The 57671-nt window shown below is 67.5% G+C and carries 52 protein-coding genes, 1 tRNA gene, 1 pseudogene and 2 riboswitches (1 of these 56 only partly in view); of the genes and pseudogenes, 36 read left to right on the plus strand and 18 right to left on the minus strand.

Going from position 1 to position 57671, the window contains the following annotated elements; translation table 11 throughout:
* From gcvP to ABIB51_RS09125, 5 genes are all read left to right on the plus strand, one after another.
* Nucleotides 1–77, plus strand: the final stretch of a protein-coding gene (gene gcvP / locus ABIB51_RS09105) for an aminomethyl-transferring glycine dehydrogenase (protein WP_354187624.1). Its footprint begins 2785 nt before the window's first position; only the last 77 of its 2862 coding nucleotides appear in the window; its start codon lies off the left edge, out of view; its stop codon occupies nt 75–77.
* A 9-nt stretch (nt 78–86) separates the two neighbouring features.
* Nucleotides 87–1235, plus strand: a complete 1149-nt coding sequence (gene gcvT, locus ABIB51_RS09110) for a glycine cleavage system aminomethyltransferase GcvT (protein ID WP_354187625.1) — start codon at nt 87–89, stop codon at nt 1233–1235.
* 409 nt (nt 1236–1644) lie between these two features.
* Nucleotides 1645–2028: a glycine cleavage system protein GcvH gene (gene gcvH, locus ABIB51_RS09115; protein ID WP_354187626.1), complete on the plus strand. Its 384-nt coding sequence runs from the start codon at nt 1645–1647 to the stop codon at nt 2026–2028.
* Nucleotides 2025–3353, plus strand: coding sequence for a serine hydroxymethyltransferase (gene glyA, locus ABIB51_RS09120; RefSeq protein ID WP_354187627.1), 1329 nt, complete (start codon nt 2025–2027; stop codon nt 3351–3353). The genes gcvH and glyA overlap by 4 nt, the downstream gene beginning before the upstream one ends.
* A gap of 173 nt (nt 3354–3526) precedes the next feature.
* Complete coding sequence (locus tag ABIB51_RS09125) at nt 3527–4939, plus strand: L-serine ammonia-lyase (RefSeq protein ID WP_354187628.1); 1413 nt, start codon at nt 3527–3529, stop codon at nt 4937–4939.
* Nucleotides 4940–4943: 4 nt separating this feature from the next.
* Here ABIB51_RS09125 and ABIB51_RS09130 read toward each other — a convergent pair whose 3' ends face one another.
* Nucleotides 4944–5498, minus strand: a complete 555-nt coding sequence (locus ABIB51_RS09130; protein ID WP_502916098.1) for a TspO/MBR family protein — start codon at nt 5496–5498, stop codon at nt 4944–4946.
* A 115-nt stretch (nt 5499–5613) separates the two neighbouring features.
* On the opposite strand from ABIB51_RS09130, the gene ABIB51_RS09135 reads away from it, so the two are divergent.
* Entirely contained in the window at nt 5614–6687 is a 1074-nt protein-coding gene (locus ABIB51_RS09135) for a lipid II:glycine glycyltransferase FemX (RefSeq protein ID WP_354187629.1), read from the plus strand.
* A 33-nt stretch (nt 6688–6720) separates the two neighbouring features.
* Nucleotides 6721–8217 carry a threonine/serine exporter family protein gene (locus tag ABIB51_RS09140; protein ID WP_354187630.1) on the plus strand — a complete coding sequence of 499 codons (1497 nt, stop codon included), beginning with the start codon at nt 6721–6723 and terminating at the stop codon, nt 8215–8217.
* 66 nt (nt 8218–8283) lie between these two features.
* On the opposite strand, the gene ABIB51_RS09145 is transcribed toward ABIB51_RS09140, so the two are convergent.
* Nucleotides 8284–9123, minus strand: a complete 840-nt coding sequence (locus ABIB51_RS09145; RefSeq protein ID WP_354187631.1) for a siderophore-interacting protein — start codon at nt 9121–9123, stop codon at nt 8284–8286.
* A 51-nt stretch (nt 9124–9174) separates the two neighbouring features.
* The gene (locus ABIB51_RS09150; protein ID WP_354187632.1) at nt 9175–9975 is read right to left on the minus strand and encodes a uracil-DNA glycosylase; all 801 of its coding nucleotides are present in this window, start codon (nt 9973–9975) and stop codon (nt 9175–9177) included.
* Nucleotides 9976–10068: 93 nt separating this feature from the next.
* Here ABIB51_RS09150 and ABIB51_RS09155 point away from each other — a divergent pair, with 93 nt between their 5' ends.
* From ABIB51_RS09155 to ABIB51_RS09180, 6 genes are all read left to right on the plus strand, one after another.
* The gene (locus ABIB51_RS09155; RefSeq protein WP_502916099.1) at nt 10069–10386 is read left to right on the plus strand and encodes a DUF3263 domain-containing protein; all 318 of its coding nucleotides are present in this window, start codon (nt 10069–10071) and stop codon (nt 10384–10386) included.
* Between the two features lie 81 nt (nt 10387–10467).
* Nucleotides 10468–11085, plus strand: coding sequence for a LytR C-terminal domain-containing protein (locus tag ABIB51_RS09160; RefSeq protein ID WP_354187633.1), 618 nt, complete (start codon nt 10468–10470; stop codon nt 11083–11085).
* 160 nt (nt 11086–11245) lie between these two features.
* Nucleotides 11246–11449 (plus strand): cold-shock protein, encoded by a 204-nt coding sequence (locus ABIB51_RS09165; RefSeq protein ID WP_264356172.1) that lies wholly within the window; start codon nt 11246–11248, stop codon nt 11447–11449.
* Between the two features lie 74 nt (nt 11450–11523).
* Nucleotides 11524–12786: an ABC transporter substrate-binding protein gene (locus tag ABIB51_RS09170; RefSeq protein WP_502916101.1), complete on the plus strand. Its 1263-nt coding sequence runs from the start codon at nt 11524–11526 to the stop codon at nt 12784–12786.
* A 315-nt stretch (nt 12787–13101) separates the two neighbouring features.
* Complete coding sequence (gene groL / locus ABIB51_RS09175; RefSeq protein WP_354187634.1) at nt 13102–14736, plus strand: chaperonin GroEL; 1635 nt, start codon at nt 13102–13104, stop codon at nt 14734–14736.
* Between the two features lie 185 nt (nt 14737–14921).
* Complete coding sequence (locus tag ABIB51_RS09180; protein WP_354187635.1) at nt 14922–15905, plus strand: RNase H family protein; 984 nt, start codon at nt 14922–14924, stop codon at nt 15903–15905.
* A 29-nt stretch (nt 15906–15934) separates the two neighbouring features.
* Here the strand turns inward: ABIB51_RS09180 and ABIB51_RS09185 are convergent, their stop codons facing one another.
* The 6 genes from ABIB51_RS09185 to ABIB51_RS09210 all read right to left on the minus strand — a co-directional run bounded on the left by ABIB51_RS09185 (nt 15935) and on the right by ABIB51_RS09210 (nt 23071).
* Nucleotides 15935–16222, minus strand: a complete 288-nt coding sequence (locus ABIB51_RS09185; RefSeq protein WP_354187636.1) for a WXG100 family type VII secretion target — start codon at nt 16220–16222, stop codon at nt 15935–15937.
* 180 nt (nt 16223–16402) lie between these two features.
* Entirely contained in the window at nt 16403–17911 is a 1509-nt protein-coding gene (locus ABIB51_RS09190) for a sensor histidine kinase (RefSeq protein ID WP_354187637.1), read from the minus strand.
* A 2-nt stretch (nt 17912–17913) separates the two neighbouring features.
* Nucleotides 17914–18624, minus strand: coding sequence for a response regulator transcription factor (locus tag ABIB51_RS09195; RefSeq protein WP_354187638.1), 711 nt, complete (start codon nt 18622–18624; stop codon nt 17914–17916).
* A gap of 67 nt (nt 18625–18691) precedes the next feature.
* On the minus strand, nt 18692–20338 hold the full coding sequence (locus ABIB51_RS09200; RefSeq protein WP_354187639.1) for a DNA repair helicase XPB: 1647 nt from the start codon (nt 20336–20338) through the stop codon (nt 18692–18694).
* The gene (locus tag ABIB51_RS09205; RefSeq protein ID WP_354187640.1) at nt 20335–22827 is read right to left on the minus strand and encodes a helicase-associated domain-containing protein; all 2493 of its coding nucleotides are present in this window, start codon (nt 22825–22827) and stop codon (nt 20335–20337) included. The genes ABIB51_RS09200 and ABIB51_RS09205 overlap by 4 nt, the downstream gene beginning before the upstream one ends.
* Before the next feature lie 10 nt (nt 22828–22837).
* Complete coding sequence (locus tag ABIB51_RS09210; RefSeq protein ID WP_354187641.1) at nt 22838–23071, minus strand: hypothetical protein; 234 nt, start codon at nt 23069–23071, stop codon at nt 22838–22840.
* A 178-nt stretch (nt 23072–23249) separates the two neighbouring features.
* On the opposite strand from ABIB51_RS09210, the gene ABIB51_RS09215 reads away from it, so the two are divergent.
* From ABIB51_RS09215 to ABIB51_RS09225, 3 genes are read left to right on the plus strand one after another with little or no spacing between them, the layout of a single operon-like run.
* Entirely contained in the window at nt 23250–23633 is a 384-nt protein-coding gene (locus tag ABIB51_RS09215; RefSeq protein WP_354187642.1) for a cold-shock protein, read from the plus strand.
* An 8-nt stretch (nt 23634–23641) separates the two neighbouring features.
* A complete protein-coding gene (locus tag ABIB51_RS09220; RefSeq protein WP_354187643.1) occupies nt 23642–24274 on the plus strand; it encodes a DUF3027 domain-containing protein in 633 nt (210 codons plus the stop codon).
* A gap of 44 nt (nt 24275–24318) precedes the next feature.
* Nucleotides 24319–25707: an MFS transporter gene (locus ABIB51_RS09225; RefSeq protein ID WP_354187737.1), complete on the plus strand. Its 1389-nt coding sequence runs from the start codon at nt 24319–24321 to the stop codon at nt 25705–25707.
* Nucleotides 25708–25737: 30 nt separating this feature from the next.
* On the opposite strand, the gene serC is transcribed toward ABIB51_RS09225, so the two are convergent.
* A complete protein-coding gene (serC, locus tag ABIB51_RS09230; protein ID WP_354187644.1) occupies nt 25738–26865 on the minus strand; it encodes a phosphoserine transaminase in 1128 nt (375 codons plus the stop codon).
* A 320-nt stretch (nt 26866–27185) separates the two neighbouring features.
* On the opposite strand from serC, the gene ABIB51_RS09235 reads away from it, so the two are divergent.
* From ABIB51_RS09235 to ABIB51_RS09275, 9 genes are all read left to right on the plus strand, one after another.
* On the plus strand, nt 27186–27881 hold the full coding sequence (locus tag ABIB51_RS09235) for an iron-dependent transcriptional repressor DtxR (protein WP_354187645.1): 696 nt from the start codon (nt 27186–27188) through the stop codon (nt 27879–27881).
* A gap of 150 nt (nt 27882–28031) precedes the next feature.
* Nucleotides 28032–28244, plus strand: a riboswitch (cyclic di-AMP (ydaO/yuaA leader).
* 4 nt (nt 28245–28248) lie between these two features.
* Nucleotides 28249–29070, plus strand: coding sequence for a M23 family metallopeptidase (locus ABIB51_RS09240; RefSeq protein ID WP_354187646.1), 822 nt, complete (start codon nt 28249–28251; stop codon nt 29068–29070).
* A 136-nt stretch (nt 29071–29206) separates the two neighbouring features.
* Nucleotides 29207–29377, plus strand: a riboswitch (cyclic di-AMP (ydaO/yuaA leader).
* A 308-nt stretch (nt 29378–29685) separates the two neighbouring features.
* A complete protein-coding gene (locus ABIB51_RS09245; protein WP_354187647.1) occupies nt 29686–30426 on the plus strand; it encodes an NlpC/P60 family protein in 741 nt (246 codons plus the stop codon).
* Between the two features lie 231 nt (nt 30427–30657).
* The gene (locus ABIB51_RS09250; protein WP_354187648.1) at nt 30658–31158 is read left to right on the plus strand and encodes an HNH endonuclease; all 501 of its coding nucleotides are present in this window, start codon (nt 30658–30660) and stop codon (nt 31156–31158) included.
* A 46-nt stretch (nt 31159–31204) separates the two neighbouring features.
* Nucleotides 31205–31900: a molybdenum cofactor guanylyltransferase gene (gene mobA, locus ABIB51_RS09255; RefSeq protein WP_354187649.1), complete on the plus strand. Its 696-nt coding sequence runs from the start codon at nt 31205–31207 to the stop codon at nt 31898–31900.
* A complete protein-coding gene (locus ABIB51_RS09260) occupies nt 31884–32171 on the plus strand; it encodes a DUF6457 domain-containing protein (RefSeq protein ID WP_354187650.1) in 288 nt (95 codons plus the stop codon). Before mobA ends, ABIB51_RS09260 begins: the two co-directional genes overlap by 17 nt.
* Nucleotides 32168–33676: a molybdopterin-binding protein gene (locus ABIB51_RS09265; RefSeq protein ID WP_354187651.1), complete on the plus strand. Its 1509-nt coding sequence runs from the start codon at nt 32168–32170 to the stop codon at nt 33674–33676. Before ABIB51_RS09260 ends, ABIB51_RS09265 begins: the two co-directional genes overlap by 4 nt.
* Before the next feature lie 63 nt (nt 33677–33739).
* Nucleotides 33740–34627, plus strand: coding sequence for a formate dehydrogenase accessory sulfurtransferase FdhD (gene fdhD, locus ABIB51_RS09270; RefSeq protein WP_354187652.1), 888 nt, complete (start codon nt 33740–33742; stop codon nt 34625–34627).
* Nucleotides 34628–34776: 149 nt separating this feature from the next.
* On the plus strand, nt 34777–37812 hold the full coding sequence (locus ABIB51_RS09275; protein WP_354187653.1) for an alpha-mannosidase: 3036 nt from the start codon (nt 34777–34779) through the stop codon (nt 37810–37812).
* Nucleotides 37813–38015: 203 nt separating this feature from the next.
* Here the strand turns inward: ABIB51_RS09275 and ABIB51_RS09280 are convergent, their stop codons facing one another.
* From ABIB51_RS09280 to ABIB51_RS09290, 3 genes are read right to left on the minus strand one after another with little or no spacing between them, the layout of a single operon-like run.
* Nucleotides 38016–38759, minus strand: coding sequence for a hypothetical protein (locus tag ABIB51_RS09280; RefSeq protein ID WP_354187654.1), 744 nt, complete (start codon nt 38757–38759; stop codon nt 38016–38018).
* A gap of 44 nt (nt 38760–38803) precedes the next feature.
* Entirely contained in the window at nt 38804–39535 is a 732-nt protein-coding gene (locus ABIB51_RS09285; protein WP_354187655.1) for a hypothetical protein, read from the minus strand.
* Nucleotides 39532–40275, minus strand: a complete 744-nt coding sequence (locus tag ABIB51_RS09290) for a hypothetical protein (protein WP_354187656.1) — start codon at nt 40273–40275, stop codon at nt 39532–39534. Before ABIB51_RS09290 ends, ABIB51_RS09285 begins: the two co-directional genes overlap by 4 nt.
* A gap of 247 nt (nt 40276–40522) precedes the next feature.
* On the opposite strand from ABIB51_RS09290, the gene ABIB51_RS09295 reads away from it, so the two are divergent.
* Both ABIB51_RS09295 and ABIB51_RS09300 read left to right on the plus strand, forming a co-directional pair.
* Nucleotides 40523–42223, plus strand: coding sequence for an ABC-F family ATP-binding cassette domain-containing protein (locus ABIB51_RS09295; protein ID WP_354187657.1), 1701 nt, complete (start codon nt 40523–40525; stop codon nt 42221–42223).
* Nucleotides 42220–44130, plus strand: a complete 1911-nt coding sequence (locus ABIB51_RS09300) for an ABC transporter ATP-binding protein (protein ID WP_354187658.1) — start codon at nt 42220–42222, stop codon at nt 44128–44130. Before ABIB51_RS09295 ends, ABIB51_RS09300 begins: the two co-directional genes overlap by 4 nt.
* Before the next feature lie 22 nt (nt 44131–44152).
* On the opposite strand, the gene ABIB51_RS09305 is transcribed toward ABIB51_RS09300, so the two are convergent.
* From ABIB51_RS09305 to ABIB51_RS09315, 3 genes are all read right to left on the minus strand, one after another.
* Nucleotides 44153–44557 (minus strand): NUDIX hydrolase, encoded by a 405-nt coding sequence (locus tag ABIB51_RS09305; RefSeq protein WP_354187659.1) that lies wholly within the window; start codon nt 44555–44557, stop codon nt 44153–44155.
* Nucleotides 44554–45039, minus strand: coding sequence for a DUF6314 family protein (locus tag ABIB51_RS09310; protein ID WP_354187660.1), 486 nt, complete (start codon nt 45037–45039; stop codon nt 44554–44556). Before ABIB51_RS09310 ends, ABIB51_RS09305 begins: the two co-directional genes overlap by 4 nt.
* Nucleotide 45040: 1 nt before the next feature.
* A tRNA-Arg gene (locus tag ABIB51_RS09315) sits at nt 45041–45113 on the minus strand.
* An 87-nt stretch (nt 45114–45200) separates the two neighbouring features.
* On the opposite strand from ABIB51_RS09315, the gene ABIB51_RS09320 reads away from it, so the two are divergent.
* From ABIB51_RS09320 to ABIB51_RS09330, 3 genes are all read left to right on the plus strand, one after another.
* Nucleotides 45201–45986 carry a DUF998 domain-containing protein gene (locus tag ABIB51_RS09320; protein WP_354187661.1) on the plus strand — a complete coding sequence of 262 codons (786 nt, stop codon included), beginning with the start codon at nt 45201–45203 and terminating at the stop codon, nt 45984–45986.
* Between the two features lie 224 nt (nt 45987–46210).
* Nucleotides 46211–46708, plus strand: a complete 498-nt coding sequence (locus ABIB51_RS09325) for a DUF7793 family protein (protein ID WP_354187662.1) — start codon at nt 46211–46213, stop codon at nt 46706–46708.
* Entirely contained in the window at nt 46698–48221 is a 1524-nt protein-coding gene (locus ABIB51_RS09330) for a putative bifunctional diguanylate cyclase/phosphodiesterase (RefSeq protein ID WP_354187663.1), read from the plus strand. The genes ABIB51_RS09325 and ABIB51_RS09330 overlap by 11 nt, the downstream gene beginning before the upstream one ends.
* A gap of 110 nt (nt 48222–48331) precedes the next feature.
* Here the strand turns inward: ABIB51_RS09330 and ABIB51_RS09335 are convergent, their stop codons facing one another.
* The gene (locus ABIB51_RS09335) at nt 48332–48484 is read right to left on the minus strand and encodes a hypothetical protein (RefSeq protein ID WP_354187664.1); all 153 of its coding nucleotides are present in this window, start codon (nt 48482–48484) and stop codon (nt 48332–48334) included.
* A gap of 209 nt (nt 48485–48693) precedes the next feature.
* On the opposite strand from ABIB51_RS09335, the gene ABIB51_RS09340 reads away from it, so the two are divergent.
* Nucleotides 48694–49716: a hypothetical protein gene (locus tag ABIB51_RS09340; protein ID WP_354187665.1), complete on the plus strand. Its 1023-nt coding sequence runs from the start codon at nt 48694–48696 to the stop codon at nt 49714–49716.
* A gap of 108 nt (nt 49717–49824) precedes the next feature.
* Here ABIB51_RS09340 and ABIB51_RS09345 read toward each other — a convergent pair whose 3' ends face one another.
* Complete coding sequence (locus tag ABIB51_RS09345; protein ID WP_354187666.1) at nt 49825–50478, minus strand: hypothetical protein; 654 nt, start codon at nt 50476–50478, stop codon at nt 49825–49827.
* A gap of 77 nt (nt 50479–50555) precedes the next feature.
* Here ABIB51_RS09345 and ABIB51_RS09350 point away from each other — a divergent pair, with 77 nt between their 5' ends.
* From ABIB51_RS09350 to sucD, 5 genes and pseudogenes are all read left to right on the plus strand, one after another.
* Nucleotides 50556–51413 carry an inositol monophosphatase family protein gene (locus tag ABIB51_RS09350; protein WP_354187667.1) on the plus strand — a complete coding sequence of 286 codons (858 nt, stop codon included), beginning with the start codon at nt 50556–50558 and terminating at the stop codon, nt 51411–51413.
* A gap of 490 nt (nt 51414–51903) precedes the next feature.
* Nucleotides 51904–54423, plus strand: a complete 2520-nt coding sequence (pcrA, locus tag ABIB51_RS09355; RefSeq protein ID WP_354187668.1) for a DNA helicase PcrA — start codon at nt 51904–51906, stop codon at nt 54421–54423.
* A 101-nt stretch (nt 54424–54524) separates the two neighbouring features.
* Nucleotides 54525–55232 (plus strand): annotated as a pseudogene (locus ABIB51_RS09360) (hypothetical protein).
* Between the two features lie 224 nt (nt 55233–55456).
* Nucleotides 55457–56626 carry an ADP-forming succinate--CoA ligase subunit beta gene (gene sucC / locus ABIB51_RS09365; protein WP_354187669.1) on the plus strand — a complete coding sequence of 390 codons (1170 nt, stop codon included), beginning with the start codon at nt 55457–55459 and terminating at the stop codon, nt 56624–56626.
* A gap of 12 nt (nt 56627–56638) precedes the next feature.
* Nucleotides 56639–57541, plus strand: a complete 903-nt coding sequence (sucD, locus tag ABIB51_RS09370) for a succinate--CoA ligase subunit alpha (RefSeq protein ID WP_354187670.1) — start codon at nt 56639–56641, stop codon at nt 57539–57541.
* Nucleotides 57542–57671: the final 130 nt, after the last annotated feature.

Here is a 57671-nt window from a genome sequence, read left to right on the forward strand (position 1 = left end):
TCGGCCGGGTCGACGGCGCCGCCGGCGACCGGAACCTGATCTGCTCGTGCCCTCCCCTCTCCGAGTTTGAGAACTAAGGATTTCTGATGACTGAGAACTACACGGCCCTTTACGAAGAGCACAAGAAGCTCGGTGCCTCCTTCACGGACTTCGGCGGCTGGCAGATGCCCCTGAAGTACAGCTCCGAACTGGCCGAACACCACGCCGTCCGCAAGTCCGCCGGGCTGTTCGACCTCTCCCACATGGGCGAAGTCTGGGTCACCGGCCCGGACGCCGCAGCGTTCCTGGACTACGCCCTCGTCGGCAAGATCTCCGCCATGTCGATCGGCAAGGCCAAGTACTCGCTGATCTGCAACGAGGACGGCGGCATCATCGACGACCTCATCACGTACCGTCGTGGCGAGGCGAAGTTCCTGGTGGTCCCCAACGCGGGCAACGCCAAGGTCGTGGCCGCAGCACTGGCTGAAAGGGCCGGGTCCGGCAAGGAGGGAGGGTTCGACGTCACCGTCGGGGACGCCTCCGCCGGGACCTCGCTGATCGCCGTGCAGGGGCCCATGGCCCAGGAGATCCTGCTGCGCCTGGTCCCCGCCGCACAGCACGAGCTCGTCACCGGCCTGTTGTACTACGCCGCCGTGGATGTCCCGTTCATGTTCGGCGGCGCCGGCCAGGAGCTGCTGCTGGCCCGCACCGGCTACACCGGTGAGGACGGTTTTGAGATCTTCGTCGCGAACGACGCCGCCGCGGCCTTGTGGCAGGCACTCGTCGCCATCGCCGAAGAGGGCGAACTGACCGCCGCCGGGCTCGCGTCCCGCGATTCGCTCCGCCTCGAGGCCGGCATGCCGCTCTACGGCAACGAGCTCTCCCTCGAAGGCGATCCGTTCGCCGCCGGGCTGGGCCCCATCGTCGCGCTCTCCAAGGAGGGCGACTTCATCGGCAAGGCCGCACTGGCCGCCAAGAAGGAAGCCGGAGCCGGCGCCAGCACGGGCCGCAAGCTCGTCGGGCTCAAGGGCCTGGGCCGCCGGGCCGGCCGCGGCCACTACCCGGTGCTCAAGGACGGCAACGTCGTCGGCGAAGTCACCTCCGGCCAGCCCAGCCCGAGCCTCGGCTACCCGGTCGCGATGGCCTACGTCGACGTCGAGTTCACCGAACCCGGCACCACGCTGGACATTGATCTGCGCGGGAAGACGGAGCCGTTCGAAGTAGTGGCACTGCCCTTCTACAAGCGCCAAAAGTAGCCCAACCAGTACCTCAGCGGGACCGGCTGCCTCAGCGGTACCCGGCGCCGGGGCAGGCTGGCCCCAGTTTTCACGCGTGCTGCTCCTTCGTCGCTTTGACGCACGCTTTCGAAAACCGCGGCCAGCCCGCCCCTCGAGGGCGGCTCACCTTGAACCATCAAACCGCAGCAGGACCACGGGAACCGGGCGCCGTTGAAAGCCGAAGGCCCCGGAATCTGAACTGCATGATGGTGGGTTAGGGGATTCAGGAAGCGTGCGTCTGAGGGAGCGTCGCGTCCGCCCAGCGGGCGCCTTCGCGACCGAGCACGCGGAGGAATCGCCTCACCCGACACCGAACCCGACCACCGTTGCTGCGTAACCCGGCGACAATTGATTCAGCCCACGACTTTTCAAACGTAAGGAAAAACCCATGGCAAGAGTTGCCCCTGAACTGCAGTACTCCGACGAGCACGAGTGGGTTGCGCGGGAGGCCGGGAACGTTGTGTCCATCGGCATCTCTGCTGTCGCCGCCGATGCCTTGGGCGACATTGTCTATGTGGACCTGCCCGAGGTCGGCTCCGCGGTGACCGCGGGGGAGACGTGCGGTGAGGTCGAGTCCACCAAGTCCGTTTCGGACCTGTACGCCCCGGTCACCGGCGAGGTCACCGAGATCAACCCGGCGGTCGGAGACGACCCCGCGCTGATCAATAGCGACCCGTACGGTGCCGGCTGGCTCTTCAAGGTCGCCGCCGAGTCCGACGGCCCGCTGCTCTCGGCGCAGGAGTACGCGTCCAAGAACGGCGGCGAACTGTGAGCGCCGCCGCCGGCACAGGGACACTCGTTTTTGAGCAGGTAGTCTCGCCGTCCCTGGACGCCGAGCTGTCCGAGGTGGACCCGGAGATCGCCGCGAAGATCGACGACGAGCTGACCCGCCAGCGGGACGGTCTGGAGATGATCGCCTCGGAGAATCACACGGCCAGGGCCGTGATGCAGGCGCAGGGTTCGGTGCTGACGAACAAGTACGCCGAGGGTTACCCGGGCAAGCGCTACTACGGCGGCTGCGAGCACGTGGACGTGGTCGAACAGCTCGCGATCGACCGGGTCAAGGCCCTGTTCGGTGCCGGGTTCGCCAACGTCCAGCCGCACTCCGGGGCCCAGGCCAACGCCTCGGTCATGCACGCCCTGATCCGTCCGGGGGACACCATCATGGGCCTGAACCTGGCGCACGGCGGGCACCTGACGCACGGGATGAAGATCAACTTCTCCGGCCGGCTGTACAACGTGATCCCGTACCAGGTCCGCGAGGAGGACCACCGGATCGACATGGCCGAGGTGGAGCGCCTGGCCCTGGAGCACAAGCCGCAGCTCATCGTCGCCGGCTGGTCCGCGTATGCGCGGCAGTTGGACTTCGCCGAGTTCCGCCGGATCGCCGATTCCGTGGGCGCCTACCTGATGGTGGACATGGCGCACTTCGCCGGGCTGGTCGCGGCCGGGCTGCACCCCTCACCGGTGCCGCACGCCCACGTCACCACCTCCACGACGCACAAGACCCTCGCCGGTCCGCGCGGCGGCATCATCCTGACCAACGACGCCGGCATCGCCAAGAAGATCAACTCGGCTGTGTTCCCCGGCCAGCAGGGCGGCCCGCTGGAGCACGTGATCGCCGGCAAGGCCGTGGCGTTCAAGATTGCCGCCTCCCCGGAGTTCAGGGAACGCCAGGAACGTGTCCTGGCCGGCGCCAGGATCCTGGCCGAGCGCCTGGTCCAGCCGGACGTGACCGCGAAGGGGATCAATGTGATCTCCGGCGGCACCGACGTGCACCTGGTCCTGGTGGACCTGCGCGACTGCGAGCTCAACGGCCAGCAGGCCGAGGACCGCCTCGCGGACATCGACATCACCGTCAACCGCAACGCCGTGCCGTTCGATCCGCGCCCGCCGATGGTCACCTCCGGGCTCCGGATCGGCACCCCGGCGCTGGCCACCCGCGGTTTCGGCGAAGCCGCCTTCACCGAGGTCGCGGAGATCATCGCCGAGGCCCTGACCGCGGACGCCGGCGCGGACCTGTCCGGTCTCCGCGCCCGGGTGGAAGCCCTCGCCGCCGCCCACCCGCTCTACCCCTCGGTTGCGAACCTCGGCTAGAGCCCGTATTACAGATAGTAAGTAAGAAGCAGTATCGATCACGACGCCGGGCCGCCGCCATAAGCTGCCGCCCGGCGTCGTGCACCCGGCAGGACCGCCGCCCACCGGCGGCCGCACCGCCTTCCGGCAGGACCATCTGCCGGGCCACAGTTAGACCTAGTTAGGAACCGACAATGGCAGTTGGAGTCTTTGACCTTTTTTCGATCGGGATAGGACCGTCCAGTTCACACACCGTGGGCCCCATGCGGGCCGCCGCCGTGTTCGCCGAGGAACTCAAATCCCTTGGCAAGCTGGCGGACGCGGCGTCCCTGCGCGTGGACCTTTACGGGTCCCTCGCTGCCACGGGCCACGGCCACGGCACCATGACCGCCATCCTGCTCGGGCTCGAGGGCTTCCACCCCGAACTGATCCTCCCCGAGGAAGTGGAGGACCGGCTCGCCACGATCGCCGAAACCGGCACCCTCCAGCTGGCCGGATCCGTCGCCCTGCCCTACGGCGTCCAGGACATGGTCCTGCGCCCGCTGACCATCCTGCCCCGGCACACCAACGGCATGACGTTCACCGTCTCGGCTGCCGACGGCGACGTCCTGCACAGCGCCACCTTCTTCTCCGTCGGCGGCGGCTTCATCGTGCGTGAGGGTGAGGAGGACGCGGCCCAGCAGGAGCTTGAGGAGTCCAAAAAGGAGCTTCCATTCCCGTTCCGCACCGCCGCCGAACTGCTGGACCATTGCCGGAAAACCTCGCTGAGCATCAGCGAGGTAATGCGGATCAATGAGGAAGACAGCCGCACGGAAGAGGAAATCCGCGAAGGGCTCCTGCACATCTACTCGGTCATGGAGGGCTGCGTCGCGGTCAGCCTCAAGCGCGAGGGGCTGCTCCCCGGCGGGTTGAAGGTCCGCCGCCGGGCACCCGACTGGCACGAACGGCTCATGAAGGAAACCCGCGGTCAGGACCCCGACTTCCGGGACCCGAAGTACTGGCAGGAATGGGTCAACCTGATCGCGCTCGCCGTGAACGAGGAAAACGCCTCCGGCGGCCGCGTCGTCACCGCGCCCACCAATGGGGCCGCCGGGATCATTCCCGCCGTGCTCTACTACGCGCTGCACTTCGCCCCGGGCATGGACAAGGCCACCCAGGCCGACCGCGACGAGACGATCGTCAAGTTCCTGCTGACCGCCGCCGCCATCGGGGTGCTCTACAAGGAGCAGGCCTCAATCTCCGGCGCCGAGGTGGGCTGCCAGGGCGAGGTGGGCTCGGCGTCGTCGATGGCCGCCGCCGGCCTGGCCGAGGTCATGGGCGGCACGCCCGGACAGGTGGAAAATGCCGCGGAAATCGCGATGGAACACAACCTGGGCCTGACGTGCGATCCCATCGGCGGACTTGTGCAGATCCCCTGCATCGAACGCAATGCCATTGCCGCGGCCAAGGCCATCAACGCGGCCAAGATGGCGCTCTGGGGCGACGGTACGCACCGGGTGTCCCTCGATGAGGTCATCGTCACCATGCGGGAGACCGGCAGGGACATGAGCTCCAAATACAAGGAAACGGCCATGGGCGGCCTCGCCGTCAACGTCGTGGAGTGCTGAAGCCTCAGTTGTGCAGCGCCGCCCACAGGTTCAGTGACGCGGCGAAGACGATCCACGACAGGTAGGGCAGCATCAGGAGCCCGGCCGCCCGGCTGATCGGGCCGAAGCGGAGCACGGTAACGGATACGGCCACCGCCAGGGCCACGATGATGCCGAAGCCGATCCACAGCGCCGGGGTGCCCAGTGCGGGGTGCAGGCCGAAGAACACCGGCGTCCACAGCAGGTTCAGGGCGAGCTGCACCCCGTAGGCCGTCAGGGCTGCCCGTGAGCCCTCGGCGCGGCGGCGCCAGACGAGCCAGGCCGCGACCGCCATCGCAAGGTAGAGCGCCGTCCAGACCGGTCCGAAGACCCAGTTCGGCGGCGTCCACGGCGCCTTGTCCGCGGTGGCGTACCAGCCTGTGACGTTGCTCGCGGTGGCGAGACCGCCGAGGCCGGCCACGAGGGCGGAGGCGCCAAGAAACACCAGCAGTCCGAGCAGCTGGGCCCTCATCGCGCGCCGTGCGTCCGGCTGTCCCCGGCGGACGGATCCCTCGGCTAATGATTGCTGATCAGGCGGCATGCTTCCAGCGTAACGGCTGCCTTCCGGACGGGAGCATGGGGCCGGGCGGATAGACTTGAGCCTGCATGTCTGCATGCCGCCGAAGCTCGAACCGCAATGATTGGATACCGCACCCTTGCGTGAATTCACAGCCCGCTTTGCCTCTGCCGAAGAGATCGCCAACTGGGATGCCCACGTCACTGCGAACCCCAATGGCGGCAACCTCCTGCAGTCGGAAGCGTTTGCAGAGGTCAAGCAGCACTTCGGCTGGAAGCCCCTCCACCTCGTGTACGAGACGGCCGACTACACGAGCTACAACCTCGTCCTGGAGAAGGCGTTCCCTTTCCTGGGCAAGCTCTGGTACCTGATCAAGGGTCCGGATGTGGCCGCCGTCGAGGACATCCGCGGGATCGCCGCAGCCAACGCGGACCTCGTAAAGCGGGCCCGGCTGGGTGTCTTCGCTATCAAGATCGAACCGGACATTGTGCTGAGCGATGACGCCCGGCGCGTCCTGGAAGGGGCCGGGCTGGTCAAGACCCACAACCTGCAGCCCAATGACTCGACGGCACTGCTGGACATCTCCCCGGAGGACAACCAGCTGCTGCGCAACCTCCACTCCCGCGGCCGCAATGCCGTCCGCCGAGCCATCCGCGAAGGCGTCGAAGTCAGCAACGCGGAACCCACCGAAGAGAACTTCCGCGCCATGTATGCGCTGATGACCACCACCGTGGAGGCCAAATCCCAGGTCCGGGTCCGCGAGTACGAGTACTACCGCCAGTTCTGGACCAACTTCCTCGACCGGGGGCAGGGCCGGCTGCTGTTCGTCCACGAAAACGGCGTGCCGTCCGTGGGGGCCTTCGTCATCAACTACGGCCGCAAGGGCACGTACAAGGATGGCGGCTCCTTGCAGAAACGCAGCCAGTACGGCGATTCCCACCTCGTCCAGTGGACCGCCATCAACCAGCTCAAGGAACTGGGCTGCACCGAGTACGATTTCTGCGGCACGCCCCCGAGCGACCAGCTGAAGGACACCGCCAACCCGTTCCATGGCCTGGGCCTGTTCAAGACCAGCTTCAGCAAGACCGTCACGGACTTCGTCGGCTGCTACGACCAGGTGCTGAGCCCGCTGAAGTACAAGACCTGGATGGCCGCGGGGGAGCGGCTGGCCCGCCAGGTCTACACCCGCCGCACAGGCCAACAGTTCTACTGAACCGGCTGAACACAGGATATTGAGGAGGCCGGAATGACCAAGGAACCCGACCGCAGCCGGAGGCCGCACACGGACGGCCTGCCCCGGACGGAGCCGATGTCGCCCATGGAAGTGCGCCAGAACGCGGCCGCGAAGCGGATGCTGCGCAGGCTGGTACAGGGCGAGAACCCGCCCACAGCCCCCATGAGCATCGTGGACCGGCTGGCCGGCAGCCCCTATGCGAACCCGATGATCCAGGTGGGCGGCGTAGACACCTCGGCCCGCAAGACGATCGACTTCGCGCTGCATCTGGCGGAGTCGATGTTCCGGTACGGCGCCGGAGCCCTCGAAGTCGAGACCAGCATCATCGCCATCACGGCGGCCCTGGGACTCAAGAACATCGAAGTGGACATCACCAACCAGTCGGTGGCCATCAACTATGCGCCCAAGGACCAGACGCCCATCACCCTCCTGCGTGTCGTGCGGTCCTGGACCAACAACTACGCGGGCCTGGCCAAGGTCCACCAGCTGGTCACGGACATCGTCGCCGGCGGGGTGGGACGCGAGGAGGCTGTGCGCCGGCTCGACGAAATCACCCACAGTTCCAAGCCCTTCCCGCGCTGGATGGTCACGGTGGCGTTCGGCGTGTTCTCCGCCGTCTTCGTCGGTGTGCTCGGCGGCGACCCCGCAGCCTCAGCCGTCGCCTTCCTCTCCAACCTGCTGGTCAGCCTGCTGGCCCGGAAGCTGGCGCGCTGGCGCACCCCGGACTTCTTCGTCACCGCCTCGTGTTCCTTCCTGGTCACCTTCATCGCCCTGCTCTTATGGCGTTTCGGCGGCCTGGTAGGAGTCCAGATCCCGCCGGCCATCGTGGTGGTCGGCGGCATCCTGCTGCTGCTGCCGACCGGACGGCTCGTCTCATCGGTGCAGGATGCGATCAACGGCTTCCCGGTCACGGCGGCCGGACGTTTCCTCTCCACCATGCTGACCTTCGGCGCGCTCGTCACCGGAATCGCCGTCGGCTTCGTGGTCGGGGACATGACCGGCATGGAATCGATCGACGTCACCGAAACATTCCCTGCGGCGTATCCGTGGTGGGCCGTGGGCATCATGATTGCCATCGCCGTCGTCGCGATCGGGATCACCGAACAGACCAGCTGGGCGCTCCTGCTCCCCACCGCTGCCGTGGGCGTCATCGGCTATCTGGTCCTCATCGGCGGTGACGCCCTGGGCATCGGGCCGCGGTTCGCACCGGCCCTGGCCGCCGTCGTGATCGGTCTGCTGGCCCGTGTCGTCGCCCTGCGGATGGGCGCACCGCAGCTGGTGGTCGCTGTTCCGGCGGCCCTGATCCTGCTGCCCGGACTCACTATATTCCGGTCGATGTATGTATTGACGATCGAGGAATCCGAGATCCTCATGGGTGCGGGCGGGATGCTCAACGCCGGCGCCATTGTGTTGGGCGTCGCGGCAGGCATCGTGCTCGGGGACACCCTCGCCCGGCCGCTGACGAGGAGCCTGGCCAGCAACGAACGACGGCGGGCGCGGCGCCGGTAGCGCCGGCCCCGCCGCCGGGGCATGGGTTGGATCTAGCGGATAGACCGTGCTGGTGGATCTTCCGGTTCAGATCTTGCCTATCGGCAATTTCTTCTCCGCCTGGAAGTCGTCCTCCACCCGGCCCCTGGCCCAGTAGCCGGAGAGCGAAACCTGCCCGCGGTCAAGGCCGCGGTGGGCGTAAAAGATCTCCCGCAGGCTCTTCATGTAGCCGCGCTCACCGTGGGCGAAGACCTGGACCCGGCCCTCGGGCCATTCGGCGTCCCGCACGGCGTTGACCAGCATGTCGCTGTCACCGGCGGGGACACCGCCGCGCAGGAGCCACCGCAGCTCCACGCCGGCCGGCGCGGCGACCGGCTGGATGTCGGCGTCGCTGTCCACCTCCAGGAACGCGAGGCCGCGGGCGTGCTGCGGCAGGGATTCAATCGCGGCGCTGATCGCCGGGAGGGCGGACTCGTCGCCGGCGAAGAGGTGCCAGTCCGCCGCCGGGTCGGGGTTGTAGCCGCCGCCCGGGCCGGTGAACACGATGCTGTCGCCGGGCCGTGCCGACGCCGCCCAGGGTCCGGCGAGTCCTTCGTCGCCGTGGATCACGAAGTCGATGGCAAGCTCCCCGGCCGGCACATCCACCCAGCGGACCGTGTAGGTCCGGGTGTGCGGCCACTGTTCCCGCGGCATGGTTTCCCGGACGGTCCACAGGTCCAGGGGTTCCGGGTAGTCGACCCCGGGCTGCGGGAACGCGATCTTGACGTAGCGGTCCACGAAGTCGTTGTTGACGTAGCTGTCAAAGCCTGGGCCGCCAGCGACGATGCGTACCATGTGCGGGGAGAGTTGCTCGCGGCGCAGTACGGTGAGGGCGGTCTGTGGTCGTGATTTGCGGCTGGCCGAGGTGGTGGCGGGGATCGAGGTCATGAGGCTAAGCCTAGCCAAGAAGCCTGATCTGCAGCCGGGCACGAAGCCCGGTTACGGGAGTGGGGGCAGCTCCCAGTCCACCGTGCCGTTGCCCTGCGCCTGGAGCAAGGCGTTGGCCTGGCTGAAAGGGCGCGAGCCGAAGAAACCCCGCGAGGCCGACAGCGGGCTGGGGTGCGCACTGGCGATCACCGGCGCCGTCCCCAGCAGCGCACGGACGGACCAGGCGTCCCGGCCCCAAAGGATGGCGACGAAGGGTGTCGGGCCGCCGTCCGCGGTGCGGCGGTCCGCGACGGCGCTGATGGCAGCGGCCGTGATCGCTTCCCAGCCTCTGTTGCGGTGCGATCTGGCCGCCCCGGACCGGACGCTCATGACCCGGTTCAGTAGCAGGACACCCTGCTCCGCCCAACGGCCCAGATCCCCATGGATCCGCGGCGCAAGGCCCAGATCGGCATCGAGCTCCTTGTAGATGTTGGCCAGGCTGCGCGGGATGGGCCGGGTGCGGCCGTCCACAGCGAAAGACAGGCCCACAGCGTGGCCCGGCGTCGGGTACGGGTCCTGCCCCACGATCAGGACCCGGACGCCCGCCAGCGGCTGCCGGAAGGCCCGCAGCAGGTACGACGGCGGCGGCAGGACCTCGTGTCCGTCCGCGGCTTCCGCCGCGAGAAAGGCCAGCACCTCCCGCAACGCATCCTCGACCGGGGCCAGCGCCTCGGCCCAGTCGGGGGCCACCAGTTCCGTCAGGGGCAGCCGGGCCAGCTGGGCGAAGCCGACGGTCTCCGCGGCTCGCGGTTCCAGCTCGAAGAGCGCGTCGGATTCGGGGGAGCCGGGCTGGAGCGGATCGGATTCAGGCACAGGCCCCATTCTTGCAGGGCGTCAAATGACAACCCTGTTATTCGCCCGTAGCATGGGGACTGACCTTTGTCGGATCCAGCCAGGGAGTGTGTCGTGGCCGAAGCAGCGCAAGAGCACCTTTCGACGGCGGAGTCCGTTGCCGCGGACATCCGCGACGAGTCGCCGCTGGGCAGCCGCGACCAGCAGATGCTGGCCCTGGAACGGCAGTGGTGGAAGTATGCCGGGGCCAAGGAACAAGCCATCCGCGAGCTCTTCGATCTCTCCGCGACGCACTACTACCAGATTCTCAATGCGCTCATCGATACCGAGGATGCGCTGGCCCACGATCCCATGCTGGTGAAGAGATTGCGTAGACTACGTACGTCACGCCAACGTGCCCGCACTGCCCGCCGCTTGGGCTCAGACGCGTAAAGCACGGCCGGATGCGCAGATATCCTGCGTGGAAAAGGCCCTGGCAACTCGTAAGAAATCAGCAAGGACGTCGTTTTTACCATGACCAAGTACGCACGGGATGAATTTGACCGGGTCCCGGAGACCTCCACCCGGCAGGGTGTCCACCGTGCCGCCGCTGAATCCCGGCGCCGCCGCCTGGGCCCGGTCCTGGCCGTCGGCACCGTGGCGCTGGTCATCGGCCTCGTGGCCTACCTGATCCTGCCGAAGCTGGGCTTCAATTCCGCCGGAAACACCGCAGCGGTAACCGCGGAACAGCCGGCCAACAGTGCCACCGCCTCACCCGCCCCCACTGACTCCAGCCCGGCTCCGAGCGAGACACCCTCCGGCGCCGGCACACCGTCCGGTACGCCCTCACCCACAGCCGCGCCGGAGAGCGCCGGCCTGGACAAGACGCAGCCGGTGGCGGTCTACAACGCCACGGGCACCCCCGGACTGGCGAGCCGCGTCGGTGCAACGGTCGCGTCCGACGGCTGGACCCTGGGCCCGCTGGGGAACTGGGGCGGCGTACGGCAGCAGAGCTCCGTCGTCTTCTACGACGGCGCGGCGCAGAAGGCCAACGCCGAGGCCCTGGCCGCGCTCCTGGGCATCCAGACCGTTGTCGACTCGGCCGAGTTCAAGATGCCGCTCGTCGTCGTCCTGGCGCCGGGCTTCCAGTAGCCGGTTTCGGTTACGCCTGAATAACTATTAGCCGGCCACGCGGCCCCCGGCCTGCACTCGCGCGCGCTGCCGCAGGTACAGTAATTTGCGGACTTCGTTTCGCATTCCGCGGCACACATCGTGGTGCGCCGCCCGCAAGCTAGCTGAAAGTGTGGACTCCATGGCACTGGGAACCGTCAAATGGTTCAACGCCGAAAAAGGCTACGGCTTCATCACCGTGGACGATTCCGGGGACGACGTCTTCGTGCACTGGTCGGCCATCGTCGGGGAGGGCTACCGCGCCCTCGACGAGGGCCAGCGCGTGGAACTGGAAGTAGGCGAGGGCGAAAAAGGCCCGCAGGCCGAAAGTGTCCGGCCGGCCTAGTGGCATTCTCCGCTGCAGCGCACGCCAGTCAGGAGGCTGCCGGTCACACCCCCGCCCGACGCCGGAAGGCTGGCCTGCGGCCCGGCCGCTCCGTGGCCGTGGGCGCGGCTGCGGTCCTGGCCTTGTCCGGCTGCCTGGGTCCCGCTGGCGCCGCCCGGGTGCAGAGCGCGGACGCCAGCGGCGACGGGACGCTGAAAATCGGCCTCATCCTGGACAACACCGGCAAGCAGGACTTCCTCAACGCGTCCCAGCTGGCGGCGGCGAAACTTGCCGTCAAGGAAATCAACGCCGCGGGCGGGCACAAAGGCAAACCGGTCGAGCTGCTGCCGGAGACCATCAGCGAAGACACTGCCGGCCAGGCCAGGGAGCTTGCGGCCGCCAAAGCCGACGCCGTGATCGGGCCCACCGACTCAAGCCGCGCACCCGGTGCCATCGACGTGCTGGCGAACGCCAAAATTGCCCTGATCTCCCCGGCAAACTCCGCCAGCGGCCTGAGCTCCTACAAGAGCGGCGGCTACTACTTCCGCACGTCCGCCGCGGACGTCGCGCAGGCCTCGGTCCTCGTCAAGCTCGCCAGGGACGGCGGCGCCAAAACGCTGGCCGTCGTGTACGAGGAAGGCCGCTACGGCAAAGACCTCTCCACCGCCGTCGGCGCCGCGGCCAAGCAGGCAGGCCTGGGGCCCGTGGCCGTCGCGGCGTTCAAGCCGGGCCAGGCGCAGCAGGCGGCCGCGGCCGCCAACGCGGCGGCTCCCGACGCCGTCGTCCTCGTCGCCCGGAACGGGGCGCAGGGCGCCATCGCCGAGCTGAACAACGCGGGCGTTGCAGGACCCAAGCTCATCCTCAGCGACGGCGCCGTCAGCCAGTACGGCTCCGGCCTCGGCTCCCGCGCCCTCGACGGGGCGCGCGGCCTCCTTCCCGGAACCTTTCCGTCAGCCCACTTCCAGGCCGAGCTGGTATCCGTCGATCCGGCCCTGAAGGACATGACCTTTGCCGCGGAAACCTATGACGCGGTCAACCTCGCGGCCATCGCGGCAGCTGCTGCCGAGGACGACGCCGGCACTTCCATCGCGGCCCGGCTGATTTCCGTTTCGGGCGGCAACCCGCAGACCGCCGACGGGTCCCAGCCCTCCGGCGGGTCCACGGCGTGTACGTCCTACCAGAAGTGCGTCGACGTCCTGCGTGCAGGCAACCGCCCCGACTACGACGGCGAATCCGGTCCGATCAACTTCGATGCCAATGGCGACGTCACGGCGGCCAACTACACGGTGTTCGGCTACGGCGCGGATAACAAAGCCACAATGAGCGGAAGCGAAACGGCCCGCAGCGGCGGCAGCTGATCGCTCGTAGCGTATTGTGCCGCGGCACAAGCCGGGCAGAGAACCGATCCGGGCCCGGACGGGAGACTCACTGGTTGCACTCTCCACGGGGGAGTGCTAATTATTGACTTAGCACTCCCGCGTATTGACTGCTAAAACGACGCCCGGTTCGCCCGGTCGCGAAGTCAGGCAGTTGGACCGGGAGCGAGAGAAATACCTGGCTGGGTGAGATCCCGGACCCAGCGGCGTACAGAGGCCGCCGGGGAAGGATCGTCCGTCGCGGGCACCGGAGCCAGGTTCATTCTTAACGACTGTCCCGAAAGGACTACTGCCGTTATGGCCAAGATCATTGCATTTGATGAAGAGGCACGCCGCGGTCTTGAGCGGGGCCTGAACATCCTCGCCGACGCCGTCAAGGTCACCCTCGGCCCGCGTGGACGCAACGTCGTCCTCGAAAAGAAGTGGGGCGCCCCCACGATCACCAACGATGGTGTTTCCATCGCCAAGGAGATCGAACTGGACGACCCGTACGAGAAGATCGGCGCCGAGCTGGTCAAGGAAGTTGCCAAGAAGACGGACGACGTCGCTGGCGACGGAACCACCACCGCAACCGTGCTGGCACAGGCCCTGGTCAAGGAAGGCCTGCGCAACGTCGCGGCCGGCGCTGATCCCCTGTCGCTCAAGCGCGGCATCGAGAAGGCTGTCGAAGCCGTCACCCGCGAACTCCTGGCTTCCGCCAAGGAAATCGAAACCAAGGAAGAGATCGCCGCTACCGCGTCCATCTCCGCCGGTGACAACGAAATTGGCGCCCTGATTGCCGAAGCCCTGGATAAGGTCGGCAAGGAAGGCGTCATCACCGTCGAGGAGTCGAACACCTTCGGCCTCGAGCTCGAGCTCACCGAAGGCATGCGCTTTGACAAGGGCTACATCTCGGCCTACTTCGTCACCGACGCCGAGCGCCAGGAAACGGTCCTTGAGGATCCGTACATCCTGATCGTCAACTCCAAGATCTCCAACGTCAAGGAACTGGTTGCTGTCCTCGAAAAGGTCATGCAGTCCTCCAAGCCGCTGCTGATCATTGCCGAAGACATCGAGGGCGAGGCCCTGGCCACCCTGATCGTCAACAAGATCCGTGGCACCTTCAAGTCTGTCGCCGTTAAAGCGCCGGGCTTCGGCGACCGCCGCAAGGCGCAGCTCGCGGACATCGCCATCCTCACCGGTGGCCAGGTCATCTCCGAGGAAGTCGGCCTCAAGCTTGAGACCGCCGGCCTCGAACTCCTTGGCCACGCCCGCAAGGTCGTTGTCACCAAGGACGAGACCACCATCGTCGAGGGTGCTGGCGACGCTGACCAGATCGCCGGCCGCGTTTCGCAGATCCGCGCCGAGATCGAGAACTCCGATTCCGACTACGACCGCGAGAAGCTGCAGGAGCGCCTGGCCAAGCTGGCCGGCGGCGTTGCAGTCATCAAGGCCGGTGCCGCAACCGAGGTTGAGCTCAAGGAACGCAAGCACCGCATTGAGGACGCAGTCCGCAACGCAAAGGCTGCTGTCGAAGAGGGGATCGTCGCCGGCGGTGGCGTTGCCCTGATCCAGGCCGGTGCCAAGGCATTCGCCAACCTGCAGCTCGAAGGCGACGAAGCAACCGGTGCGAACATCGTCCGCGTTGCCATCGATGCCCCGCTGAAGCAGATCGCCTTCAACGCCGGCCTCGAGCCGGGCGTTGTTGTGGACAAGGTCCGCGGCCTGCCCGCAGGCCACGGCCTGAACGCTGCAACCGGCGAGTACGTCGACCTGCTGGCCGCCGGCATCAACGACCCGGTCAAGGTCACCCGCTCTGCCCTGCAGAACGCGGCTTCCATTGCCGGCCTGTTCCTCACCACCGAGGCCGTTGTGGCCGACAAGCCGGAGAAGAACGCCCCGGCCATGGGCGGCGACGACATGGGCGGCATGGGCGGCATGGGCGGTTTCTAACCACTCGTCCGGCCCGCTGAGCCAATCAGCGCTGAACGAATAGTTCAACGACGGCGGTTCCACCTCAGGGTGGGGCCGCCGTCGGCGTTAACCTGCAGGCCCGGGTGCCCGCCCCGGCGGCGGTGGATCCCGCCGGACGATGCCGGGGGCGTGGATGCCGGCGGCTGGTCTGGCAGGATGGTGCAGTGACGATTACAGCAGCAGCCGATGGTTCGGCTTTAGGAAATCCCGGTCCGGCCGGATGGGCCTGGTACGTGAACGACGACTGCTGGCGGGCCGGCGGATGGCCGCACGGCACCAACAACATGGGCGAGCTCATGGCGGTCCTGGACCTGTTCCGCTCCACGGCCCACCTCGCCGGCGAGGATCTGCACATCCTTTGCGACAGCCAGTACGTCATCAACTCCGTGACGAAGTGGATGCCCGGCTGGAAGCGGAAGGGCTGGCGCAAGTCCGACGGCAAGCCGGTAATGAACGTGGAGCTCCTCAAGGACATCGACCAGGCCCTCGTGGGCCGCAAGTACACCTTCGAATGGGTGCGCGGACACGCCGGGCACGAGCTGAACGAGGCCGCGGACGACAGGGCCCGGGCCGCAGCCACGGCCTACCAGCAGGGCGTGGCCGTCCGGCAGGGCCCCGGATTCGGCCAGGACGCGGAGGCGGCCGCTCCCGCTGCCCGGCGGGACGCCGAGGCCGTCCGGCAGGCTCCTGCCGCCGCACCGCTGCTGGCAGGCCAGCAGGAACTGTTCGGCGCACCGTCGTCGTTTGATGAACCCGACCTTTTCAGCGAGCTCGATGAGGACGCCGCACCCGCCCCAGGCACGGACGCCAGCCCGGAAACAATTGTCGAAGCGCTCGAGCGCGAACTCCTCCTGCCGGAAACCCGGGCCGACATGGGGCGAACCGGCGTGCTGCTGCACCCGGATTTCACCGAAATCGGAAGTTCCGGCCGGATCTGGACCCGGGACGCCATCATGATGACCCTCGAAGACCAGCCGGGAGCCACCACCGAGCTGGAACTGCTGGGCGCGGACCGGCTGGGCGAGGACACGGTGCTGCTGACCTACCGCAGCTACGCCCGCGCAGGAACCACCCTGCGCAGCTCCCTGTGGGTCCACGACGGCGCGCAGTGGCGGCTCCGCTTCCACCAGGGCACCCCGGAGGCCTGAGGCCGCCACCGGGGCCGGTGCGGTACCGCTCAGCTGAAACGCTGGGCGTTGTTCAGCTCGGCCTGGTCATAACTGGCCGCCGCCGAATTGAGCGCCAAGTTGATGGACGCCAGGGACGCCTCGACCCTGCCTTGGGTCAGCGTCCATTCGGCAACAAGTGCCTGGAAATTGCTCGCCGCGGATCCGCGCCAGCTGGCCTGCAGTTCATCCAGTCCGTGTTTCATGGCCTGGACGTCCGCGCTGATCCGCTCGACCGTGGCCTGAACGTTCGCTGATTTGAGCTGGAGGAGTTCCGTGTCGACGGAGATGATGCTCATGGGATGGCCTCTCGACAGTGCGGGGAAGCAGCCCCGGTCCGCCGGCATGAACACGACGGACCGGACGGGCTGCCTCGTCCGGAGCTTCCGGACGCCTCCAGCCTAGGCAGGGGGCGCCGTCCCGGACCGCGGCGATCCCGGCTATGTGGACAACGCGGCCGGGCAACAGGCCCGGCGGGTCTAGGCGTCGGCGGGGTCCTGCGCGCCCGTCCTGGCCTCGTCGGCCTCAATGTCATGTGCCACAGGCTCGTCTGCCACGGCCTCGTCGAGGAACGGAAGGCTCACCACCAGGGTGGCACCCCCGCCGTCGGTCTTCTCGACCCGGACCGTGCCGGAGTGCGATCCGACGATGGCCGCCACGATCGCGAGCCCCAGGCCGCTGCCGCCGGTCTCCCGGGTGCGGGAGGTGTCCGCGCGGTAGAACCGCTCGAAAACGCGGGCCGCTTCCTCCTCCGGGACCCCGGGGCCGTGGTCCCGGACCTCAATGACGGACTGCTGTGCCCCGTCAGGGGACGTCCGGACGCCGACGGCGAGTTCGATCGGGGTGCCCTCCGGCGTGTAGCGCAGCGCGTTGCCCACGAGGTTGCTGACCACTTGCCGGAGTTTGGACTCGTCGCCGAGCACCGGCGCGGGGGCGGCCGGACCGCCGTCGAGCCCCGCGAGGGAAATGGCGCGGCCGCGGTCGCTGGCCTGGGTGTCCACCACGGCGTCGTGCGCCAGCAGCAGCAGGTCGGCGGGCTTTTGCTGCAACGGACGCTGCTCGTCGATGCGGGCCAGCAGCAGCAGGTCCTCCACCATGGTGCCCATCCGCTTGGCTTCGCTCTCGATCCGCCCCATGGCGGTGGCGACGTCTTCCGGCGTGGCCAGCGCGCCGTGCCGGTACAGTTCCGAGAACCCGCGGATGGTCACCAGCGGGGTCCGCAGCTCGTGCGAGGCGTCGGCGGCAAAGCGGCGCATCCTCGCCTCGGAAGCCATCCGGGCGGCGAAGGCCGTCTCAATGTGCGCCAGCATGGCGTTGAGGGAGCTGCCCAGCCGGCCCACCTCCGTGTTGGGGTTTTCGATTTCCACCCGCCTCGAGAGATCACCGGCGGCAATGGCCGCCGCGGTCTTCTCCACGCGCGCCAACGGCCGGAAGGACCGGGAGATGCTCCACGTGGCGATCAGGAACGCCAGCACGAGGGTCAGCAGCCCGACGCCGACCACCACCAGGACGGCGTGTTCCATCACGGAATCCACCGGCGCGAGAGGCAGCCCGATCACCACTACGGAGGTGCGGTCGTTGTTGTCCACCACACTCAGGGCCACCACCCGCCAGTTGCGGCCGCCCGTCCCGCGGACCTGGTACGGCATCTGCTGGCGCACCCTGGCCTCGGCGGCGGAAATGTTGCTGATGTCCGGGCGGGATTCCTTGTCGCCGCCGAACGGGTAGGGCGGCAGCCCCGGGCTGAAGAGCACCAGCGAGTAGTCGGTGGGGATGCTCGGGTTCTGGTCCTGGAGCTGGCTGAAGGATTTCTCCTGGCGCACGGAATCGACGGCGGCCTTGAGCTTGTCGTCCACCTGGCCCTGCAGGTAGCTGTGCAGCAGTGTCAGCGTGCCGGCGCCCGTGGCGGTGAGCGCCACGAGCATCAGGGCCGTCATGATGGCGACGAGCTGCGACCTCAGCGACGCCGATTTCCAACGGTGCAGCAAGGTCAGCGCTTCTCTGACGTCCGCAGCACGTAGCCGACGCCGCGCTTGGTCTGGATCAGGGCCGGGGCGTCCGGATCGATGTCCACCTTGCGGCGCAGGTAGGAGATGTAGGACTCCACAATCGAGGCGTCGCCATTGAAATCGTATTCCCAGACGTGGTCCAGGATCTGGGCCTTGGACAGGACGCGGTTGGGGTTGAGCATGAGGTAGCGCAGGAGCTTGAATTCGGTGGGGGAGAGTTCAATCACCGTGCCGCCGCGGCGCACCTCGTGGGCGTCGTCGTCGAGCTCGAGGTCGTCCACCCGGATGACGGCGTCGTCGTCCTGCAGCGGCTGGGTCCGGCGCAGCACGGCGCGGATGCGCGCCACGACTTCATCGAGGCTGAACGGCTTGGTGACGTAGTCGTCGCCGCCGACGGTCAGTCCCATGACTTTGTCCTCGGTGTCGTCCTTCGCGGTCAGGAAGAGCACCGGGAAGTGTTTCCCCGCGGCCCGCAGCCGGCGGGTGACGGTGAAGCCGTCCATGTCCGGCAGCATGACATCCAGCACGGCGAGGTCGGGGGAGTGGAGTTCCGCCGCGGCCAGTGCCTCGCGCCCGCTGCCCGCAGAGACCACCTCGAAGCCGGCGAAACGGAGCGACGTGGAGAGCAGCTCGCGGATGTTGGGTTCATCATCGACGACGAGCAGCTTGGCTTCAGGACCGTTCTTTTTCATAGTTCCCATGATGCTCCCAGACTCTGGGAGTTTTCTGAATGGCAAATGTGTGTTGCATGGGCGGGATCTAGCCGGCCTTGCCCACATCGTTGGCGTCCATGATCCGGTAGGCGTAGCCCTGCTCGGCCAGGAAGCGCTGGCGTTTGGCCGCGAAATCCTGGTCCAGCGTGTCCCGGGCAACCAGCGAGTAGAAGCGTGCGGCCCGGCCGTCCTTCTTCGGACGCAGCAGCCGGCCCAGCCGCTGGGCCTCCTCCTGGCGGGAGCCGAAGGAACCGGAGACCTGGATCGCGACCGAGGCCTCGGGCAGGTCGATTGAGAAGTTGGCGACCTTGGACACCACAAGGGTCTGGACCTCGCCGGCGCGGAAGGCGTTGAAGAGCCGCTGGCGTTCCTTCACGGACGTGTCGCCCTTGATCACCGGGGCCCGGAGGCGCTCGCCGATCTCGTCCAGCTGGTCGATGTACTGCCCGATCACAAGCAGCTGCTCGCCGGCATGCTCGGCCACGAGCTGTTCCACCACAAGCGTCTTGGACTCGGACGTGGCGCACAGCCGGTACTTGTCCGCGTCCTCGGCCATCGCATAGGCCACGCGTTCCTCGCGCGGAAGGTCGATGCGGACCTCGACGCAGTCCGCCGGCGCGATGTAGCCCTGGGCCTCGATGTCCTTCCACGGCGCGTCGTAGCGCTTGGGCCCGATGAGGCTGAAGACCTCGCCCTCACGCCCGTCCTCGCGGACCAGGGTGGCGGTGAGGCCCAGCCGGCGGCGGGCCTGCAGGTCAGCGGTCATCCGGAAGATCGGAGCCGGCAGGAGATGGACCTCGTCGTAGATGATGAGCCCCCAGTCGTTGCCGTCCACGAGTTCCAGATGCGGGTACAGGCCGCCGCGCTTGGTGGTCAGCACCTGGTAGGTGGCGATCGTGACCGGCCGGACTTCCTTGACGGAGCCCGAATATTCGCCGATCTCTTCTTCGGTCAGGGACGTCCGTTTGAGCAGCTCGTCCTTCCACTGCCGTGCGGAGACTGTGTTGGTGACGAGGATCAGGGTGGTGGTGGAACTTGTGGCCATCGCGGCGGCGCCCACCAGGGTTTTGCCGGCGCCGCACGGGAGCACGACGACGCCGCTGCCGCCGGCCCAGAAGTTCTCCATCGCCAGCTGCTGGTACGGGCGGAGTTTCCAGCCCGTCTCGTTCAGCACGATCGGATGGGGCGTGCCGTCGACGTAGCCCGCCAAGTCCTCCGCCGGCCAGCCGATCTTGAGCAGCAGCTGCTTGAGCTGGCCGCGCTGGGAGGAATGCACCACCACGGTCTCGCCGTCGATCCTCGGCCCCAGGAGGGGCTGGATCTTCTTGGCCCGGCTGACCTCCTCCAGGACCGGGTAGTCCGAGGTCCGCATCACCAGGCCGTGTTGGGGATCCTTTTCGAGCCGCAGCCGGCCGTACCGGGACATGGTCTCTTCGACGTCGATCAGGAGGGAATGCGGCACCGGGAACCGGGAGTACTTCAGCAGCGTGTCGAGCACCTTCTCGGCGTCGAGCCCGGCGGCCCGGGCATTCCAGAGGCCCAGCGGCGTCAGCCGGTAGCTGTGCACGTGCTCCGGGGCGCGCTCCAGTTCGGCGAAGGCGGCGATGGCGTGCCGGGCTTCGGTGGCGAGCTCATGGTCGACTTCCAGCAGGATGGTTTTGTCACTCTGGACGATCAGCGGTCCGTCATTCACTGCAGCAATTCCTCAGCGGCTTCTACATCGATAATCCGGTGGACGGACAGGACGCGTTCTATTTCCTTTTCCGGGTCATAGACCCGCACCCGTCCACCGTTGACAGCTACCGGAACAACCGTTTCGCGGACGGCATTCCCCATGCTGTCCACCACGTTCATCACCACGCGCTGTTTGAGCCGGATTGCCTTCAGCAGGGTTTCCAGTCCCAGCTGCGTGGCCTCCTCGCTGCCGGGGACGGCGGCGGGCTGGCCGCCCGCTGCTGCGGCGGGCCGGCCGCTGCGGAGCACCGCCAACTGGGCGTCGACGTCGGACTCCGGCGGGGCTGTGCGCGGGGCGGTGTAGACCGGACGCGGGCCGCCGGACACCCCGACGGAGCGGCGCAGCCGGAGGACGGCGGACTCCTGTTCCTCCAGGGCCGGGGAAAGCCCCAGGCTCCGCAGGACCTGGGCGGTCTCCCGCGGCGCGGCGTGGGAGATCAACACGGTGGGCGCAATGCGCGCCAGCCCCAGGCCGGACGCGGCGGAGTTGTTGAGCAGTTCCAGCAGCGCCGTCTCGTCGTCGCCCTGGATGAAGCTGGCGGCTGCCCCGACGCGGAGCCTGGCGTGGCGGGCAGCGGTGTCCTCGATCAGGTAGCTGAGCGGTTGCGGGATGGCCGTGGCCGAATGCTGGCGCAGGAAGTCCAGCAGGGCCTGCGCGTCCTGGCCGGCATCGAGGGCGCGCCGGACCGACGCGACGGAGAACCGGTAGATGGTGGCCGGTCCCTGTCCCTCGGCGTCGGACATGGTCAGGAGTTTCTCGCTCAGTTCCGGAGCGAGGTAGCCCGGCGCCACGGCTGTCAGGTCCGCCTGCAGCAGCACATGGTTCAGTGCGGCGGGCAAGTGTTCGCCCAGGATGCCGAGCGCCGCATCGGGCTGCTCGGCGGCGATCGCCGACCCGATCTGGCTCAGCGCGCCGGAGCCGATGAGGCCGAGCATTTCGGCTTCGGCCAGGACTCCACGGACCAGGGAGCTGAAGCGCCGGGCCATCCGCGGCTGGGACCAATCGGCGCGTTCCAGGACGGCCGCGGCGTCCAGTACCGGGGCCTGGCCGTCCTGGGCCGGGGCTTCGAGCGTGAGTTCGTTCAGGATTTCCAGGATCCGTTTGCGGACGACCGGGGCGTCCGGGCGCTGGGCCTCGGCGGAGAGCGCGTTGATGGTGCTGCCGGCCGCGCCGCGGTGTGCTGCCGATCCCGGTGCGCCGCCGTTGATGGGCTGCCCCACGAGCGACGGTGCGCGCTCGCTGGCGAGCCAGGCATTGACCAGCCAGAGCCACTGTTCCTGGCGCGGCAGCGTCAGCCACTCCAGCTGGGGCGGCTGGATCCAGGCGGAGCTGTCGACGTCAAGGCGCAGCAGCCCGGAGAGACCGCACAGCTCCGCGAGTACACCGGCCTGGTGCAGTTCGATCCGCAGCGAGTCGGCCAGGCGCTTCATCTCCCGCACCCCCACGCCGCCGCTGCGCAGGGTGACCAGCGGCTGTTCCCGGACGACGTAGAGCAGCTCGCCGACCAGGCGCAGGGTCTCGGCGATTGCGCCCAGGGCCGCATTGCGGCGCAGCGCCGCGCTGGTGGTCCCCAGCCGGGGCGCCGGGGGAGCCAGCGCGAAGTTCTCGATCACGAACCCGCCGCGGAGCGCGACGCCGACGCTGTGCGGGAGTTCGACGTGCGCGGCGTCGAGCGGGACCAGCAGTCCGCGGGCCAGGAGCCAGTCCACGGGCCCGACGTCGGAGCTTTCGTTGACCACGGAGGCGCGGCGCTGCGCCTGGGGTACGGCACCCATGGCCCAGTTACCGAACCGGGCGAGCAGCGCCCTCGTGCGTTCCGGTGCGGCGGCCAGGATCTGCTGGAGGGATTCAGGCGCGGCGGTCCAGTGCTGCAGCGACAGGGCAGCCTCCATCGGTGTGGCGGCCGGGGAGATGGCGGCTCCGCTGCGGTGCAGTTCGCCGACGAGCTGGACCACGCGTTGCGCAAACGCCGGCTGCAGCCGCACGAGCTCGGTGTAGCTGCGCCCCAGCCCGGCCGGATAGATGCCGATGACGTCCTTCAGGCTGCCCACCGGGAGGTAGTGGCGGTGGCGTGCGGCAGTTGCCGGCGTGACGCCGTGCGGGGGCTCGGCGCGGTGTACCAGGGCCAGCTCCTGCAGCGAATGCAGCACGCGGTCGATCGCGGTGAGGGACGAGCCGTTGATCAGCTTCTTCAGCATGGCGGACGAGGCACTGTGTCCGGTGTCGGTGTTGGTGCACAGGTGAAGCGTCTCCAGCACCTGCATTTCGGGGCGGTTGAGCCGCTCCAGGGCGCGTTGCACGCTGACCCGGCCGCACGCCCGGGCGGCGAGGGCGGCGAAGTCCGGAACGCCGGGGGAGATGAGGTCCGGCCGCGCGGAGAACAAGGACCGCAACGAATCGTCGCTGCGGGCCTCCAGTTCCTTGCTGAGCGCGCGAATAAGGGACATCAGTCCAACGTTACCTTTCGCGCGGCTCTTGCGTCCGGCGCCGGGCCGCGATTCCGTCGACCACCAGGAGCAGCATGAGCAGGAAAGCAAGGGGGAGCCCGTAGAGAGCCACGGAAGTCACCCAGGCCGGAGCGACGACGTTGCCGAACGCCATGGCCATCACTGCGCCCACGGCAATCAGCGACAAAACGGCGGTGGCTGCCGCGGTGATCAGCAGGGGCCGCCGGAAGCGCAATGGTGTCATGGGGGCAACGCTAACAGTCCGGCTTCGCCCGCGCCTCACACCGTCATTGTCGACAAGGCAGGATAACCTTGAGGAAACAGACCAACACGGTCCGGGCAGCCATACCCTGAACCCGCATATCAATGCGGATGCGGTGGCCGCCGGCCGTGTCCCCAGCAGAACGAAGAAGGTTGATTACGTGCCTACCGGCAAGGTCAAGTGGTATGACAAGGAAAAGGGCTTCGGATTCCTCGCGGCGGAGGACGGCCAGGAGGTCTTCCTGCCTAAATCGGCGCTGCCCGAGGGTGTAACGGAGCTCAAGGCCGGTACCCGGGTGGAGTTCGGTGTGGCTGACGGGCGCAAGGGCGCCCAGGCCCTGGGCCTGCGCGTGCTGGACAAGACTCCGTCCATCGCCAAGGCCAAGCGTCCCAGCGCCAAGGACCTTGCCCCACTGGTGCAGGATCTGGTCTCTGTGCTGGACAACCTCTCCGGCACACTCTCCGCGGGCAAGTACCCGGAAGGCAACAAGGCCAAAGCGATCGCCGTCGCCCTCCGTAAGGTTGCCGACGAGCTGGACGCGTAGGGCCCCTGATGTCACTGGAACCTGAGGAAAACGTGCCGGCAACGGGCGGCGCAGCCGCAGCGCATGCCGCCGGGGCCAAGGCGCCGGGCTCGAAGCCCCGCGCCGGTGTGCCTGTCTGGCGCACCGGCAAGCCGGATGCCGTCCTGGCCGCCGCCGTCGACGCCGCGCGCACCGCGGTGGAGGGCATCGCCCCGGCCGAACAGATCGGACGCCACCTTGGCGCCCGCAGCGAGGGCGACCGGCTGGTCACCCACCTCTTCGAGTCCAAGCTGGCAGGTTACGGCGGCTGGCAGTGGTACGCCGTGCTCACCCGCAACTCCCGCTCCAAGGTGGTCACGGTCGACGAGCTCGGCCTGCTGCCCTCCGATGACTCGATCCTGGCCCCCGAATGGGTGCCGTGGGCGGAACGCGTCCGGCCCGAGGACGCCCAGGACGCCGACGCCGACGCCGCCGGGCAGGCCGCCACGGCCGCGGAGCCGGCAGCCGACGCGCCCGAGAGCGATTCTGACGTCGCTGACGGCATCGCCGCCGATGGCGACGATGAGTACGACGAGGACGAGGACGACGACGACGAGAGCGACGACGACGACGAGAACGACGACGAAGCCGCCGACGAGCAGCCGGCCAGCGAGGCTGACTAGCGGTTGGAACACTTCGGGATGAGGCGGGGTGAGGGCCGGACATGATGTCCACCTTCAAGTCCCTGCACATCCTGAACTACCGGATCTGGTTCATCGGGGCGCTCATCTCCAATATCGGCACCTGGATGCAGCGCACCGCCCAGGACTGGCTGGTCTTCGACCACCTCACCGAGCACGACGCCGGAGCCATGGGCATCACGATGGCCCTGCAGCTGGGACCGCAGCTGTTCCTCGCACCCGTGGCCGGGCTGGTGGCCGACCGCTTCAACCGCAAGCAGCTCCTTGTCATGACGCAGTCCGCCATGGCACTGCTGAGCGCGGCTCTGGGCATCCTGGTGGTTTCCGGTGCGGCGCAGCTCGGGCACGTGTACGGCTTTGCCCTGCTGCTCGGCGTGGTCTCCGCCCTGGACGCGCCCGTGCGCCAGACCTTCGTGTCCGAACTGGTCCGCGACGACTACCTGCCCAACGCCGTGGCGCTCAACAGCGCCTCCTTCAACGTGGCCCGGATGATCGGACCCGCAGTGGCCGGTATCCTCACCGTTGCCGTCGGCCCGGGCTGGGTCTTCCTGATCAACACGGTCACCTTCCTGGCACTGCTGCTGAGCCTGTGGACGATTCCCACTGCCTCGCTCCGCCAGCTTCCCCGGGCGCCGGCCGGCAAGGGCCGCATCCGTGAGGGCCTGCGCTACGTGCGCTTCCGGCCCGACATCGTGGTAGTGCTGGTCGCGGTGTCGATCGTGGGAACCCTGGGACTGAACTTCGTCCTGTTCATCGCCGCCATGGTCGGCACCGAATTCGGTCTGGACGCCGGCGCCTTCGGACTGATGAATTCCATCATGGCCATCGGCTCCGTCGCCGGGGCCCTGATCTCCGCCGGACGGAGCAAGCCCAGGCTGCGGATCATTTTCGGGGCCGCCGGCGCATTCGGCATCACCTCGGGCATCGCCGCACTCGCCCCCAGCTACTTCTGGTTCGGGGTGGCGCTGGTGCCCGTGGGCCTCTTCGCGATCACCATGATGACCAGCGCCAACGGCTACGTCCAGACCACCACGGACCCCGTGATGCGCGGCCGGGTGATGGCCCTCTACATGGCGATCTTCATGGGCGGAACGCCGATCGGTGCCCCGCTGGTGGGCTGGGTGGCCAACGTCGCCGGTGCCCGCTGGTCGATGGGCGTCGCGGCAGCCTCGGGCGTCCTCGCCGCCGTCATCGGCCTCCTCTGGATCACCCGGGCCCAAAAGCTGCGGATCCGTTTCGACCGCAGGGCCCGCGGGCTGCACCATTTCCGGCTCGAATCCGGCCACGCCGCAGGCACTATCGCAGGCACAACCGCAGGCACTTACAGCGGCGCTTCCGGCGGCACTTCCGGCGGAGCCGGCAACGCAAACGGCGCCGCCCGGGACCAGAACCCGGACGACGCCGTCGAACGCTGAGACCCGACCGTCACGCCGGGCGCAGCGGAGCTACTTCTTGAGTTCGGCCACCACGAAGTCGATGCATTCGAGCAGCGCCGAGACGTCGTCGGGTTCGATCGCCACGAACGTCGCGATGCGAAGCTGGTTGCGCCCGAGCTTGCGGTACGGCTCGGTGTCCACAATGCCGTTGGCGCGGAGCACCTTGGCGATGGCCGCCGCGTCGATCGAGTCGTCGAAGTCGATTGTCGCGATCACATTCGAACGGTCCTCGGCCCGGGCTACGAACGGGGTGGCGTATTCGGAAGCTTCGGCCCATCGGTAGATCCGCCCTGCGGAGTCCGCGGTCCGGCCGGCGGCGAAATCCAGGCCGCCGTTGGCGTTCAGCCACTGCACCTGGGCGTCCAGGGTCACCAGGGTGGCCAGCGCCGGGGTGTTGTACGTCTGGTTGAGCCGGGAATTGTCGATCGCCGTCTGCAGGTCCAGGAAGTCCGGGATCCACCGGTCGCCGGCCTTGATGCCCGCCGCACGTTCCAGGGCGGCGGGGGAGAACAGGCCAAGCCACAGGCCGCCGTCGGAGGCGAAGTTCTTCTGCGGGGCAAAGTAGTACACGTCCGTTTCGGACACGTCGACGTCGAGCCCGCCGGCCGCGGAGGTGGCGTCAACCAGCACGAGCGAACCGTCGTCGGCGCCGGACACGCGCTGGACCGGGGCGGCGACGCCGGTTGAGGTCTCATTCTGGGGCCACGCATAGACATCGACGCCGGCCTCGGCGCGGGCGGCCGGGCGGGTGCCGGGCTCGGACTTGATGATGGACGAGTCGGCCAGGAACGGAGCCTTGTTGGTGGCCGAGGCGAACTTCGACCCAAACTCGCCGAAGGACAGGTGCTGGGCCTTGTTCTGCACCAGGCCAAAGCTGGCAATGTCCCAGAAGGCGGTGGAGCCACCGACGCCCAGAATGACCTCATAGCCCTCAGGAGCGCGGAAGAAGTCGCTGAGTCCGCTCCGGACCGAGCCCACGAGGTTCTTGACCGGCGCCTGGCGGTGGGAGGTTCCCAGCAGTGACGCGGAGGCGGCGAGGGCCTCCAGCTGTTCCGGACGGACTTTGGACGGTCCGGCGCCGAACCGGCCGTCCTTGGGCAGGAGGTTTGCGGGAATCGTGATGCTGGTGTCGCTCACAGTGGCTCCAATTTTCGGCTGGTACAAAGCGTGGCTTGGGAGGTGGCCCGGCAGGGTGGCTGCAACGGAGACTCCTTTTCATTCTGCCTGACTGCCGCGTGCGGGCGGGAAAAGAGTCCGTCATAGTCCGGTCATTGAGACAGCGGCGCCGGCCTGCGGGCACGGCCGGGATTTTTATCCGGAGTAATTCAAAATAGGCTAAGCTGTCTTGCGAACGTACGGCGGATCCCGCCGGGCACGCTGCCCCCGGCCGGCACACGGTAGCGTGGGCGCGGTACGGTGGGAAAGACGCAAGGACGGCGCTCGAGGAGCTGAGCTGAATGACGGATCTGATCGATACAACCGAGATGTATTTGCGGACCATCCTGGAACTTGAAGAAGAGAACATCGTCGCCCTCCGCGCCCGCATCGCCGAACGGCTGCGCCACTCCGGCCCCACCGTCTCGCAGACTGTCGGCCGGATGGAGCGCGACGGACTGGTGGTGGTTTCCGGTGACAGGCATCTTGAGCTGACCGAAACGGGCCGGAAGCGCGCCGTCGGGGTCATGCGGAAGCACCGGCTGGCCGAGCGGCTGCTGGCCGACGTCATCGGCCTCGACTGGGCCTACGTCCACGAGGAAGCCTGCCGCTGGGAGCACGTGATGAGCGAGCGCGTGGAGCGGCGGATCTTCGAGTTGCTCAACCACCCCACGGTCTCTCCGTATGGAAATCCGATCCCGGGGCTCGCTGAGCTGGGCGGCCTGCCGTCCCAGCCCTACGGCGTTGGCATCGTGAACCTGCTGGAGGCGATGGCCGGTTACGGCGCCGGTTCCCGCATCACGGTGAACCGGCTGGCCGAGCCCATCCAGGTGGAACCGGAACTGCTCGTCCAGCTCGACGAGGGTGGCATCCGTCCCGGCGCCCTCCTGTCCCTGGAGCGCGTCGGGGAGTACATTTCCGTCCGTGTTCCGGACATCGAGGGAGCCCTGGAACTGCCCCCCGAGGTTGCCGCCCACGTCTTTGTTACCGTCGGTTAACCTGCCCGTACTCACACCTCGTGGGAGGACCCATCAGTTGTGCACAGCCGAGATCACGGGATTATTACTGGGCGGCTTAATCGCCTATAGTTAATCAGCAGTACCGATACCAAAGCGTTATCTGATCCGAAGCCGAGCTCTGCCAGCGGATCAGTCGCAGAGTCACCTTCTGGCAGGGGCGGGGGAACCACTTCCGGCTGTTCAGCAGCCTTGGGGTGAAGTCCGTCAGCGGCAAGCACGCTCCACCGAGGGATTTTCCATTGGCTTCCTCTGTGCCTGAATGCTTGTTCACGGCGGACCGGGTCTTTGAACTCTCTGACCCGAATCCGACAGCTAACTTCGCAGGCTATCCAGAGAGGAACCGTTCTTGACCACCCAGACCACCAGGGGCCGCCGTCGTGCGACCGGCCCCGCTCCGGAGCCGCGCCCGGCCCTTGCCTTCACGGCAGAGCGCCCGCGTGACGCGCACCGCGATGAACGCCGGGACCGCCGGAGCCCGTTCCGCCAGGTAACGGACTTTGCCGCCGCCAGCGGTGTGGGGCAAAAGGCCGGCATTGCCCTGGCCGCCACGGGCCTGGTCCTGACGGTAACTGTTCCCGCCACCGGCCCGGTCATGGCCACCGACGCCGGCTCGAATAGCGCGGTTTCCGCGTCGGCGCAGCCGAACGTGACCGCCGAGTCTGCCGCCAAGATCGATTTCAGCCGCACCGCCGTGAGCACCAAGGGCGATCCGGACGGCAAGCTGAAGCAGCTGTTGAGCGCCCAGTCCGTCGGCAGCATCACACGCGCCGCGTCTTCCGGCAGCCTCGGCGCCCCCCTTGACCAGATGGTTACAGCCTCACCCTTCGGCTACCGTGTCAGTCCCATCACCGGCGGCTCGGGCGAGTTCCACCGCGGCCAGGACTACGCCGCGCAGTGCGGAACCGCAGTCCACGCGGCCGCCAGCGGCACCGTGACGTTCACCGGATGGCACCCCTTCGGCGGCGGAAACCGCGTCGTGATCGACCACGGCAACGGCCTGGAGACCACGTACAACCACTTGTCCTCCTCAAGCGTCCGCGTCGGCCAGCAGGTCACCCGTGGCGACGTTGTGGCCATGAGCGGGACCACCGGCGCCTCCACCGGCTGCCACTTGCACTTCGAAGTGATGGTCAACGGCGACGTCGTGGACCCCACAGGCTGGCTCTAAATAGCCGATGGATGACTCTCGCATTCTTATGACACGCCGTGATCTGAATGTGACATTGACTCCCAACTGCTGTACCGTATGAAGTACGCCAACTTCTCCGAAGTTGGCGCTCTTGAGTGGATTGCCTAGCTCTGCCACCGCTCAAGGTCCGTTCGCATCACATCGTCTGGCAGGGGCGGGGGAACCAATTTTGGCCTTCGAAAGAAGGCCTTGGGGTTAAGTCGCAAAAGCTTCCCAGGAAGCAGCGCGGCCGGGTGACTCCCATCCGAATCCGACAGCTCACCTCGCAGGCATTGGGAGAGGCTACTTTCGTGTCTTCACGCCACAATGCTGCGCTTCGCAGCGCTTGCGCGGCTCTTTCGAGCCCGCTGAAATCCATGACCCGTGCCGCCCTTGCCGGCGCCCGGACTGGATCTCACTCCGCCGACTCAATCTCAGCCGAGTCCGGCCCGCAGGCCAAGCACCTGCATGCAGTTCCCGCTTTTGGCGCGTCTTCGCAGTACACCCTTCGCTAAGTAACCCATTCGGGGCGATCCGGCGTACCCCCAAGATGCCGGAGCGTCCTCAGTTCGCGCCTGAAAAGTGCGATCCAAGGATCACGAAAGAGAGAACTTAATGACCACTCGTGCAAACACTGCACGGCACCGCGCCGAGGTCACCAAGACCAACTCGCTTGCTGTCATTGCCAAGGCTGTCGGCGACAACGCCGGAACCATGGGCCGCCAGGCCGCGGTTGTTGCTGCTGCTTCAGGCCTCGTCCTGACCAGCGGTATCGCGGCCAACGCTGCTGAGACCAACGTCCAGCGCGAATCCACTTCCGCTTCGGCCCTCGAAGTCCAGTCCGGCACCCCGGCAACGATTTCGGCTGCATCCACCATTGCCATCTCTTACGAGAAGCCGGCCGTTTCCACTTCACCGGCTCCGGTCGTCGCGAAGCCGCTCGTCAAGGTCCAGGACTCCAAGGCCGGCGCCACCGGCGCCCAGGCCGGCGCTTCGGTCGCCGCAACGGGATCGGCCGTTGCCAGCGGCAACGGTGCTGCCATCGCCGCCGCCGCCTATGCCCAGCTCGGCGTCGCACAGGACTGCACCGCCCTGGCCACGAACGCCCTGGCCGCCGCAGGCATCAACTTCCACGGCTGGCCGGCCGGCTACCTGTCCCTTGGCCGCACCGTGGGTGCCGCTGAGGCCCGCCCGGGCGACCTCGCGTACTACAAGAACGGCGGCGTCGGCATGGCCCACATCGCTGTCTACGTCGGCAACGGCATGGCCGTCCACGGCGGCTGGAACGGCGGAACCACCGCACTTTACAGCGTGAACGTCGGTTCCGGCCCGGTCTTCATCCGCGTCGGCGGCTAAGCATTTAGCCTCCAAAGCTTCAAAAATCGAGAGGACCCCCGCCCCTGTGGCGGGGGTCCTCTTGCGTCCCGGGCAGGGATCGTCCTGAAGACACGCATACCGCCGCGGATCAAAAATTCGGTGATCCGGCCCTTCGGTGTTTACTCTTGTGGTGTCGATCCATAGCCCGACCATGCAGAGGGCAGCCGGCCCTCGTGCCCCTGGCGGGTGCGGCCGTGAAGAGGTATGCGGATGCGCACTCTCGTTCTGAATGCTGGATATGAACCGCTCGCGGTAATCACCTTCCGCCGGGCGCTTGTTCTTGTGCTTACCGGAAAGGCCAGTGTGGTGGCCGAAGGCGACGATCCAGTCGTCGGGCCACAGGACATACTGGGGCGGCCGTCGGTGATCCTGCTGAACCGCTACATCCGGCCCCGGTACAACACGATGACGGCTGTCAGCCGCCGCGGTGTGCTGCGCCGGGACGGGCAGCGCTGCGCATACTGCGGCAAGGCAGCCCACACCATTGACCACGTCCAGCCCAAGTCCAGGGGCGGAGCCGATTCCTGGGAAAACCTCGTGGCGGCCTGCCTGCGCTGCAACAACGCCAAAGGGGACCACACTCCTGCGGAGATGGGCTGGAAGCTCAGCTTCGTCCCGGGACCGCCCAAGGGCACCACGTGGCAGATCAAGGAACTGGAAAAGCCGACGCCGGCCTGGGATCCTTTCCTCCTGCCGGAATCCGCAGCCTGACCCCACTGCCCGCCAGTACTGCCAGTCGCCGCGCTAGGCTGGGCCGGTGGACTTCGATGCTGTCATTCTCGCCGGCGGGCGCTCCTCACGCTTGGGCGGCTCGTCCAAGGCCGGTCTCCTGATCGGCGGCCAAACCCTCCTGGAACGCTCGCTCCGGGCAGCACGCGGTGCCCTCACTGTTGTCGTCGTCGGACCGGACCCCGGCACGCTTCCGCCCGGCGTGCTGGTCTGCCGTGAGGAGCCGCCCTTCGCGGGACCCGCCGCCGCCATCGGCGCCGGCCTCGCCGCGCTGGAGTCCCACCATGCCCGGCCTGACGGTCCCGGCCGCGCGCCGGCCCTGACACTTGTCCTGGCCTGCGATATGCCCGGGGTGGATGCCGCAGTCGGGTCGTTGCGCGAGGCCGTCGGCACCGGACCGGCCGGCGACGGCGTCATGGCTGTCTCGGCAGACGGGCGCAGGCAGCCCCTCGTCGGTTTTTATGGCACAGCCGCGCTACAACGATCCGTCGCCGAAGCCGCACGGCGGGGCGCGCTGGCAGACGCCTCGGTATTCGCCCTTCTTGCTAGTCTTGACGTGCGGGGAATTCGAGTTGCCCCCGGTGCCACGGATGACGTGGACACCTGGGACGATGCCGCCGCACTAGGGGTATCCGGCCGGATTCCGGGCCATCAGCCGGACCAGCGGCCCGGAGCTCCTCGACTGAAACCGACTTTGGAGGCAAACGGTGAAGAGCCAGGATGAAACTCTGGAAGATTGGTGCCGTGCCCTGCTTCAGGCCCTCGAGCTGGAGGATGTCGAGATCGACGTCAATGAGGTCCTCGCGCTTGCCGGGGTGGCCGCGCACTCGGTGGTCCGTCCCGCCGCCCCGCTGACTACCTTCATCGCCGGCTTTGCCGCCGGTCTCGCCTCCGGCTCGGGCCAGGCCACGGACGAGGTGTCGATGCAGGCGGCGATCGGCGTGGCCAGGAAGCTCGCCAAGGACTACGCGGCCACCGAAGCCTCCGGGGCATGACGCCGGCGACCCCTCGTGGCAGTTCTGCTGCCGGCGACAGCCCTGTGCCCGGCCCGTCCGTGCCCGGCCCGTCCCTGCCCGGCCCGTCCGCGGCCGGCGACGAAGGTCCCGGCGGTGAAGAGCCCGGCGAAACCGCACCGCAGTCGAATCCGCACAAGCACCTGGCACACACCTGGCAGGAGGCCAGGCAGCTGGCCTTCGACTGCGCTGCCCCCCTTCCCGCCGCACCGGCGGCCCTGGGAAACGCCTTGGGCCGAACCCTCGCAGCCGACGTCGAGGCGCTGCAGGACATCCCGCACTATGCTTCCTCTGCCATGGACGGCTGGGCGGTCAACGGCAGCGGGCCCTGGATCTTGGCGGAGCCCGGCCAGCGGCTGGCCCCGCACCAGGCGAGCCCGATCGTCACCGGCGGGTTGATCCCGCCTGGCGCCAAGGCGGTGCTCCGCAGCGAAAACGGCATTGTTGCTCCGGATGAAGACGGCCTGCCGGCCCTGAAGACCAGCGGTTCCGCCAAACCCGGGGAACCGCGGAACGGTGAACATATCCGCAAAGCCGCGGAAGAAGCCGCGGCCGGCGAGCTGCTGATCAAAAGCGGCACCGTGCTCAATCCCGCCCACCTGGCCCTGGCCGCGCTGGCGGGACACGACACCCTCCCGGTCCTGGGCAAGCCGGTTGTCCGGCTCGTGCTCACCGGCTCCGAGGTGGTCCCATCCGGGCTCCCGCAGCCGGGACAGGTCCGCGACACCTTCGGCCCGCAACTGGCAGGCGTGGTCGGGATGCTCGGCGGAATCTGCAGCGGCGAAGTGAAGATCGGGGACAGCTATTCCGAATGGCTGGCCGCCCTCGAGGACAACGAACCCCCCGCAACGGACCCCGCGGCCTCCGGACCCGCGGAGGAAACCGGACTGGAAAACCTGCCCGCCGACGTCGTCATCACCACCGGGGGCACCGGCCGATCGGGCACGGATCATTTCCGGCGCTCTGTCGCCGAGCTCGGCGGCCGGCTCCTGATCGACGGCATCGCGATGCGGCCCGGCCATCCCGCCGTGCTCGCCGAACTGCCGGACGGCCGGTTCATCATTGGCCTGCCCGGGAATCCGCTGGCGGCCATGATGGCGCTGTCGACCCTGGCGGCCCCGCTCCTGGCGGCCCTGGGCCACGGGGCCATGCCGCCGGTCGGCGAGGTCCCCTGCGGATCGACGATCGAGCCGGACCCCGGCCGGACGCGGTTGATGCCTTTCAGGCTCCTGTACGGCATGGCCTCGCCGGCCCAACACGCCGGGCCCGGGATGATGCGGGGGCTGGCCGCGGCGGACGGCGTGCTGGTGGTGCCGCCGCACGGCGTCCAGCTGGGGGAGCCCGTGCCGGCCTTCGCCCTTCCGTGGGGCGCCGCCCTCCCGGAACCGGGATCGGCGGGGACGAAGGCCAAAACGCCCCCGAAGCGTGCCGCCCGGAAGCCGGCCGGCTCCGACGGGCCGGTTGACTGGAGCGCACTGCTTGGCTGAACCTGGGCTGGCCACCCGGCCGGGTGCTTGCAATGATGGATGCATGGTGTGGAGGAGTATTCGATGGGCCGCGTGACGCAACGCCGCAAGGTGCACAAATTTGTCCTGGACGGCTCGCCGCAGGCCCTCGAGTTCCCGGTCCGGCACCGCGAGGACGTCCTCGCCGTGGAGGAACCGCTCGAGATCCGGCTGGGCCAGCTGTCCTATTCCGTCACGATGCGGACGCCGGGAAACGACTTTGACCTGGTTGCCGGCTTCCTCGTCTCGGAGGGCGTCATCTGGAGCCCCGAGCAGCTGGTTTCCCTCCGGTTTTGCGCCGGCGAAGACGAGGACGGGGTCCAGACGTTCAACGTTGTGGAGGCCCAGCTGCGGCCCGACGTCGTTCCTCCCGAAACCGGACGGAACATCTACACGTCCAGTTCCTGCGGAATCTGCGGCACGGATTCCATCGAGGCCGTGCACAAGTCCTCGCACTACAGCCCCGCCACGGACCCGCTCACGGTTCCCGTCGGGGTCCTGGCATCCCTGCCCGGGCTGCTGCGGGAGTCCCAGGCCGTCTTCGATGTCACCGGAGGCGTGCATGCCGCCGGGTTGTTCCGCATCGCCGACGACGGCTCCGCCGAGTTGCTGTGCCTGCGGGAGGATGTGGGCCGCCACAATGCGGTGGACAAAGTCGTCGGCTGGGCGCTCCGGGAAGGGCTGCTGCCCCTGAGCGGGACCGTGCTGCAGGTCTCGGGGAGGGCCTCCTTTGAGCTGGTGCAGAAGGCGTCGCTGGCCGGCATCCCGGTGCTCGCGGCCGTCAGCGCGCCCTCGAGCCTGGCGGTGGAGCTCGCGGAAGCCAGCGGAATGACCCTCGCCGGTTTCAGCCGCGGCAGCTCCCTCAATGTATACGCCGGCCCCGGCCGGGTGTCCGTTCCCGCGGCCGTGACTGCAGCGGCGCCCTTGGCCTGAGCGGCGCCCTTGGCCTGAGCCGCGCCCTCGGCCTGAGCCGCGCCCTCGGCCTGAGTGGCGTCTTGGCTGATGGCACTCACCCGGCGTAAGTTTTATCCATCGATTTGATGCGATCGGGCATCATTCCCACCAGGGCAAAGAGGATCACGTTGCATGACGACCGCCGTCTCACGGAAGTCCGGCTGGACCGCTTTTTGCGCGAACGCATCATCCCTGCGGTCTACCAGCGCAGTATCCCGCTTGCGCTGAGCAGCTGGGACGTTCCGGACGAGCCCGTGCCGGCCCTGGAGGCCCTCCGGCAGGACTTCGCCGCACGGGACCACGGCACGGCCTGGGGGCGGCCGTGGAGCACCATGTGGCTGCGGCTGCAGGGCGAAGTGCCGGATGGCTGGGGCACCCAGCCGGGCACCGCAGTGGAAATCGTCGTGGACCTGGGCTTCGGCGGGGACCTGCCGGGGTTCCAGTGCGAAGGCATCGCCTGGCGGCCCGACGGCACCATCATCAAGGCCATCTCCCCGCGGAACCAGTACATCCCGCTGAAGCTTCTCGGCAGCGGGATGTCCATCGATTTCTACGTCGAGGCCGCGGCGAACCCCGACCTGTCGCAGGGATGGAGCTTCGCGCCGACCCCGTATGGGGACAAGGCGACCGCGGGCAACGAGCCGAAGTACCGGCTCGGGCGGATCGTCATTGCGGAGGTCAACCAGACGGTCTGGGAGCTGCAGCAGGACATCTGGACGCTCAGCGGGCTCATGCATGAACTGCCCATGGAGCTGCCCCGCCGGCACGAGATCCTGCGCGCCCTCGAACACATGCTGGATGTGATGGATCCCGACGATATCCCGGGCACCGCCGCCGCCGGCCGTGCCGTCCTGGCCGGCGTCCTGGCCAGGCCCGCCTACGCCTCCGCGCACCAGCTGCTCGCGACCGGCCACGCGCATATCGACTCGGCATGGCTGTGGCCCGTCCGGGAAACCATCCGGAAGTGTGCCCGGACGTTCTCCAACGTGGTCGCCCTGATGGACGAGGATCCGGGTTTTGTGTTTTCCTGCTCCTCGGCCCAGCAGCTCGCCTGGATCAAGGAATACTACCCGGAGCTGTTCGGACGGATCCGGGAAAAAGTCACAGCCGGCCAGTTCGTCCCGGTGGGTGGCATGTGGGTCGAGTCGGACACCAACATGCCCGGCGGCGAAGCCATGGCCCGACAGTTCCTGGAAGGCAAAAGCTTCTTCCTGGCCGAGTTCGGCGTCGAATGCCAGGAGGCCTGGCTTCCGGACAGCTTCGGCTACTCCGCCGCCCTGCCTCAGATCGTCAAGGCTGCCGGCAGCAAGTGGTTCCTGACCCAGAAGATCTCCTGGAACCAGGTCAACCGGATGCCGCACCACAGCTTCAACTGGGAAGGGATCGACGGCACCCGGCTGTTCACGCACTTCCCGCCGGTGGATACCTACAACTCCGAGCTCAGCGGCCGCGAGCTCGCCCATGCCGAGCGCAACTACCGTGACCACGGCCGCGGCACAACATCGCTGGTGCCGTTCGGATACGGCGACGGCGGCGGCGGGCCCACCCGCGAAATGCTGGCCGCGGCGCGCCGCACGGCGGACCTTGAAGGCTCACCGCGGGTGCGGATCGGCTCGGCGGCGAGCTTCTTCACCCGGGCCCAGGCCGAATACGAGACCCTTCCCGTCTGGGTGGGGGAGATGTACCTGGAGCTTCACCGCGGGACCTACACGAGCCAGGCCAACACCAAACAGGGCAACCGTCGCAGCGAACACCTGCTGCGGGAAGCGGAGCTCTGGTGCGCCACGGCGGCCGTGCGGACCGGTCACAGCTACCCGGCGGCGGAACTCAAACGCCTGTGGCGCTTGGTCCTGCTCCAGCAGTTCCATGACATCCTGCCCGGCAGCTCCATCGCCTGGGTCCATCAGGATGCCGAACGGAACTATGCCGCCGTCGCACGGAAGCTCGACGCGATCATCACCGAGGCGGCCGGCGCGGTACTCGGCACGGGCGGACGGGACTTCCTGCTCAACGCGGCACCGCACGCCCGGAGCGGCGTCCCTGCCCTGGCAGCGGCCGAACCGTTCCGCGCGGAGCAGCAGGTGGCCGTGGCCGAAGCCGGGGGCGGCTACATCCTGGACAACGGCATCATCCGGGCCGTCATCAACCAGGGCGGGCTGCTGGCATCCCTGATGGACTATGCGAGCGGGCGGGAGGCGATTGCCCCAGGGCAGTTCGGTAACCTCCTGGAACTGCACCGGGACACGCCCAACGAATGGGACGCCTGGGACATCGATGCGTTTTACCGGCGCAACGTCGTCGCCCTGACGGCGGCGCGTTCCGTAACACTGGAGCGCGACCCCCGGGAGGAAAGCCCGGACGCCGTCGTGGTGGTGGAGAGGGAAGCCGGCTCCTCGACGGTGGTCCAGCGGATATCGCTGGCTGCCGGCGCCGATTCGCTGTCGATTTCCACAGCGGTGGACTGGCAGGAAAGCGAGAAGCTGCTCAAGCTCGGCTTCGCCCTCGACGTCCGCGCCGACCGGTCTGCCGCCGAGACCCAGTTCGGGCACGTCTTCCGTCCTACCAACGTCAACACCTCATGGGAAGCGGCCAAGTTCGAGATCTGCGCGCACCGCTGGATCCACGTGGCGGAGCCCGGGTACGGGGTGGCGGTCTCCAACGCGTCCACCTACGGCCACGACGTCACCCGGAATATCCGGCAGGACGACGGCGGGACCACCACCACGGTGCGCCTCTCGCTCCTGCGGGCGCCGAAATTCCCGGACCCCGGCGCGGACCAGGGCCGGCATGAACTCAACGTGACGATCAGGCCCGGAGCCAGCATCGCCGACGCCGTCGAGGAGGGCTACCGCACCAACCTCCCGCCCCGGATCGTGCGGGGCGCCCATGGCGTCGAGCCGCTGTTCACGGTCTTCAATCAGGGCATCGTGATTGAGGCTGTCAAGCTCGCGGAGGACGGCTCAGGCGATGTGATCGTGCGCCTCTACGAGTCGCTGGGGGAGCGGTCCACCGGACTCGTCACGGCCAACTTCGAGGCCACGGGTGTCCACACCGTCGACCTGCTGGAGCGGCCGGTGGCCGCCCCGGGGGTGACCGCAGGGCCGGATTCAGCAGAGCTGGTGCTCCGGCCGTTCCAGCTGGTGACCTTGAGGTTTGTGCGCTGAGGCGGGTGGCGGGGTCCGCCCCGCCGACGAAAAGGGCCGTTAAACAGGCTGAGTGGGAGCGGTCCGCATGGACCGCTACCACTCATCCCCCCAATGGCGCTTGGACGACTGCACCTGCCCCGCACGGCTGACTTCCGTTCACGAAGAGATCGTCGCATTCACACATTCATGATTCTCTCACGGTCTAATGATTTTGTGAATGCCTATCCGGTGTTCTTGCGTAATGTTTCGCCCGGGCTCCCCGGCGCGTGGGCAATCAGCCCGGCAAACCAGAAGAGGGCAAGGCCCAGCACGTAGCCCAAAACCGCCGAGTAGTTGACCACGTGCTGTCCCGGCAGCCAGGCGGGAGAGGCGAAAGACGCGGGGATGCTCAGGACCACCGCGACGGCACCGCCGAGCATCACGAGTGCCCCGGCCCGGACAAGCCGCGGCAGCTGGCTCCGGACGGTGGCCAGCAGCGGTGCCATGAGGATGCAGGAGACGAAAGCCGGATAGCTGCGGCCTGCGGCGGCGTAGAAGGGAGCCAGGGCGGCGTTCCGCGCGCTGCTGGTCGAGAGCCCCTGCATCCCGGAGGATGAGCCCTGCGTGTCCATCAGGAAAAAGACGGCGGTGACGGCGAAGCAGCTGATGCCGAGGGCCCAGCGCCCGGCCGGCCCCGCAATCAGGCGGTAGCCCGTGGTCGACGCGAGCCCCCTGGTTACCCGCAGACCCACCAGCAGGACGGTGGCGAAGACGAGGTGCCGCAGGATGAGATTGGTGACATTCCAGCCCCCGAGCATCCGGTCGATCGCCTCGTACGGGCCGGAGACTGCGAGGACGCTGCATAGGGTCGCCAGGAACAGGATTCCGAAAACAGTCCGGTTTCTCCCCTTCACGGCGTCCGGAAGGCGGAGCAGAAGCACTGTGCAGCACACGATTAGCGTGCCCCACTCGAGGACTGACATCATCCCGGCTTTTCCACTTCGTTCGCCTGCTCAGCTCACGGTGACAGTCAATTGAAGCCAGTCTGCGGCCTCGGCGTCCGCTTCGCCACTGTCTTCCCGAGCCAGATCAAGGCGAGGCCCAGGACGAGGCAAAGGATCGCGGTGTAGCTGAAGACGAAGCGCAGGAAACCCAGCGAAGGGGGGATCACCGGGGACAGCAGGCTCAGGGTGATCGCAATTGATCCGACGATGAGCAGGCCCGCGCTGATCCGCACGAGGCGGGGCAGGCTGCTGCTGACAGTCCGCACCATGGCCGGCAGCAGCGCGAGCGTCACGTACGCCGGGTAGAGGCGGCCGGCGGCACCGTAATATTCCACGAGGGCGGCGTTATGGGCATCTTTGGCGAAGACGGCCACCAGCCCGGCGGAGGATCCGGCCGTATCCATCATCAGAAAGACCGCCACAACCACGACGGAAGCTGCGCCCAGCACGGCGATCCCGACGGGACCGGTGATCAGCCGCAGGGCGTCGTCGGCGCCGAATCCCCGGGCGACCCTGAGCCCGAGGGCGAAGATGGCGCCGAAGATGATGAAGCGGAGGATCAGGTTGGCCAGGTTCGTACTGCCCAGGACCTGGTCGACCGCCAGGTACGGGGCATCGATGCTCAGCACGATGGCCACCGTCATAAACGCGTAGATGAAGAACACCGACCGGTTCTCACCCCGAAGCGCGCTGGGGATGCGGGCGAGCGCGACGATTCCGCAGACCGCCAGTGTGCCCCATTGCAGTACCGCAATCATCCGAGGTTCTCCCAAATCTTTTCTGTCTGTGTGTGCTCCTGCTCCTGGCGGCGGAGGGTCTTTCCCAGCGTTTGCAGGCGCTCACCAGCCAGCGCCGTGAGGTCGCCGTCCGAAAGCGCGTCCAGGGCCGATTGCTTCGCCCCGGGCGCCCAGCCGGCTTCGTCCTCAGTGATCAGGCCGGTTGCGACGAGTCCGCCCGTGAAGCCTACGCCTGCCGCGCGGGCAGTGGCGACCGCAAGCTCCGGCGACAGCCTGTTGGCGGTCAACTGCGCAGAATAATTCTGCGGTGCGACGCCGGTGGCTGCCGACACCCGGTGCCGCAACTCGCCGTCGTCGATCGCGTCCACCCAGTTCCGGACCGAGGTGGAATGCGGGGCCGGGCCGGGGTCCGGCGGCGGCGCCGGGCCTTGCCCGGCTGCCCCGGACCCGGCGGCGGCCCGGTCGATCACCGCACGCAGCAGGTCCATCGTGGCGACCTGGCTGACCAGCTCGGCGGGGGTCGGGGGCTGCGGTGTCCCAGCAAGCTCCGCGTAGTTGTCAAAAGAGGCCAGGGAAGCCAAGGGGCTCAGCCGCAAGGCCCGGCTGATGCTCACAAGGGTGGTTTCCGCCACCTTCCCCCGCACCAGCTGCTGGGCCAGGGTGGTGCGCTTGATGCCGGAGATCCTGCAGATGTCGGCCGTGCTCGCCGTCGGAGCAACACCATGGAGCCAGAGTTGAAACGCCTTGGCGGGTAATGGCATCTACGGCTTCCTGCAGACTCGGATGGACTGGCGGCAATGGATGTGCGGCTAGGTTGTGGATCTTGAGGCACTGATTTTACGGGAGGAGCTGATTCAACTATGCTAGATGCTCGAACCCGCTGGTCCGTACACCCCCCAAGTCCGGACCGGCGGGTTCTTTCATGCCCGGCGGAAATTCGGCTGCCGGGAGCGGTATTCCGGCTCCCGTTGCTACTGCGCGTTTGGGCCGCGGTGAGAGGATGGACTAATGACTGCAACCCTTGTTGCCAAGGACCTTTCCGGTGGTCACGACCACCGCACACTCTTCTCCAATCTCTGCCTGACCGTCGCCCCGGGCGACGTCATCGGCGTCGTCGGCGCCAACGGGGCGGGCAAATCAACGCTGCTCCGGCTGCTGGCCGGCGTGGACGAACCGCAGGAAGGCACCGTCAGCCTGGCCCCGGCGGACGCCTTCGTGGGCTGGCTGCCGCAGGAACACGAACGCCTCCCCGGCGAAACGGTCGGCGGGTACATCGCACGCCGGACCGGCTGTGCCCGGGCCACCCTGGAGATGGAGTCGACCGCCGAGGCGCTGGGCTCCGGCGCTCCCGGCTCCGACGACGCCTACTCCCTGGCCTTCGACCGCTGGATGGCCTGCGGCGCCGCCGACCTCGAGGACCGCATCCCGCCCGTCCTGGCGGACCTTGGCCTCGAGGTGGGGCCCGACGCCGGGATGACCGGGCTCTCCGGCGGCCAGGCGGCCCGCGTGGCGCTCGCCGCCCTGCTGCTGAGCCGCTTCGACATCGTGCTCCTGGACGAACCCACCAATGACCTGGACCTCAACGGCCTGGCCAAACTCGAGGCCTTTGTGCAGGGCCTGCGCGGCGGCGTGGTGCTGGTCTCCCACGACCGTGAATTCCTCGCCCGCTGCGTCACCACCATCGTGGAACTGGACCAGGCCCAAAACTCCGTGGCGGTCTACGACGGCGGCTACGAGGCGTACCTGGAGGAACGCGCCGTCGCCCGCCGGCACGCCCGGGAACGCTTCGAGGAGTACGCGAACACCAAGGCGGACCTCGTGTCCCGGGCCCGGACCCAGCGCGAATGGAGCTCCCAGGGCGTCCGGAACGCCATGAAGAAAAACCCGGACAATGACAAGATCCGGCGCGCGGCCAGCACCGAATCCTCGGAGAAGCAGGGCCAGAAGGTCCGGCAGATGGAATCCCGCATCGCCCGGCTCGAAGAAGTCGACGAGCCCCGCAAGGAATGGCAGTTGCAGTTCAGCATCGGCCAGGCGCCGCGCTCCAGCTCCGTCGTATCGACGCTCCGCGACGCCGTCATCCACCAGGGCGACTTCAGCCTGGGGCCGGTGAACCTGCAGTTGAACGCCGGCGAGCGGATCGGCATCACCGGGCCCAACGGTGCCGGCAAATCGACCCTCCTGCGCCTCATGCTGGGCGAGCAGCGGCCCGACTCCGGGGAGGCGTCCATGGGTGCCTCCGTGGCCGTCGGCGAGATCGACCAGGCCCGCGGGCTGCTCGACGGCACGTTGAAGCTCGGAGACGCCGTCGAAGCCGTACTTCCGGAGCTGACCCCGGCAGAGGTCCGCACTCTGCTGGCGAAATTCGGACTCAAGGCGGACCACACCTCCCGCCCGGTGGACTCGCTCTCGCCGGGAGAACGTACCCGGGCCGCCCTCGCGCTGCTGCAAGCGCGCGGCGTGAACCTGCTGGTCCTCGACGAACCCACCAACCACCTGGACCTGCCCGCGATCGAACAGCTCGAGGAAGCCCTCGACGGCTACGACGGCGCGCTGCTCCTGGTCACCCACGACCGCCGGCTGCTGGAAAACGTGCGCCTGGACGCGCGCTGGAACGTGGACAACGGCGTCGTCACCGAACTCCTGGGCCACACCGCCCCCGCATCCACCGGCGGACGGGCTGCCGCCCCGAAAGGCAACAACAAATGAGCATGGACCGGGTGGCCTGGAGCTCCCTTTACAACATCACGCGGGCCTCGAGCGGCTCCAAACCGTTCTCGAAGGAAACGATCAAGCGGGTGTTCAGCTTTGCCCGTCCGCACAAGGGCAAGCTGATCGCCTTTGTCCTGCTGTCGATCGTGATGGCCGTCCTGGCCGTGGCCACCCCGGTCCTCGCCGGCCAGGTGGTCGACGCGATCATCGCCCGCGCCGATACCGCAACGGTGGTCTGGCTGGCGGTGCTGATCGCCATCGTGGCGGTCGCGGAAGCCGGGCTGGGGCTCGTGACGCGCTGGCTGTCCTCCATCATCGGCGAGGGCGTGATCGTTGACCTGCGCACCAAGGTCTTCGACCACGTCCAGAAGATGCCGATCGCCTTCTTCACCCGCACCCGGACCGGGGCCCTGGTCAGCCGGCTGAACAACGACGTCATCGGCGCGCAGTCGGCGTTCGCCGGAACCCTGTCCGGCGTGGTCAGCAACGTGGTGGCGCTCGCCCTGACGCTGGTGGTGATGCTGGGCAAGTCCTGGCTCGTGACCGTGCTCGCGATCATCCTGCTGCCGATCTTCCTGATCCCGGCCCGCAGGATGGGCTCCAAGCTGGCCGACCTGCGCCGCGAAGCCGCGGACAACAACGCGGCCATGGGCACCCAGATGACGGAGCGGTTCTCCGCCCCGGGCGCCACCCTGGTCAAGCTCTTCGGCCGTCCGGATGAGGAGTCCCGCGAGTTCGCGCTCCGGGCCGGCCGCGTCCGGGACATCGGGGTGCGCACCGCCATGCTGCAGTTCACCTTCGTGACCGCCCTGACGCTCGTCTCGGCACTGGCCCTCGCCCTGGTCTACGGCCTCGGCGGCTGGCTGGCCCTTGAGGGGCAGCTGGCGGCCGGCGACGTCGTCGTGCTGGCACTGCTGCTCACGCGGCTCTACGCGCCGCTGACGGCGCTCTCCAATGCCCGGGTGGAGATCATGAGCGCCCTGGTCAGCTTCGAGCGGGTCTTCGAGATCCTGGACCTCAAACCGCTCATCCAGCAGAAGCCGGACGCGGTGTCCTCGCCGCCCGGCCCGCTCTCGGTCCAGTTCGACGACGTCCGGTTCGCCTATCCCTCGGCGGACAAGGTCTCACTGGCCTCGCTGGAGGACGTGTCCACGCTGGACACCCGCGGCGGCGAGGAGGTGCTGCACGGCATTAGCTTCCGGGTGGAGCCGGGCCAGACCGTGGCACTCGTGGGCTCTTCCGGTGCCGGCAAGTCCACCATCGCGCAGCTGCTCTCCCGGCTGTACGACGTCGATTCCGGCGCCGTCCGCTTCGGCGGCACCAACGGCGCGGACGTGGACGTCCGCGACCTCAGCTTCGATTCGATGCGCGAAACCCTCGGCATGGTCACGCAGGACGGGCACCTGTTCCACGAGAGCATCTCCTCCAACCTGCGCCTGGCCCGCCCGGAGGCCACCGAGGAGCAGATGTGGGACGTGCTGCGGCAGGCCCGGCTTGAAAACATGATCCGGTCCCTGCCCGATGGCCTGGACACCGTGGTGGGGGAGCGCGGCTACCGGCTCTCCGGCGGGGAACGGCAGCGCCTGACCATCGCGCGCCTGCTGATCGCCCAGCCCCGCGTCGTGATCCTCGACGAGGCCACGGCCGCCCTGGACTCCACCAACGAAGCCGCCGTGCAGGAGGCGCTCGGCGCCGCCCTCGAGGGGCGCACCGCCGTCGTGATCGCCCACCGGCTCTCCACCATCCGCGCCGCCGACGCCATCCTGGTGGTGGAGGACGGTTCCATCGTGGAGCGGGGTACCCACACCCAGTTGCTGGCTGCCGACGGCCGCTACGCGGAGCTGTACCGGACGCAGTTCGCCGAGGCGACGGCGGTTGCCGCGGAGGCTGTGCCGGAGCACTAGCCCGGGGCGCTGTCCCGGAGCCCTAGGGCCTGTCCGCGGCGAGGGCGGGCAGCACGTGGTCGGTGAGCAGCGGGGCAAGGTCGTCCGGCAGCTCGACGGCCAGGTCCAGCCACCGGATCTCCGCGATCTCGGCGGACGGATGCGCGCTCCAGACTCCGGGCGCGGTGAAGACCGTGGCCTCGATCTGGGTTGCGGCCTCGTTGGCTGCGTCCGCGAGCCAGATTCCCAGCGGCTCCAGCACTTCCGGCGCCAGCACAATCCCGACCTCTTCGGCAAGCTCCCGGGCGGCCGTCTGGGCGGCGGATTCACCGGCCTCGGGCTTGCCGCCGGGATGCATGAACTTGTCCGTGCCGCGCTTCCGGACGGTCAGGAGGCGCCCGGCGTCGTCGAAGACGCAGACGGCGGAGACCAGAATGCGGGGGTTCATACGGGCGGACCTTCCGTGCGGCGGAGGACGGATTCAATCAGCTGGTCCTTCATGGGCCCGGTGACGTCCCAGCGGTAGTGGAATTCCGCCGGCCCGACCAGAGTGTACGTCACCCGGTAGGTGTCCGGATCGCACCAGTGCTCGTCGTGGCTGCTCTGCTGCCCGAAGCCCATCCGGTGGAAGGGCCGGCCGTCGGGAAAGAACATGTCCAGGGCGTCCAGGGTGCCGGTGGGCCGCAGCAGGTAGTCCCTGCTGGCCGGTCCCGTAAAGGGTTTGCCGGTGAAGGAAGTCCACACAAGGGTGCCTTCTTCGCGGAAGTGGAGGCCGCCGTCGTCGGTCAGTGGCGTGAAGCGGACGACGCCGGTGAACGTCCCGCGGGTGCCGGTGGCCCGGTCCAGCAGGGTCCGCGTCAGGGACCAGGCGCCCAGCAGGTATCCACGCAGATCGAGTTCCGCGGCGGCGGCCGGTGCTGGCGAGTTCAAGTGCCCTCGATTGGAATCGAACCAACGACACCGGCTTTAGGAGAGCCGTGCTCTATCCACTGAGCTACGAGGGCGGGCATCCTTGCCGGCCGGCACCAAGGCCGGCCCGTCTGGACACGGATACAAGCATACAAGGTGAGGGCGCGTACTACGCTCTTGGCATGACAGCCCGCGCCGCTCCGGTTTCCCCGGACGTCCTCTACATCCCGGATACCGCGTCCACCAGGTTCTTTGCCGGGGCGCTGGCGCTGCTGAGCGTGCTGCAGTATTTCGTGGCCGAGGCTGCCGTCATCGGGGTCTGGGCCGGGCAGGACCCGTACAGCCGCCGGACCGGGTACATCAGCGACCTCGGCGCGGTGGGCTGCGGCGTTTTTGACGGCCGGGACGTGTGCTCCCCGGCGCATCTGCTGATGAATGCGTCATTCGTGGTCCAGGGGGTCGGGATGATGGTGGGGGCCTTGCTGCTGAGCTCCGCGCTGCTGTGCACTGCCGCGCGACCCGGGGCCCGGATCCTGTTGCGCCCGGGCTGGCGGTCGCCGTCGCGGAGCGCCGTGGCCGCCCGGTTTTTCAGCTTCACGGCGGGCGCGGGCACCATCATCGTCGGCCTGGTGCCCGAGGATTCCGGTTCCGGCTGGCACGGCGTCGGGGCGGTGATGTACTTCGCGGCCGGGGCCTCGGCCCTGCTCATGCTGGGCTCGCTGTGGATCAGGCAGGCGGCACTGGGCTGGTTTGTCCTGGTCTGCGGTGCGGTGTCCTTTGGCGCGCTCATCACGGCGGGGGTCACCGGCTTGGCCGTGCCGGAGCCGGGGACCCTGGAACGGCTGATGGGTTACCCCATCACCATCGGCATGGCCGCTGCCGGCCTCACGGTCGCCCAACGGGTCCGGAGCGAGCTCAGTAGGCGGAGGAGCCTTACTCGGCAAGGTCATATTCGTCCTGCCGGATGACGAACAGGCGGCCTTGGGGTGTCCTATGTCTCATTAGGGTCTGGGCTTGCATTATCATAAGGGCACTCACTGGAATGTTCCGGTGCCTCATGCGCAAGCTGTCTCGAGCGCATGCCGATTTGCCGACTTTGTAGTCTATGGGGACGAATGTTTGATCAGCTAGTCTCGCCGTACCGTGCTGCAGCGACTGCCTTCCGGGGCCAATGCCGGGGGACTGCAGTCAAATGACGGTTGACACCCTCGCCGCGCCCGACGAGCGGCTCCCCGACGGCGCCACAGCTTCCCCCTCCGCTGCCACGGCCGTGATCACCGGTGCGACGGCGTCGGTCCCTGATTCGGAGGAGCCGGCCGCCGGCGCGGGCGCACCGATCGGTGTTCACCAGCTCGACGGCGGGATCATCCAGGTCACGCTGCCGCCCAACGAAGAGATCGCAGGGGCCGAGGCTCGGATTGCCGGCGCGACGGTCCGTGCGCTCGCCGACGGCCGTCGCGTACCCGTGCTGCTCGTCATCACGGGCGTGGTCGGGGTCAGTATCGAGGCCCGGCACGTGTACGCCTCCTCCATTGCTGCTTCAGCCTTCGCCCTGGTCGGCGAAAGCCCCGTTGACCGCGTCATTGCCCACTATCTGCTGCGGTCGAAGACCGAGACGATTCCGGCGCAATTTTTCACCTCCGAAGCCGAGGCCGCCGAGTGGTTAGGGCAATACACGAGTGAAGACTGATCCTCCGGACCCCAGGCTGCACGCCCTTGTGGAGGGCATTGTCCGGATTGCCGGCGGCGACCTGAGCACCCGGATCCCGCACTCGGGTGCGCGGGACGACGTCGCCGCCGTCATTGCCGGGATCAACCTGATGGCTGATGACCTGCAGACGATCTACCAGGAGCTTGAGGAGCGCGTTGAAAGCCGCACGGCGATGCTCCGTGCGGCCCAGGTTGAACTGGAGCGCATGGCGCTGACGGACCCGCTGACGCAGCTGGCCAACAGGACCGCCCTCAACTCGGTTCTGAGTCACGCCCTCGCGGAGACTTCCCGGGGGGAGATGCCTCCGGCGCTGCTGATCCTCGATCTCGATTCGTTCAAGGGCATCAATGACACGCTCGGACACAGCGCCGGGGATGACGTCCTCCGCGTGATCGCCCGCCGGCTCCAGGAATCGGTCCGCGAGACCGACACAGTTGCGCGCCTCGGCGGCGACGAGTTCGCCGTCATGCTGCCCAAATCCAACCTGGTCCGGGCCAGGCGGGTGGCGAACAGGATCCTGAAGGCGCTCAACGAGAGCCTGGACATCGGGGACCTGCGGATCACCTGCGGCACGAGCATCGGCCTCCGGGTTGCCGAGCCGGGGCAGTCCGTGGACGACCTGGTCATGGAGGCCGATACGGCCATGTACGCGGCCAAGGCCCAGCCGCACAGCAGCATCAAGGTGTTCGAACCGGCACTGCTGTATGCCCGCAGGCTCCAGAGCGTGATGATCACCGAAATGCGTGAAGCCATCCGCCAGGACCAGCTCACCCTGCACTACCAGCCGGTGGTGGAACTCGCGACCGGCAGGATCGAGGGCGTCGAGGCACTGGTGCGGTGGAACCATCCGGAGCGCGGGCTGCTTATGCCCGATTCCTTCATCCCGCTGGCCGAAGAGACCGGCATGATTGTGGACCTGGGCCACTGGGTCCTGCAGAACGCTGTACGTCAGCTGCGCGTCTGGCAGCGGGACCTGAACGTGGACGCGGCATTCAACGTCCGGGTCAACATCTCGACTACCGAGCTGCAAAACCTGGACCTGATCGAACACGTCCGCGACATCCTTGGCGAAACGGGGGTGGACGCCGCCAATCTCATCGTGGAGCTGACCGAATCGATGGCCATCAACGGCGGCGACGTGGACAAATACTCCCTCAGCGGGTTGCGCCGGCTCGGCGTCCAGCTCGAAATCGATGACTTTGGCACCGGCTATTCCTCCATCAGCTACCTGCGGAAGCTGCCGGTCAACGTGGTCAAGATCGACAAGAGTTTGATCGACGGGCTGGGCTCGGACGAGGAGCAGAGCACCTTTGTCGAGGCGGTGCTGCACCTCATCCACGCGTGCGGGCTCAAGGCCGTCGCCGAGGGGATCGAGACGGCGGAGCAGGCGGCCGAACTGGTCCGGCTGGGCTGCACGAGCGGCCAGGGCTACTACTTCGGCAGGCCCGCCCCGGCGTCGGAGATCGCAGGATTGATCAGCCTAAGCGAATAGCCGGGCGAAGCAACCCGTGACTCTGCCAAATCTGATTTGAGGGTTTTATGCAACAAATGGCGGGCATCGGAAGTCGCCTTCCGGTGCCCGCCATTGCTGTTATTGCTCCGTTAGTTCTTCGGAGTGGAGTTCGGCCACCAGTTAACGGCCTGGACGGAACCCTGTCCGGCATTTTCGCCGGAAGCCGAGATTGCCGAAGTCGCGGAAAGACCTGCGACTGCCAGCGCACCGGCGATTAGGAGTGTTGCAAGGGATTTCTTCATGAAGGGCTCCTGATACGTAAGAGGCTGATGAGACTCATGTGATGCGATTTCAGTATAAGGGCATTGGACACGCCGTGAAGGAATAATCTCCGCGGCATCATCAAAATTATGTTAGTCGCGCGAAGCTGATCGATTCCTGCGAGAAAACTGCGCGGCTCCTGCTTTGTGGCGTGTCCGGATCTGCTTCCGCGGTAACGGATACTGGAGTCATGCCATTGCACTCCGTTTCGCCGTTATACGCCGCCGCTGAATTGCAGGCATACGAGCACCGGACCAACCATAACTTCGTTAAAGCAGCCGGCAGCGCCCAAGAGGCCGCAGAAATAGCCCGTAGTGAAGGCGATATGGATGCCTGGTGGAACATGACTTTCGTCCAAGCCGAGAATCTCCTGGACGCGGAGGAATTCGAGACCTGCGCAGCACTCGCCTCGGGCTTGGTTGGCGGCCCCCACGCGACGACGGAACCGCATGCCAAGGCGCGAACCTACATCCTGGTGGCCAAGGCCTGGCAGGGTGCTGGCTTGCTGGAACAGGCGGCGGACGCGGCCAGGGCTGCTGTGGAACTTGCGTCAGATGACGATGTCGAAACCAATGTCAAGGCCCGCCAGGCACTGATCGCCACTCTGGCGGATAGTGGAAGGCTGGATGATGCCTGGGCTGAATGTCTTGACTTGGCCGAGGCGGTTTCTGCCGAAGTCGACGACCAGCTGATCGGCAAGGTCTACTGGGTCATCGGGAACGTCGCATTCCTCTGCAGCAAGGTGCAGGAGGGTCTCGAATATCACGAGCTCGCGGCGTCGACCTTTTCCCCGGCAAGGAACCTCGATGTCTGGGCAAAGTTCAACAAAGCATCTGCAGCCATGCGGCTCGCGGCGGACGTCGCAGACGCCGACACCCTGCGCTGCATCGAACGGGCGGAGCTGGCCACGGACGTCATCGGCGGAAGCGCAAACGACTACCTGCTGATGAAGCTGAACCGCGCCCACTGGAACTTCTTGGCCGGTGAAGCCAGCGCCGCTATCGAACTGCTGGATCAGATTTGTGCGGACCCGGACAAGCCTTCACCCCAAATCCTCGGCGAGGCATGCCTTCTGCTGGGTCGGGCACATTCTGCGATTGGCAACCCCGACGCGGCCAGGGAGAACCTGCTTCGGGCAGTGGACCATTTCGAGGCTTCAGGTGCGCAGCAGCGCGCGGATCAGGTAAGGGAGTACCTGGCAGTCGAAGCGTGAGCCCGGCTGGTTGATTTTGAGCCCTTGTCTCCTTCGCTCCCCGCGTTGGACATGCCCTCCGGATTCCGCGACGGATGGACTCAGTGGGACTATGTCCAGTGGCTGTGGCTAGGACTGGGCATGTCCCGCGGTGGGCGAGGGGGGCGAGGCGGATCTCCGGCCGAGGAACACCGCGGCGCCGCCTGCCACGAGGCTCAGCACCAGCAGGACCCAGCCAGCCGCGGTGAGCCCCGATGCGAGGGCAACCTGTCCGGCGTCGAGCGCGTCGGCGGACATCATCGTGTCAATGGCGGAATTTCCCCACAACCGCACGGCCGCGAAGAGCAGCGGAATGGCCCACAGCGCCCAGCGCAGGGGCTTTCGCGCCACGTTGGTTCCGATCAGCAACAGCCAGCTGAAGCCGAAGATCAGCGGGAAGAGCGTGCCCGCCGTCTTGTGGATGTAGTTGAGCTGGCCGCGGGCGTCCCCGTCCATAGCGGTCCGCAGCTGCTCCACGTGGGCTTGGTCGAAGCCGCCGAGCAACGAGTCCGGCATGGCCAGGCCCCCGGAGAGCTGGGTGAGCTGGTTCAGGGTGAGCAGGTGGACGTACCAGAAGAGGAAGAGGCTGGCGACCACGCCGGCAATGAGGATCAGATTGCTGTTGTTCTGCGCCTTCTGCGGTGTCCGGGTGGTGCTGGGATTGATCACGGGCGGCAAACGGTGCTGGGGGACGGCAGCGTTCGCGCCGTGCTTCTTGATCCGCTGTGCGGGTGTCTTGGCCATGGCTCCATTATCGCCCGCCCCGGCTGCCGTTCGGCGCTGTGTGTTCACCGCCGACAGCCGCCGATAGGCTGGAGCCCGTGACCGAACTAGGAAAACACCGGCTTGGCCGGCACAGCACCGCCGAGCTCGACTCGAGCCTCGATGACTACCAGTTGGCGGAAGCCCTGGTGCGGGAAGCCGGCCAGCTGGCGCTCTTGATGCGCCAGGCCGGGCTGGAGGGCCAGCAGAAGACGTCCATCTCCGATGTGGTGACCGCCGCCGACCACGCCGCCGAGGCCTATGTTCTGGAACAGCTCCAGCGCTGCCGCCCCGACGATGGCATCCTCGGCGAAGAGGGCGCCTCCGTGGCCGGCCACAGCGGCCGCACTTGGGTCATTGATCCGGTGGACGGGACGTACAACTTCCTGCACGGTTCGACGTACTGGTGCTCGGCGATCGCGCTCAAGGACTCTTCCGGTGTGCTGCTGGGTGCGATCTTCCAGCCGGAGGAGGACAAGCTCTGGCTCGGTGGAACGGCCCGGAGTGCGACGCTCAACGGAGAACGCCTGACGAGTTTCCTGCCCCGGGAAGACGGCGGCACGGGCCGCGCCGACACCCCGCTGTCCGAACTCGGTGCGGCTACCTACATCCACCCCAACTGGCTTGCCGACCCGATGTGCGCCATGCCCTGGCACGCGGCTGCCACGTCCGCCGCGGCCCTGCGGATGTTCGGTTCGGGCTCCTGCGACCTCAGCCGGGTGGCCGACGGCGAACTGGGCTGCTGGTTCCAGCACAGCTGCCCGGAATGGGACTGGCTGCCGGGAAAGGCGATCGTCCTCGCGGCCGGCGGCGCGGCCGACGTCGTCCGCGTCAATGGACTCGAGTGGTTCCTCGCCGGGGGCACGACGGCGGTCCGGCAGCTCCGCGCAGCCCTCGTGTCGGGCTCCGTGCGCTAGTTCCGGGCCTCGAGAGCTCCGCGAATCCATGCCTCCGGGCGGACCTCGTTCGGGACATGCCCATTCTTGGACCCGGGATCGGACGTGCCCGGTGTCCGCACCGCGCACGAGGGGACATGCCCAGTCCTGGCCGCGAATTCCGGGGGACATGCTCATTTCTGGCCGCGAACACTGGACATGGTGGCGAAATGTCCAGTGTTCGCGGACCTGAGGGGGCATGCTCAACGCAGTCTGGAATGCCCGGCGGACATGCGCAATCCCGCGGGCCAGAACGGGACATGTCCAGTCCTGAAGACGCACCGGACATGCCCATTCCAGGGTTCCGGGAGGGGACATGCTCAATCCTCGCCTCGAGCACCGGAGGACATGCTCATTCCTTGCCGCGGGGAGTGGACATAGGGGCCATATGTCCAGTGGCCGGGGGCAGGGGAGGGCATGTCCCGAGGGGCGGACGCCGCTGTCAGTGGCACCGCCTAGACTTGTTAACACCATGGATATGTTGTTTGACCCTTACGCCGACGGACCCTTCCAAGCTGCCTCCAAGACGGCGGCAGCCACAAAATCGCCCGCCGGAACAGGCGCGGCGGCTGTGGGTTCCGCTCCCGGGTGGGGCCCAAACAGCGCTGAGGGCGGCCACGAGGGGGACCAGGACGCCTCGCGACTCCCGGGCGCGGACGAGCTCCTGCAGGGGCTGAACCCGCAGCAAGAAGAAGCGGTCAAGCACGCCGGCAGCGCCCTGCTGATCGTCGCCGGCGCGGGCTCGGGCAAGACGCGCGTGCTCAGCAACCGCATCGCCTACCTGATCGCCACGCGGCGCGCGCACCACGGCGAGATCCTGGCCATCACCTTCACCAACAAGGCTGCCGCCGAAATGCGCGAGCGGGTTGAAGCACTGGTCGGCGCCCGGGCCAAGACAATGTGGGTCTCTACCTTCCACTCGTCCTGCGTGCGGATACTGCGCCGCGAAGCCAAGAACGTCGGCCTGAACTCCAACTTCTCCATCTACGATTCGGCCGACTCCCTGCGCCTCATCAACCTGGTGGCCAAGAACCTGGACCTGGATCCGAAGCGGTTCGCCCCCAAGGCCATCCAGCACAAGATTTCGGCGCTCAAGAACGAGCTGATCGATGCCGACAGTTACTCCTCCAGCGCCAACCACAATGACCCCTTCGAGCAGGCGGTCGCCGAGGTCTTCAAGGGCTACACGCAGCGGCTGCGCCAGGCCAACGCGATGGACTTCGATGACCTGATCGCCGAGACCGTCTACATGTTCCGCGCCTTCCCGGCGCTCGCCGAGTCCTACCGGCGCCGCTTCCGGCACGTTCTCGTCGACGAATACCAGGACACCAACCACGCCCAGTACGCCCTGGTCCGCGAGATCGTCGGCGAGGGCCCCGGCGCCGCCGAGCTCACGGTCGTCGGCGATTCGGACCAGTCCATCTACGCCTTCCGCGGCGCGGACATCCGCAACATCGTGGAGTTCGAGAAGGACTACCCGGACGCCCGCACCATCAAGCTTGAACAGAACTACCGCTCCACCCAGACCATCCTCAGCGCCGCGAACTCGGTCATCTCCCGCAACCCCAACCGGCCGGAGAAGCGGCTCTGGACGGCGGAGGGCGACGGCGAAAAGATCGTCGGCTACGTCGGCGAGAACGAACACGACGAAGCCCAGTTCATCGCCAAAGAAATCGACCGGCTGCAGGACGAAGGGGACCTCCGCCCCGGCGACGTCGCCATCTTCTACCGCACCAACGCCCAGTCCCGCTCGATCGAGGACGTTCTGGTCCGCGTCGGGCTGCCGTACAAGGTGGTCGGCGGCACGCGCTTCTACGAGCGCAAGGAAATCAAGGACGCCCTCGCCTACCTGCGTGTGCTGGTGAACCCGGACGACGACGTCAACCTCCGCCGGATCCTGAACGAACCCAAGCGCGGCATCGGCGACCGTGCCGAAGGCGCCGTCGCCTCCCTCGCCCAGCGCGACCGGACCTCCTTCATGGCCGCGGCCCGCCGCGCCGACGAAGCCCCCGGGATGGCCACTCGGTCCGTCAACGCGGTGCTCGGCTTCGTGAAGCTGCTCGACGACCTCGCCGAGGTGGCCTCCGGTTCCGGGGCCGCCGCGGCCCTCGAAGCCGTGCTGGAACAGACCGGCTACCTCGCCGGGCTGCGCTCCAGCACCGACCCTCAGGACGAATCGCGGGTGGAGAACCTCGCCGAGCTCGTCGCCGTCGTCCGCGAATACGAACAGTACAACCCGGAAGGCTCACTCGGCGCCTTCCTGGAAGGCGTCTCCCTCGTGGCCGACGCCGACCAGATCCCGGACGCCCCGGCCGGGACGGCCGATGAGCTGGCCGCCGCCGTCGCCGAAGCCAAACGGCTCGGCGTCGTCACCCTCATGACGCTGCACACCGCCAAGGGCCTGGAATTCCCGGTGGTGTTCCTGACGGGCATGGAGCACGGGCTCTTCCCGCACCAGCGCTCCGCCACCGACCCGAAGGAACTGGCGGAGGAACGCCGGCTGGCCTACGTCGGCCTGACGCGTGCCCGGAAGCGGCTGTACCTGACCCGCTCCGAGGTGCGCAGCATGTGGGGCCAGAGCCAGTACAACCCCGCGAGCCAGTTCATCGAGGAAATCCCGGCCGAGCTTGTGGAGTGGAAACGCGAAGGCTCCAACCGGCAGGCGGGCAGCTGGGGGAGCGGTGCCTCGATCGGCTCCAGCCGGTACGGCGGATCGTTCTGGGGTGCCGGCACCGCCCGCGGCGCCGCGGCGGGCCCGTCCGCAGGCTTCAACGCCGACGTCCCGGCCGCCATCGCCAAGAACCGGGTCCAGCCGCAGAAGGAAATCGTCGCCGTCAGCGTCGGGGACAAGGTCAACCACACCAGCTTCGGCAACGGCACCGTCCTGGCTGTCGAGGGCGCCGGCGACAAGACGGTGGCCAAGGTGAAGTTCGGCATCGGCGAGAAGCGGCTGCTGCTGCGCTACGCGCCGCTCACAAAGATTGACGCGTGACCGGTCCCGGCGCCTGATCGGGGAGTCCGGCGCGGCCCGGCCGGCTCCAGCGCCGCGGCCAGAGCGCGCCGGGCGCCGCGCCAGGCACGGCCGCAGGCATAATGGAGCCCATGCGACGGACACTACTGGGGATCCTGGCCGCCCTCTTCCTGCTGGCGTCCACGGCGTGCACCATCACGCAGAAGGACCCGCAGTACGTCCCGCCGGCGCCCCTGGCCGTCCTGGAGCAGCTCAAGTAGGCGCCGCTGACCGACTCGGCCGCGTTTGGCGCCGGCCAGGACATCCTCAGCTTCGTCACCGCCGACCACAACGTTGTCTGTTCGCTGACCTCGGCCCGCGGTGAGAATGTCAACCTGCCCTACGAACAAAACAGCTTCGCGGACACCGCCAACACCAAGCTGGCCACCGTCCCCGTGGCGCACTGCGAGCTCGCGGCCTACCCCACACCCGCGGCCTAGGATGTCACCGACAACTGCGGCGGCACCGGCCTCGGCTTCCTGGGCGGGACCGCCCTGCTCACCCCCGCCAAGGCCGGCTACGGGGAGTGCCGTTCCGGCGTCACGGCGCAGGAAACGGAATTCGGCCCCAAGGGCAGCCGCGCCGGGCCCATCTCGCAGCTCCACGTCCTCGAAGACGGCCAGAACCTGGAACGGAACGGCCTGCGCTGCTCCGCCTACAACGGCGGTGTCGCCTGCGGAAACGTCTCCGCGGGGGTAGCATTCTTCGTCTCCCGGGACCGTTACGAACTAGTCTCGGAGGCCGGGAAGAAGCCCTCCCCGACGTCGTCCGAAGCCCCAAAAACCCCGTAATCTAGCGGTTTTTCTACACTCCATAGAATAGTGTGCTTCCTCACATAACGGGTACTCTGGAACGGGCTGGTCCCCAGAAAGGACTAGAGTTCCGAAAGGAGCATTGCGCCGTGTGGCTCGTTTCCAAGCTTGTCGCAGGGTGCGTTTATTCCGCAGCCCGGTAACCGCGAGAACGTGGGGTCCGGCTGTACAGAAACTACTTCGACGTAGAAGGACACTAAACCGTGGACCTGTTTGAATACCAGGCGCGCGATATGTTCGAGGCGCACGGTGTACCCGTGCTTGCTGGCATCGTGGCGCACACCCCTGAAGAAGCAAAGGCAGCTGCCGAGAAAATCGGCGGCGTGACTGTCGTAAAGGCGCAGGTCAAGGCCGGAGGCCGCGGCAAAGCCGGCGGCGTCAAGGTCGCCAAGACCGCTGACGAGGCGTTTGAACACTCCACCAACATCCTCGGGATGGACATCAAGGGCCACACCGTCCACCGCGTGATGATCGCCCAGGGCGCGGACATCGCCGAGGAATACTACTTCTCAGTCCTCTTGGACCGGGCCAACCGCAACTACCTGGCCATGTGCTCGGTTGAAGGCGGCATGGAAATCGAGCAGCTCGCCGTTGAGCGGCCCGACGCCCTTGCCAAGATCGCGATCGACCCGGCCGTAGGCATCGACCAGGCCAAGGCCGACGAAATCGTCGCCGCTGCGGGCTTCTCTGAGGAACTGCGCGGCAAGGTCGCCGGCGTAATCCTGAAGCTCTGGGACGTCTTCAAGAAGGAAGACGCCACCCTTGTGGAGGTCAACCCGCTGGTCCTGACCGGCGCAGGCGACATTGTTGCCCTTGACGGCAAGGTCTCGCTCGACGAGAACGCCGACTTCCGCCACCCCAAGCACGCGCACCTTGAAGACAAGGACGCTGCTGACCCGCTCGAGGCCAAGGCAAAGGCGCAGGACCTCAACTACGTCAAGCTGGACGGCGAAGTCGGCATCATCGGTAACGGTGCCGGCCTGGTCATGTCCACGCTCGACGTCGTTGCCTACGCCGGCGAGAACCACGGCAACGTCAAGCCCGCCAACTTCCTGGACATCGGCGGTGGAGCTTCCGCCGAGGTCATGGCTGCAGGCCTCGACGTCATCCTGGGCGACCCGCAGGTCAAGTCGGTCTTCGTCAACGTCTTCGGTGGCATCACCGCGTGTGACGCCGTTGCCAAGGGCATCGTCGGTGCACTGGCCGAGCTGGGCCACTCCGCGAACAAGCCGCTGGTAGTCCGCCTCGACGGCAACAACGTTGAGGAAGGCCGCCGCATCCTGGCCGAGGCCAACCACCCGCTGGTTACCCTGGCCGCCACCATGGACGAGGGCGCCGACAAGGCTGCCGAGCTCGCCAACGCAGCGAAGTAAGGCGACTCAAACATGTCTATTTATCTGAACAAGGACTCCAAGGTCATCGTCCAGGGCATCACCGGCGGCGAAGGCACCAAGCACACCGCCCTGATGCTGAAGGCCGGCACCAACATCGTTGGTGGCGTCAACGCCCGCAAGGCCGGCACCACGGTCCTGCACGGCGACAAGGAGATCACCGTCTTCGGCACCGTCAAGGAAGCCATCGCCGAGACCGGCGCTGACGTCTCCATCGTCTTCGTCCCGCCGGCCTTCACCAAGGACGCCGTCGTCGAAGCCATTGAGGCCGGCATCGGCCTCGTCGTGGTCATCACCGAAGGTGTGCCGGTCCAGGATTCCGCCGAGTTCTGGGCCCTGGCCCAGTCCAAGGTCGACGCCAACGGCAAGCAGGTCACCCGCATCATCGGGCCGAACTGCCCCGGCATCATCACCCCGGGAGAGGCCCTCGTCGGCATCACCCCGGCCAACATCACGGGCAAGGGCCCCATCGGCCTCGTCTCCAAGTCAGGCACCCTGACCTACCAGATGATGTACGAACTGCGCGACCTCGGCTTCTCCACCGCCATCGGCATCGGTGGCGACCCGGTCATCGGCACCACCCACATCGATGCCCTTGAGGCCTTCGAAGCCGACCCGGAGACCAAGGCGATCGTTATGATCGGCGAAATCGGCGGCGACGCCGAGGAGCGTGCCGCGGACTACATCAAGGCACACGTCACGAAGCCGGTTGTCGGCTACGTGGCAGGCTTCACCGCTCCGGAAGGCAAGACCATGGGCCACGCAGGCGCCATCGTCTCGGGTTCCGCGGGCACCGCACAGGCCAAGAAGGAAGCCCTCGAGGCTGCCGGTGTCAAGGTCGGCAAGACGCCGTCCGAGACCGCCAAGCTCCTGCGCGAGGTCTTCGCGACCCTCTAGGTCCGAAGCGCCACAGCACCAAAAAGTACGACGGCGGCAGGTCACCATCCCCAGGGGAGGTGGCCTGCCGCCGTCGTACTTTTTTGTTTAACAGTCCGGCTGCTACTGCCCGTCAAACTCCCGTTCGGAG

This window comes from Arthrobacter sp. UYCu712 (genome assembly GCF_040547005.1).
Classification (GTDB): domain Bacteria; phylum Actinomycetota; class Actinomycetes; order Actinomycetales; family Micrococcaceae; genus Arthrobacter.

Coding starts and splice junctions, on each gene's coding strand:
- gcvT (WP_354187625.1), top strand. CDS start 87: ATGACTGAGAACTACACGGCCCTTTACGAAGAGCACAAGAAGCTCGGT.
- gcvH (WP_354187626.1), top strand. CDS start 1,645: ATGGCAAGAGTTGCCCCTGAACTGCAGTACTCCGACGAGCACGAGTGG.
- ABIB51_RS09125 (WP_354187628.1), top strand. CDS start 3,527: ATGGCAGTTGGAGTCTTTGACCTTTTTTCGATCGGGATAGGACCGTCC.
- ABIB51_RS09130 (WP_502916098.1), bottom strand. CDS start 5,498: ATGCCGCCTGATCAGCAATCATTAGCCGAGGGATCCGTCCGCCGGGGA.
- ABIB51_RS09140 (WP_354187630.1), top strand. CDS start 6,721: ATGACCAAGGAACCCGACCGCAGCCGGAGGCCGCACACGGACGGCCTG.
- ABIB51_RS09145 (WP_354187631.1), bottom strand. CDS start 9,123: ATGACCTCGATCCCCGCCACCACCTCGGCCAGCCGCAAATCACGACCA.
- ABIB51_RS09160 (WP_354187633.1), top strand. CDS start 10,468: ATGACCAAGTACGCACGGGATGAATTTGACCGGGTCCCGGAGACCTCC.
- ABIB51_RS09165 (WP_264356172.1), top strand. CDS start 11,246: ATGGCACTGGGAACCGTCAAATGGTTCAACGCCGAAAAAGGCTACGGC.
- groL (WP_354187634.1), top strand. CDS start 13,102: ATGGCCAAGATCATTGCATTTGATGAAGAGGCACGCCGCGGTCTTGAG.
- ABIB51_RS09185 (WP_354187636.1), bottom strand. CDS start 16,222: ATGAGCATCATCTCCGTCGACACGGAACTCCTCCAGCTCAAATCAGCG.
- ABIB51_RS09195 (WP_354187638.1), bottom strand. CDS start 18,624: ATGAAAAAGAACGGTCCTGAAGCCAAGCTGCTCGTCGTCGATGATGAA.
- ABIB51_RS09205 (WP_354187640.1), bottom strand. CDS start 22,827: ATGTCCCTTATTCGCGCGCTCAGCAAGGAACTGGAGGCCCGCAGCGAC.
- ABIB51_RS09210 (WP_354187641.1), bottom strand. CDS start 23,071: ATGACACCATTGCGCTTCCGGCGGCCCCTGCTGATCACCGCGGCAGCC.
- ABIB51_RS09220 (WP_354187643.1), top strand. CDS start 23,642: ATGTCACTGGAACCTGAGGAAAACGTGCCGGCAACGGGCGGCGCAGCC.
- ABIB51_RS09225 (WP_354187737.1), top strand. CDS start 24,319: ATGTCCACCTTCAAGTCCCTGCACATCCTGAACTACCGGATCTGGTTC.
- ABIB51_RS09235 (WP_354187645.1), top strand. CDS start 27,186: ATGACGGATCTGATCGATACAACCGAGATGTATTTGCGGACCATCCTG.
- ABIB51_RS09245 (WP_354187647.1), top strand. CDS start 29,686: ATGACCACTCGTGCAAACACTGCACGGCACCGCGCCGAGGTCACCAAG.
- ABIB51_RS09250 (WP_354187648.1), top strand. CDS start 30,658: ATGCGCACTCTCGTTCTGAATGCTGGATATGAACCGCTCGCGGTAATC.
- ABIB51_RS09265 (WP_354187651.1), top strand. CDS start 32,168: ATGACGCCGGCGACCCCTCGTGGCAGTTCTGCTGCCGGCGACAGCCCT.
- fdhD (WP_354187652.1), top strand. CDS start 33,740: ATGGGCCGCGTGACGCAACGCCGCAAGGTGCACAAATTTGTCCTGGAC.
- ABIB51_RS09280 (WP_354187654.1), bottom strand. CDS start 38,759: ATGATGTCAGTCCTCGAGTGGGGCACGCTAATCGTGTGCTGCACAGTG.
- ABIB51_RS09285 (WP_354187655.1), bottom strand. CDS start 39,535: ATGATTGCGGTACTGCAATGGGGCACACTGGCGGTCTGCGGAATCGTC.
- ABIB51_RS09290 (WP_354187656.1), bottom strand. CDS start 40,275: ATGCCATTACCCGCCAAGGCGTTTCAACTCTGGCTCCATGGTGTTGCT.
- ABIB51_RS09295 (WP_354187657.1), top strand. CDS start 40,523: ATGACTGCAACCCTTGTTGCCAAGGACCTTTCCGGTGGTCACGACCAC.
- ABIB51_RS09300 (WP_354187658.1), top strand. CDS start 42,220: ATGAGCATGGACCGGGTGGCCTGGAGCTCCCTTTACAACATCACGCGG.
- ABIB51_RS09305 (WP_354187659.1), bottom strand. CDS start 44,557: ATGAACCCCCGCATTCTGGTCTCCGCCGTCTGCGTCTTCGACGACGCC.
- ABIB51_RS09320 (WP_354187661.1), top strand. CDS start 45,201: ATGACAGCCCGCGCCGCTCCGGTTTCCCCGGACGTCCTCTACATCCCG.
- ABIB51_RS09325 (WP_354187662.1), top strand. CDS start 46,211: ATGACGGTTGACACCCTCGCCGCGCCCGACGAGCGGCTCCCCGACGGC.
- ABIB51_RS09335 (WP_354187664.1), bottom strand. CDS start 48,484: ATGAAGAAATCCCTTGCAACACTCCTAATCGCCGGTGCGCTGGCAGTC.
- ABIB51_RS09340 (WP_354187665.1), top strand. CDS start 48,694: ATGCCATTGCACTCCGTTTCGCCGTTATACGCCGCCGCTGAATTGCAG.
- ABIB51_RS09345 (WP_354187666.1), bottom strand. CDS start 50,478: ATGGCCAAGACACCCGCACAGCGGATCAAGAAGCACGGCGCGAACGCT.
- pcrA (WP_354187668.1), top strand. CDS start 51,904: ATGGATATGTTGTTTGACCCTTACGCCGACGGACCCTTCCAAGCTGCC.
- sucD (WP_354187670.1), top strand. CDS start 56,639: ATGTCTATTTATCTGAACAAGGACTCCAAGGTCATCGTCCAGGGCATC.